The organism is Neobacillus niacini (assembly GCF_000759675.1).
GTDB classification, from domain to species: domain Bacteria; phylum Bacillota; class Bacilli; order Bacillales; family Cytobacillaceae; genus Neobacillus; species Neobacillus niacini_A.
Genome location: NZ_BAWM01000007.1, coordinates 1 through 55,357 on the forward strand (window position 1 = coordinate 1; position 55,357 = coordinate 55,357).

Annotated in this window: 52 protein-coding genes; 9 read left to right on the forward strand and 43 right to left on the reverse strand. The window is 42.1% G+C overall.

Features of this window, described 5'->3' with window-relative positions; translation table 11 throughout:
* Window positions 1-322 precede the first annotated feature (322 nt).
* The 9 genes from TR08_RS03885 to TR08_RS03925 form a co-directional block, all read right to left on the reverse strand.
* Entirely contained in the window at window positions 323-778 is a 456-nt protein-coding gene (locus tag TR08_RS03885; RefSeq protein ID WP_045515908.1) for a hypothetical protein, read from the reverse strand.
* Between the two features lie 109 nt (window positions 779-887).
* Entirely contained in the window at window positions 888-1,499 is a 612-nt protein-coding gene (locus TR08_RS03890) for a thymidine kinase (RefSeq protein ID WP_045515909.1), read from the reverse strand.
* 118 nt (window positions 1,500-1,617) lie between these two features.
* The gene (gene rpmE / locus TR08_RS03895) at window positions 1,618-1,839 is read right to left on the reverse strand and encodes a 50S ribosomal protein L31 (protein ID WP_045515911.1); all 222 of its coding nucleotides are present in this window, start codon (window positions 1,837-1,839) and stop codon (window positions 1,618-1,620) included.
* Between the two features lie 291 nt (window positions 1,840-2,130).
* The gene (gene rho / locus TR08_RS03900; RefSeq protein ID WP_045515914.1) at window positions 2,131-3,396 is read right to left on the reverse strand and encodes a transcription termination factor Rho; all 1,266 of its coding nucleotides are present in this window, start codon (window positions 3,394-3,396) and stop codon (window positions 2,131-2,133) included.
* 270 nt (window positions 3,397-3,666) lie between these two features.
* On the reverse strand, window positions 3,667-4,629 hold the full coding sequence (gene glpX / locus TR08_RS03905) for a class II fructose-bisphosphatase (RefSeq protein ID WP_045515916.1): 963 nt from the start codon (window positions 4,627-4,629) through the stop codon (window positions 3,667-3,669).
* Between the two features lie 89 nt (window positions 4,630-4,718).
* On the reverse strand, window positions 4,719-6,008 hold the full coding sequence (locus TR08_RS03910) for a UDP-N-acetylglucosamine 1-carboxyvinyltransferase (RefSeq protein ID WP_045515918.1): 1,290 nt from the start codon (window positions 6,006-6,008) through the stop codon (window positions 4,719-4,721).
* A 192-nt stretch (window positions 6,009-6,200) separates the two neighbouring features.
* Window positions 6,201-6,848, reverse strand: a complete 648-nt coding sequence (fsa, locus tag TR08_RS03915; protein WP_045515919.1) for a fructose-6-phosphate aldolase — start codon at window positions 6,846-6,848, stop codon at window positions 6,201-6,203.
* Window positions 6,849-7,071: 223 nt separating this feature from the next.
* A complete protein-coding gene (locus TR08_RS03920) occupies window positions 7,072-7,929 on the reverse strand; it encodes a class II fructose-bisphosphate aldolase (protein WP_045515920.1) in 858 nt (285 codons plus the stop codon).
* 231 nt (window positions 7,930-8,160) lie between these two features.
* Window positions 8,161-8,532 (reverse strand): response regulator, encoded by a 372-nt coding sequence (locus TR08_RS03925; RefSeq protein ID WP_045515921.1) that lies wholly within the window; start codon window positions 8,530-8,532, stop codon window positions 8,161-8,163.
* A 168-nt stretch (window positions 8,533-8,700) separates the two neighbouring features.
* On the opposite strand from TR08_RS03925, the gene TR08_RS03930 reads away from it, so the two are divergent.
* A complete protein-coding gene (locus TR08_RS03930; protein ID WP_045515923.1) occupies window positions 8,701-9,198 on the forward strand; it encodes a DUF2529 domain-containing protein in 498 nt (165 codons plus the stop codon).
* Between the two features lie 235 nt (window positions 9,199-9,433).
* Here the strand turns inward: TR08_RS03930 and TR08_RS03940 are convergent, their stop codons facing one another.
* From TR08_RS03940 to TR08_RS03985, 10 genes are all read right to left on the reverse strand, one after another.
* Window positions 9,434-11,029 carry a CTP synthase gene (locus TR08_RS03940; protein WP_045515927.1) on the reverse strand — a complete coding sequence of 532 codons (1,596 nt, stop codon included), beginning with the start codon at window positions 11,027-11,029 and terminating at the stop codon, window positions 9,434-9,436.
* 243 nt (window positions 11,030-11,272) lie between these two features.
* Window positions 11,273-11,851, reverse strand: coding sequence for a DNA-directed RNA polymerase subunit delta (gene rpoE, locus TR08_RS03945; protein ID WP_045515929.1), 579 nt, complete (start codon window positions 11,849-11,851; stop codon window positions 11,273-11,275).
* Between the two features lie 274 nt (window positions 11,852-12,125).
* Window positions 12,126-12,305, reverse strand: a complete 180-nt coding sequence (locus TR08_RS32360) for a hypothetical protein (protein ID WP_045515931.1) — start codon at window positions 12,303-12,305, stop codon at window positions 12,126-12,128.
* Window positions 12,306-12,554: 249 nt separating this feature from the next.
* Complete coding sequence (gene icmF / locus TR08_RS03955) at window positions 12,555-15,821, reverse strand: fused isobutyryl-CoA mutase/GTPase IcmF (protein ID WP_045515933.1); 3,267 nt, start codon at window positions 15,819-15,821, stop codon at window positions 12,555-12,557.
* Between the two features lie 50 nt (window positions 15,822-15,871).
* Window positions 15,872-16,528: a TetR/AcrR family transcriptional regulator gene (locus TR08_RS03960; protein WP_045515935.1), complete on the reverse strand. Its 657-nt coding sequence runs from the start codon at window positions 16,526-16,528 to the stop codon at window positions 15,872-15,874.
* 267 nt (window positions 16,529-16,795) lie between these two features.
* The gene (locus TR08_RS03965) at window positions 16,796-17,935 is read right to left on the reverse strand and encodes an acyl-CoA dehydrogenase (RefSeq protein ID WP_045515937.1); all 1,140 of its coding nucleotides are present in this window, start codon (window positions 17,933-17,935) and stop codon (window positions 16,796-16,798) included.
* A gap of 240 nt (window positions 17,936-18,175) precedes the next feature.
* Window positions 18,176-19,306, reverse strand: coding sequence for an acyl-CoA dehydrogenase (locus tag TR08_RS03970; RefSeq protein WP_045515940.1), 1,131 nt, complete (start codon window positions 19,304-19,306; stop codon window positions 18,176-18,178).
* Window positions 19,307-19,321: 15 nt separating this feature from the next.
* Complete coding sequence (locus TR08_RS03975; protein ID WP_045515942.1) at window positions 19,322-20,173, reverse strand: 3-hydroxybutyryl-CoA dehydrogenase; 852 nt, start codon at window positions 20,171-20,173, stop codon at window positions 19,322-19,324.
* A 201-nt stretch (window positions 20,174-20,374) separates the two neighbouring features.
* Entirely contained in the window at window positions 20,375-21,562 is a 1,188-nt protein-coding gene (locus TR08_RS03980) for an acetyl-CoA C-acetyltransferase (RefSeq protein ID WP_045515944.1), read from the reverse strand.
* Between the two features lie 206 nt (window positions 21,563-21,768).
* Complete coding sequence (locus TR08_RS03985) at window positions 21,769-23,868, reverse strand: heterodisulfide reductase-related iron-sulfur binding cluster (RefSeq protein ID WP_045515946.1); 2,100 nt, start codon at window positions 23,866-23,868, stop codon at window positions 21,769-21,771.
* Between the two features lie 218 nt (window positions 23,869-24,086).
* On the opposite strand from TR08_RS03985, the gene cls reads away from it, so the two are divergent.
* The 3 genes from cls to TR08_RS30720 all read left to right on the forward strand — a co-directional run bounded on the left by cls (window position 24,087) and on the right by TR08_RS30720 (window position 26,456).
* Window positions 24,087-25,289 (forward strand): cardiolipin synthase, encoded by a 1,203-nt coding sequence (cls, locus tag TR08_RS03990; RefSeq protein ID WP_045515950.1) that lies wholly within the window; start codon window positions 24,087-24,089, stop codon window positions 25,287-25,289.
* Between the two features lie 16 nt (window positions 25,290-25,305).
* Window positions 25,306-26,262 carry a UV DNA damage repair endonuclease UvsE gene (gene uvsE / locus TR08_RS03995; protein WP_045515952.1) on the forward strand — a complete coding sequence of 319 codons (957 nt, stop codon included), beginning with the start codon at window positions 25,306-25,308 and terminating at the stop codon, window positions 26,260-26,262.
* Between the two features lie 65 nt (window positions 26,263-26,327).
* The gene (locus tag TR08_RS30720; RefSeq protein WP_081954341.1) at window positions 26,328-26,456 is read left to right on the forward strand and encodes a DUF4023 family protein; all 129 of its coding nucleotides are present in this window, start codon (window positions 26,328-26,330) and stop codon (window positions 26,454-26,456) included.
* A 32-nt stretch (window positions 26,457-26,488) separates the two neighbouring features.
* Here TR08_RS30720 and TR08_RS04000 read toward each other — a convergent pair whose 3' ends face one another.
* From TR08_RS04000 to speE, 5 genes are all read right to left on the reverse strand, one after another.
* A complete protein-coding gene (locus tag TR08_RS04000; RefSeq protein ID WP_045515954.1) occupies window positions 26,489-26,668 on the reverse strand; it encodes an H-type small acid-soluble spore protein in 180 nt (59 codons plus the stop codon).
* Window positions 26,669-26,958: 290 nt separating this feature from the next.
* Window positions 26,959-28,629 carry an arginine--tRNA ligase gene (argS, locus tag TR08_RS04005; protein ID WP_045515955.1) on the reverse strand — a complete coding sequence of 557 codons (1,671 nt, stop codon included), beginning with the start codon at window positions 28,627-28,629 and terminating at the stop codon, window positions 26,959-26,961.
* On the reverse strand, window positions 28,626-29,045 hold the full coding sequence (locus TR08_RS04010) for a DUF1934 domain-containing protein (protein WP_238579074.1): 420 nt from the start codon (window positions 29,043-29,045) through the stop codon (window positions 28,626-28,628). Before TR08_RS04010 ends, argS begins: the two co-directional genes overlap by 4 nt.
* Before the next feature lie 285 nt (window positions 29,046-29,330).
* The gene (gene speB, locus TR08_RS04015; RefSeq protein WP_045515959.1) at window positions 29,331-30,203 is read right to left on the reverse strand and encodes an agmatinase; all 873 of its coding nucleotides are present in this window, start codon (window positions 30,201-30,203) and stop codon (window positions 29,331-29,333) included.
* A 176-nt stretch (window positions 30,204-30,379) separates the two neighbouring features.
* Window positions 30,380-31,207: a spermidine synthase gene (gene speE / locus TR08_RS04020; protein WP_045515960.1), complete on the reverse strand. Its 828-nt coding sequence runs from the start codon at window positions 31,205-31,207 to the stop codon at window positions 30,380-30,382.
* A 244-nt stretch (window positions 31,208-31,451) separates the two neighbouring features.
* Here speE and TR08_RS04025 point away from each other — a divergent pair, with 244 nt between their 5' ends.
* Window positions 31,452-33,521 carry a transglycosylase domain-containing protein gene (locus TR08_RS04025; protein ID WP_045515962.1) on the forward strand — a complete coding sequence of 690 codons (2,070 nt, stop codon included), beginning with the start codon at window positions 31,452-31,454 and terminating at the stop codon, window positions 33,519-33,521.
* Window positions 33,522-33,675: 154 nt separating this feature from the next.
* Here the strand turns inward: TR08_RS04025 and TR08_RS04030 are convergent, their stop codons facing one another.
* Together TR08_RS04030 and TR08_RS04035 are read right to left on the reverse strand one after the other, a co-directional pair.
* On the reverse strand, window positions 33,676-34,185 hold the full coding sequence (locus TR08_RS04030) for a YwhD family protein (protein WP_045515964.1): 510 nt from the start codon (window positions 34,183-34,185) through the stop codon (window positions 33,676-33,678).
* Window positions 34,186-34,360: 175 nt separating this feature from the next.
* Window positions 34,361-35,014, reverse strand: a complete 654-nt coding sequence (locus TR08_RS04035; RefSeq protein ID WP_045515966.1) for a site-2 protease family protein — start codon at window positions 35,012-35,014, stop codon at window positions 34,361-34,363.
* 298 nt (window positions 35,015-35,312) lie between these two features.
* Between TR08_RS04035 and TR08_RS04040 the strand changes: the two genes are divergently transcribed.
* The gene (locus tag TR08_RS04040) at window positions 35,313-35,498 is read left to right on the forward strand and encodes a 2-hydroxymuconate tautomerase (protein WP_045515968.1); all 186 of its coding nucleotides are present in this window, start codon (window positions 35,313-35,315) and stop codon (window positions 35,496-35,498) included.
* Between the two features lie 210 nt (window positions 35,499-35,708).
* On the opposite strand, the gene TR08_RS04045 is transcribed toward TR08_RS04040, so the two are convergent.
* From TR08_RS04045 to TR08_RS04055, 3 genes are all read right to left on the reverse strand, one after another.
* The gene (locus TR08_RS04045; RefSeq protein WP_045515969.1) at window positions 35,709-36,218 is read right to left on the reverse strand and encodes a YwgA family protein; all 510 of its coding nucleotides are present in this window, start codon (window positions 36,216-36,218) and stop codon (window positions 35,709-35,711) included.
* Window positions 36,212-37,540, reverse strand: coding sequence for an HD domain-containing protein (locus tag TR08_RS04050; protein ID WP_045515995.1), 1,329 nt, complete (start codon window positions 37,538-37,540; stop codon window positions 36,212-36,214). The genes TR08_RS04045 and TR08_RS04050 overlap by 7 nt, the downstream gene beginning before the upstream one ends.
* Window positions 37,541-37,660: 120 nt before the next feature.
* Window positions 37,661-37,882, reverse strand: coding sequence for a DUF1450 domain-containing protein (locus TR08_RS04055; protein WP_045515972.1), 222 nt, complete (start codon window positions 37,880-37,882; stop codon window positions 37,661-37,663).
* A 258-nt stretch (window positions 37,883-38,140) separates the two neighbouring features.
* Between TR08_RS04055 and TR08_RS04060 the strand changes: the two genes are divergently transcribed.
* Entirely contained in the window at window positions 38,141-38,890 is a 750-nt protein-coding gene (locus TR08_RS04060; protein ID WP_045515973.1) for an RsfA family transcriptional regulator, read from the forward strand.
* A 274-nt stretch (window positions 38,891-39,164) separates the two neighbouring features.
* On the opposite strand, the gene TR08_RS04065 is transcribed toward TR08_RS04060, so the two are convergent.
* Complete coding sequence (locus TR08_RS04065; RefSeq protein WP_045515974.1) at window positions 39,165-39,995, reverse strand: lipoate--protein ligase family protein; 831 nt, start codon at window positions 39,993-39,995, stop codon at window positions 39,165-39,167.
* Window positions 39,996-40,221: 226 nt separating this feature from the next.
* Window positions 40,222-41,196, reverse strand: coding sequence for a phosphate acetyltransferase (gene pta / locus TR08_RS04070; RefSeq protein WP_045515975.1), 975 nt, complete (start codon window positions 41,194-41,196; stop codon window positions 40,222-40,224).
* A gap of 234 nt (window positions 41,197-41,430) precedes the next feature.
* Between pta and hemQ the strand changes: the two genes are divergently transcribed.
* Both hemQ and gerQ read left to right on the forward strand, forming a co-directional pair.
* Window positions 41,431-42,174, forward strand: a complete 744-nt coding sequence (hemQ, locus tag TR08_RS04075; protein ID WP_045515996.1) for a hydrogen peroxide-dependent heme synthase — start codon at window positions 41,431-41,433, stop codon at window positions 42,172-42,174.
* 215 nt (window positions 42,175-42,389) lie between these two features.
* Window positions 42,390-42,839, forward strand: a complete 450-nt coding sequence (gene gerQ, locus TR08_RS04080) for a spore coat protein GerQ (protein WP_045515976.1) — start codon at window positions 42,390-42,392, stop codon at window positions 42,837-42,839.
* Window positions 42,840-42,881: 42 nt separating this feature from the next.
* On the opposite strand, the gene TR08_RS04085 is transcribed toward gerQ, so the two are convergent.
* The 12 genes from TR08_RS04085 to fdnG all read right to left on the reverse strand — a co-directional run bounded on the left by TR08_RS04085 (window position 42,882) and on the right by fdnG (window position 55,114).
* A complete protein-coding gene (locus TR08_RS04085) occupies window positions 42,882-43,253 on the reverse strand; it encodes a DUF423 domain-containing protein (protein ID WP_045515977.1) in 372 nt (123 codons plus the stop codon).
* A gap of 112 nt (window positions 43,254-43,365) precedes the next feature.
* Window positions 43,366-43,653 carry a YwdI family protein gene (locus tag TR08_RS04090; RefSeq protein WP_045515979.1) on the reverse strand — a complete coding sequence of 96 codons (288 nt, stop codon included), beginning with the start codon at window positions 43,651-43,653 and terminating at the stop codon, window positions 43,366-43,368.
* 144 nt (window positions 43,654-43,797) lie between these two features.
* Window positions 43,798-44,817, reverse strand: a complete 1,020-nt coding sequence (locus tag TR08_RS04095) for a thiazole biosynthesis adenylyltransferase ThiF (protein WP_045515980.1) — start codon at window positions 44,815-44,817, stop codon at window positions 43,798-43,800.
* Window positions 44,818-45,198: 381 nt separating this feature from the next.
* Window positions 45,199-45,432 carry a molybdopterin converting factor subunit 1 gene (moaD, locus tag TR08_RS04100; RefSeq protein WP_045515981.1) on the reverse strand — a complete coding sequence of 78 codons (234 nt, stop codon included), beginning with the start codon at window positions 45,430-45,432 and terminating at the stop codon, window positions 45,199-45,201.
* Window positions 45,425-45,889: a molybdenum cofactor biosynthesis protein MoaE gene (locus TR08_RS04105; RefSeq protein ID WP_045515982.1), complete on the reverse strand. Its 465-nt coding sequence runs from the start codon at window positions 45,887-45,889 to the stop codon at window positions 45,425-45,427. The genes moaD and TR08_RS04105 overlap by 8 nt, the downstream gene beginning before the upstream one ends.
* Window positions 45,890-45,901: 12 nt before the next feature.
* Entirely contained in the window at window positions 45,902-47,824 is a 1,923-nt protein-coding gene (locus TR08_RS04110; protein WP_045515983.1) for a molybdopterin biosynthesis protein, read from the reverse strand.
* Between the two features lie 14 nt (window positions 47,825-47,838).
* Complete coding sequence (locus tag TR08_RS04115) at window positions 47,839-49,071, reverse strand: molybdopterin molybdotransferase MoeA (protein ID WP_045515985.1); 1,233 nt, start codon at window positions 49,069-49,071, stop codon at window positions 47,839-47,841.
* A 21-nt stretch (window positions 49,072-49,092) separates the two neighbouring features.
* Entirely contained in the window at window positions 49,093-49,689 is a 597-nt protein-coding gene (gene mobA, locus TR08_RS04120; protein WP_045515987.1) for a molybdenum cofactor guanylyltransferase, read from the reverse strand.
* Window positions 49,690-49,704: 15 nt separating this feature from the next.
* The gene (locus tag TR08_RS04125; RefSeq protein WP_045515989.1) at window positions 49,705-50,514 is read right to left on the reverse strand and encodes a formate dehydrogenase accessory protein FdhE; all 810 of its coding nucleotides are present in this window, start codon (window positions 50,512-50,514) and stop codon (window positions 49,705-49,707) included.
* A gap of 79 nt (window positions 50,515-50,593) precedes the next feature.
* Complete coding sequence (locus TR08_RS04130; RefSeq protein ID WP_045515991.1) at window positions 50,594-51,316, reverse strand: formate dehydrogenase subunit gamma; 723 nt, start codon at window positions 51,314-51,316, stop codon at window positions 50,594-50,596.
* The gene (locus TR08_RS04135) at window positions 51,309-52,139 is read right to left on the reverse strand and encodes a 4Fe-4S dicluster domain-containing protein (protein ID WP_045515992.1); all 831 of its coding nucleotides are present in this window, start codon (window positions 52,137-52,139) and stop codon (window positions 51,309-51,311) included. Before TR08_RS04135 ends, TR08_RS04130 begins: the two co-directional genes overlap by 8 nt.
* Window positions 52,139-55,114, reverse strand: coding sequence for a formate dehydrogenase-N subunit alpha (gene fdnG, locus TR08_RS04140; RefSeq protein WP_152597333.1), 2,976 nt, complete (start codon window positions 55,112-55,114; stop codon window positions 52,139-52,141). The genes TR08_RS04135 and fdnG overlap by 1 nt, the downstream gene beginning before the upstream one ends.
* Between the last annotated feature and the right edge of the window lie 243 nt (window positions 55,115-55,357).

A 55,357-nucleotide genomic window follows, 5' to 3' on the forward strand; every position in this document is an offset into this window, starting at 1 on the left:
GTCACTAGGCACACTCTTGTGACCACTTCTATGGATTCCTATCTTACTTTTGGTCACTAGGCACACTCTTGTGACCACTTCTATGGATTTCGAGCTTACTTTTGGTCACAAGACGCACTCTTGTTACCACTTCTATATATTCCGAGCTTACTTTTGGTCACAAGACGCACTCTTGTGACCACTTCTATGAATTTCGAGCTTACTTTTGGTCACACGGCACACTCTTGTGACCACTTCTATGGATTTCGAGCCTACTTTTGGTCACAGCGGCTTTTCGAAGTAATTTCATTGTCAAAAAAACATGCCCTGTAGCCAGAGCATGTTATTGTTCTCTTATTTCAATGGTATAGCGAGGCAGTGCCTGTTCTAGTTTTGTGCGAAGCTTGACGATAGCATCGTTTTGTTCTTTGCCATCGTGCTTGCCGCGAGTATCTACCGTTACCGTCATCCGATCCCCTGCATTGTTGATCCAAATTGATTCCGATCGAAAATCAGCCGTACTATTTACAATATCTCTAGCGACGTCTATATCTCTGCCAGTATTGTTTCTATTTGAGGCGTCATTCAAACTTGTTCCTCTCAAATTAAGGAAGTTAGGATTTTGGTCAGACATAGGACCCATGTCGCTGTCCGGGCGGTTATTGGCTCTGTTGGACATATAATTCGGATTCATCGTGTCTTTTTTTAAATCGTAGGCGGTATTTTGAGTGTCATTTCCTTTCATACATGCCGATAGCATGAGAACAACAAATAACGAAAAAAACATCCACTTTTTCAAAGTAATGCACCTCCTACAACTATCATTCCCATGGAGGTGCAGAACACTTCTAGTAAGATTCTTCCAAACATTAAAAAATCGTACGAGACTAGAGCCTCGTACGATCCTTTTATTTAACCGCAGGTTCTTGTGTGCGGCAGGATGCTGTTTTAGGTACCTCATGATGGTGACGGCAGCGTGGCTCGTATGCTTCTGAAGCACCTACTAAGATAACGGGATCATGATAGGATGCTGGTCTTCCGTCGATTAAACGCTGTGTCCGGCTTGAAGGCGATCCACAAACACTGCAGACGGCTTGGAGCTTTGTTACAGATTCCGCAATCGCCATCAATGCTGGCATTTGCCCGAAAGGCTCGCCGCGGAAATCCATATCAAGACCGGCAACGACCACGCGATGACCACTATCAGCAAGCTGCTGAACGACCCTCACAATCCCTTCATCGAAAAATTGTACCTCATCGATGGCAATGATATCGATATCCGCCTCTACATGGTGTAAAATCTCAATCGAATGGGAAATGGGCTTCGCATGAAAAGAGTTGCCATTATGAGAAACGACAGATTGTTCGCTATAGCGATTGTCAATTTTCGGTTTGAAAACAGCTATTTTTTGTTTAGCAAATTGAGCCCGTCTGACTCGACGAATCAATTCCTCTGATTTTCCTGAAAACATACTGCCGCAAATAACCTCAACCCATCCGAGTTGCTTCATTAAATACATAAATCGGCGTCTCCTTCCTATGTACGAAACCTTCTACATCTATATTTTTAACATTCAACATGTTTTATTCAATGAAAAAACAGGCAAGTAAGTTTCTGCTTGCCTGTTTTGTGAGCGATTATTGTTGTTGTGCGTTTGGATCTTTAAGGCCGTATTTTTTGTTGAAACGGTCTACACGTCCACCAGCTTCAGCGAATTTTTGACGACCAGTATAGAATGGATGACATTCTGAACAAGTTTCAACACGAATTTCTTTTTTAACTGAACCAGTTTCAAAAGTGTTTCCGCATGCACAAGTCACCTGTACCATTTTATAATTTGGATGAATTCCTGCTTTCATTCTTTTCATCTCCTTCCGCCCTGAATCATTCGAAACAGAGTTATATAAATGCCTGTCTTAAAAACAAGCACCAAATACTAAAAACACACTGCAACTATTATAACAAGGTGAACCTGTTTTGGCAAGTTGGGTTTTTATGGTTTTATGTTAGTTGATTAGAGCTCCAGGCACTTCGCTTTCCGCAGGCGGTCCGGGAAGCCTCCTCGGCGCTAAAGCGCCTGTGGGGTCTCCCCTGCCCCGTCCTCCTGCAGGAGTCTCGCGCCTTCCGCTCCAATCAACTTAATTGAAAACTTATGATCTTCTTGATTTTAGTTCTTCCCCAATTTGTGCGAAAAACTCTTCGTTGGATTTTGTCTGTTTTAATTTTTTCAAGAAACGCTCGGCGAAATCTGGTGAATCGGACATCGATTTTCTGATTGCCCATAGCTTGTCCAGATGATCCTTTGGAAGAAGCAGCTCTTCTTTCCTTGTACCAGAGCGACGAATATCAAGCGCAGGGAATATACGGCGTTCTGCAAGTTGACGATCCAGATGCAGTTCCATATTACCTGTACCTTTAAATTCTTCATAAATAACATCGTCCATACGTGAACCTGTATCCACCAACGCTGTCGCAAGGATCGTTAAGCTTCCGCCTTCTTCAATGTTCCTTGCTGCCCCGAAGAAACGCTTAGGGCGGTGGAAAGCTGCTGGGTCGATACCACCAGAAAGTGTCCGTCCGCTTGGCGGGATCACTAAGTTATACGCCCGAGCCAAACGCGTGATGCTGTCCATTAAAATAACGACATCTCGTTTATGCTCCACTAAACGCATCGCGCGGTCAAGGACAAGCTCTGCCACTTTAATATGGTTTTCTGGTACCTCATCAAACGTGGAGCTGACAACGTCACCAGCAACCGAGCGCTCGATGTCGGTAACTTCTTCAGGACGCTCATCGATTAAGAGCACGATTAATTCCACTTCTGGGTGATTAGTGGTAATGCTGTTGGCAATTTCCTTTAACAGCATTGTTTTCCCTGCCTTTGGAGGCGCAACAATTAAGCCCCTTTGTCCAAACCCAACTGGAGCAACTACATCCATAATTCTTGTAGAGATATGTTTTGGAGTGGTTTCGAGTTTCATATGTCTATTTGGATAGAGAGGAGTTAATGCTGGGAAGTGAACACGTTCTTTTGCTGATTCTGGGTCTTCACCGTTAACTGCTTCTACATGTAAAAGTCCGTAATAACGTTCATTTTCTTTTGGAGGTCGAACCTTACCGGATACTTTATCCCCATTTCGAAGATCGAAACGACGGATTTGCGATGCAGAGATATAAATGTCTTCAGAACTTGGCGAATAGTTGATTGGTCGTAAAAATCCAAATCCTTCCGATTGGATAATTTCCAGTACGCCTTCCATGAAAAAGTAACCCTGCTGCTCAGCACGTGATTTTAAAATGGCGAAAATAAGTTCTTTTTTCGATAACTTACTGTAGTAGGTTACTTTAAATTCGCGCGCAAGCTCATAAAGCTCTTTCAGCTTCATGTTTTCTAAACTTGATATAGTTAATTCCATAGTACACCACACTTTAAAATTTTTACTCTATTCCGTTACCGGAGTTACCTAATCGTATAATAGAGGACTTCTGATTACAATAAAAGAGGAAAAGTAGAATTGAATAGAATAGCAGAATCTTTTTGTTAATAAAACACTTTCTATTGTACCCTTTGTTTAAAAAATTAATCAACTGGAAATTTTCTATTTGCGGGGGATAATAGATTTATCATGGAGATAAGAGACTAGAATCAAGATCTAGTCTCTTATATAAGTATTTGCTATATAATTTTATCTAATCACTAAATTCGGTTTCTTTTTCAAGCTGTGACGCCCTTCAACAAAACGAACCGTTCCTGATTTGGCACGCATAACGATGGAATGGGTAGAACCGTAAGAACCCTTAAATTGGACACCGCGCAGTAGCTCTCCGTCTGTTACACCAGTAGCAGCGAAAATAGCGTCGTCTCCTTTAACAAGGTCTTCCATGCGAAGCACCTTATTGACGTCTAGTCCCATTTTCAAACAGCGCTCTAATTCGGCATCACTTTGAGGGAGCAATTTACCGATGATTTCACCGCCAAGACATTTTAGGGCAACAGCTGAGATGACGCCTTCCGGTGCACCGCCAGAGCCGAATAAAATGTCAACGCCTGTGTTATCAAAAGCAGTATTAATGGCACCCGCGACATCGCCATCATTGATCAATTTAATCCTTGCGCCCGCTTCACGGAGCTGTGCAATGATATGCTCATGACGTGGTCGGTTTAAAACGGTAGCCACTACATCCTCGATATCCTTGTTTTTTGCTTTCGCAACAGCTTTTAGATTATCGAGAACAGAAGCGTTGATATCAATAAGACCTACTGCTTCAGGACCGACTGCGATTTTTTCCATATACATGTCAGGTGCATGAAGCAGGTTGCCATTGTCAGCAATCGCTAAAACGGCTAAAGCGTTCCACCCGCCTGCGGCTAAAATATTTGTACCTTCAAGTGGATCAACAGCTACATCGACACGAGGTCCGAATCCAGTACCAAGTTTTTCACCGATATAAAGCATTGGGGCCTCGTCCATCTCGCCTTCACCAATAACAACCGTTCCCTTCATCGGGATCGTGTCAAACACATCACGCATTGCTGAGGTTGCAGCACCGTCCGCTTCATCTTTTTTCCCGCGTCCCATCCAGCGTGCAGAAGCAAGTGCAGCTGCTTCCGTTACGCGGACAAGCTCCATTGATAGACTTCTCTCCATGTTCTCAATCCCCCAATTTTCTATTATACCTTTACTTGACAGCGTCAATATAATTAGTATAACAGATTTAGTGAATTAGTATAGCTAATTTACGTATTCTTTAACTGTTCTACTTCATCTTTTGATAATGCTTCACGCCAAACGGTTGCACCGAGCCCATTTAACTTTTCAACAAGCTGGCTATACCCCCGGTCAATATGCTCGAGACCTGTCACTTCCGTGATTCCCTCTGCCATTAGACCAGCAATGAACAACGCTGCTCCCGCTCTTAAATCACTTGCCTTTACTTTTGCACCTTGAAGCTTTAAAGGTCCGCTAATAATAGCTGAGCGGCCTTCCACTTTAATGTTGGCATTCATTCTTCTTAATTCATCAATATGCTTAAAACGGGCACCATAAATAGTATCAGTTACAACGCTAGAACCCATTGCTCTCGTTAAGAGTGTGGTAAATGGCTGCTGCAAATCGGTTGGGAAACCAGGATAAACGAGTGTTTTGATATCAACAGACTTCAACTTATCTGAACTGCTGACAAACACCTGGTCGTTCCCGGTTTCAATTTGAACTCCCATTTCTCTAAGCTTGGCAATCAACGATTCTAAATGCTGTGGAATGACATTATCGATTAATACACCTTCACCAACCGCAGCACCTAAAATCATATAGGTTCCTGCCTCAATTCGGTCGGGAATAATCGTATGACGGCACCCATGGAGACTATCGACTCCATCAATCCGAATGACATCCGTTCCTGCACCCTTTATTTTCGCACCCATGTTTGTTAGAAGGGTTGCCACATCAATAATTTCTGGTTCTTTTGCAGCGTTTTCAATAACTGTCCGACCTTTAGCTCGTACCGCTGCTAACATGATATTAATCGTTGCTCCAACGCTGACAACATCTAGATAAATACGTGCGCCACGAAGCTCGTCCGCACGCAAATAAATAGCTCCCTGCTCATTTGTTACCTGAGCACCAAGTGCTTCAAATCCTTTAATATGCTGATCAATTGGTCGTGGTCCAAGATGACATCCACCCGGTAAACCGATGACGGCCTTTTTAAAACGACCAAGCATCGCCCCCATGAGATAGTAAGATGCACGCAGCTTCTTCACTTTTCCGTTTGGCAATGGCATTGAAATCATCGTCGATGGGTCAACCGTCATATCAAAATCATCCGAAAGTTCAACTTTACCGCCAATTTCTTCTAGCAGGTCCTTCAAAATCTCCACATCGGAAATATCCGGCAGTCCTTCTATTGTTACCGGTGATTCTGCTAAAATGGTTGCTGGTATTAACGCAACTGCACTATTTTTTGCACCACTTATTCTTACGGTTCCCTTAAGCGGATACCCGCCCGCAATTTTAAGTTTTTCCATATTCGACTCCCTTCTACGCCATTGGGATGGACTGTGATCCTTTATTAATCAACTAAATGATAAACCATTCGCCTTTAGGTAATTATTTCCAATAGCAAATTCCATAATCCGACAACTTGTCTATCATCTAGTTTACACCAATAAATTATTTTCATGTATCAATATCAAAAAAAGTTTTAAAAAATGGAAAATTTAGGCGTTACGACCTTCCCAATCCTTTAAGAATGCTTCAATACCCTTGTCTGTTAATGGGTGATGGAACAATCCGATTAATACTTTGTAAGGAATCGTAGCGATATGTGCTCCTCTTAGAGCTGCTTCTGTAACGTGAATTGGATTACGGATTGACGCTGCAATGATTTCAGATTCAATTCCGTGAACTGCGAAGATGTCTGCCACTTGAGAGATTAGGTCTAAGCCGTTTTGACCGATATCATCTAGTCTGCCGAGGAAAGGAGATACGTAAGAAGCTCCTGCTCTTGCAGCAAGGAGTGCCTGATTTGCATTAAAAATTAACGTAACATTGGTTTTAATACCTGCTTCTGAAAAAGCGTGGCAAGCCTTTAAACCATCTGGAGTCATTGGAACTTTAACCGTAATATTTGGAGCAATCGCTGCAAGCTCTTTTCCTTCTCTAATCATGCCTTCTGCATCGAGGGCAATAACCTCAGCACTTACAGAACCAGGAACAAGCGCTGCAATTTCTCTAATGCGATCATGGAATGATACACCTTTTTCTCTTGCAACAAGTGATGGGTTTGTTGTTACTCCTGCTAATAAACCAAGCTCATGTACTTCGCGAATTTCTTCTAAATTAGCTGTATCGATAAAAAATTTCATGTGGTTTCCCCTCCATATTTCCCGACAAGTTTCGTCAATATTCAAATTTTTCTTTACAGTTTGAAACCGCCCACTCGTAAAGGGGCGGTTTCAAATTTACTACCAATGTACCAAACAATGGATAGTATTTTCAAGAGGACAATGTCCTCTAGTATTAAAATTATGTCTAGCTCCAGGGGCTCGGGGTCATAAGCCCCTGTGCAAGGCGCTTCTGTTTTTCGTTTTACGCTCTGCCTGCTGAACCGAATTCGCGCATTTTGCCAATTACAGTTGCTTTGATCGCATCGCGAGCTGGGCCTAAGTATTTACGTGGATCATACTCTTCTGGCTTAGCTGCTAATGTTTCACGAACCGCTTTAGCAGATGCAATTTGGTTTTCAGTATTTACGTTAATTTTTGCTGTTCCAAGAGAAATTGATTTTTGGATATCATGTGTTGGAATACCAGTCCCACCATGAAGTACTAACGGAAGTCCAGTTGCTTGTCCGATCGCTTCCATTTCAGGGTAACCAAGCTTTGGCTCACCTTTGTAAGGTCCGTGTACAGAGCCTAATGCAGGTGCAAGGCAGTCAATACCTGTGCGTTTAACAAGCTCTTCACACTCTTTAGGATCTGCGTAAATAACGCCTTCAGCGACAACATCGTCTTCCTGTCCGCCAACTGTTCCTAATTCTGCTTCAACAGAAACACCTTTTGAATGAGCGTATTCCACTACTTTAGAAGTAGTTGCTACGTTTTCTTCAAATGGATGATGAGAAGCGTCAATCATTACAGACGTGAAGCCTGCATCAATTGCTTCTTTACATTTTTCAAAGCTTGAACCGTGGTCCAAGTGGATTGCAACAGGAACAGTAATTTTGTAATCCTCTAATAAACCTTCTACCATTTTAACAACAGTTTTAAAGCCGCCCATGTATCGAGCTGCCCCTTCAGAAACACCAAGAATAACAGGTGATTTTTCAGCTTCTGCTGCTTGTAAAATAGCTTGAGTAAATTCTAGGTTATTTAAGTTGAACTGCCCAACTGCGTAGCCTTCTGCTTTCGCCTTGATGAGCATTTCTTTCATTGAAACTAAAGGCATTTTATTTCCTCCTTGGTATAGGTTTATATCTCCTCGAATTAGGGCTTTCCTCTTTAAGGATTTCCTACCATTTTACTGATTATGTATACTCGAGAAAGATAAATGGACCAGTAAAAGTTCATAAGTATCATACCAAACAGAATCGTAAAATTCCATTAAAGATGACGAGTTTTTTCAATGTTCACAATGAAAGCGGCACCAGTTTTCGACAATTATTTTTTTAAAAAATAGTTAATTTGCTTTTTGAGGTATATGTTTCCTTACGGCCGCACGGATATCATCAATATCAAACGGCTTCGCGAAATGAGTGATTGCTCCAAGATTTCTCGCTTCCTGAATCATATCCAGTTCACCGTAAGCCGTCATAATAATAACGCGAATATCTGGGTCAATAACTTTCATTCTTTTTAAAATTTCAATACCATCCATACCCGGTATTTTCATATCCAATAGGACGAGATCAGGGTCATGCTTCGTAACAATATCCAGTGCCTGTATTCCATTTGCTGCTTGGAAGGTTTGATACCCTTCCTTTGAGAATACCTCATTTAATAAAATCCGGATCCCAAATTGATCGTCAACAATTAAAATTTTCTCCTTCATAACACACCTCTTCCACCCTATTTTTATTTATATATTTAAACCCTATATCTTCCACTAGATAATCTTCGACATTTCTTTTAAATATCCTCTATTTCGCTAGAGGTATTTTATGGTAATTGTCTTTTATTTTCAAAAGGCTATAATAACGTTGTGAAGGAGGGGTTTTACTTGTTAAAAATGTTCACGACCCAATTGACTGGATTGTTTAAAAGGATTGTAGAAAAAGAAGAGTTTTCCTTTGAGGACGGTGCCCGCCTGCTCGCCCAAGGTCAGAATATTTATCTTTTGGGGTTTCGGGAAATGAAGGCTGTTGAGTTTGAGGCTTTAGAAGGTGCTGAACCATTAAAAGGTGCGTCATCGAAAGTTGATGCTGCAACCAATGCCGACAGGGTGCTGCTGTTTACTCGGACCTCTGCTGATCAAGATGCGATAGAGCTAGCATTGAAGCTTCAGGAAAAAGAGATTCCATTTGTGGCCGTATCTACATCGGTTCCGGATGGTAAACTTGCAGAGTTGGCAGATGTACATATCAATCTACAGCTGACAAAGGGCCTGTTGCCAGACGATTTCGGAAATCGTTACGGCTATCCGTCCTCGATGGCTGCATTGTATGTTTATTATGGCTTAAAATTTACGATTGATGAAATATTAGAGGAATATGAATGATGATGAACGGCCTTGATGGGGTCGTTTTTTTGTTTTGGACTTTTTTAAGGGGTTTTGGACCTTTTTAGATAGGTTTTGGACCTTTTTCTTAGGGTTTTGGACTTTTTTTAATAGGTTTTGGACTTTTTTCAATAGGTTTTGAACTTTTTTCAATAGGTTCTGGACTATTATACATTTTTTGGAAACCCCAACCATAAAAAAACCAGTCCTCCCTAAAGAGAACTGGCCCACTATCTTATTTTTGCAATGTTGCTTTAATAAAGTCACGGAAAAGCGGCTGTGGACGAGTTGGTCTTGAGACAAATTCCGGATGGAACTGAGACGCAACAAACCATGGATGGTCTTTAAGCTCAATAATCTCCACTAGGCGGCCATCTGGGCTAGTCCCAGAGAAAATAAAGCCTGCTTCTTCCATTTCTTGACGGTAATGATTGTTAAACTCATAACGGTGACGGTGACGCTCATAAATCACTTCATCCTCATAAGCTTCAAACGCTTTGGTTCCTTCGATTAAACGGCATGGGTAAAGACCAAGTCTTAAGGTTCCGCCTAAATCCTCTACGTCCTTTTGCTCTGGAAGTAAATCGATGATTGGGTGCTTGGTTTCAGGTACAAACTCTGCAGAATGCGCATCCTGATAGCCAAGTACGTGGCGTGCATATTCAATCGTAGCCAGCTGCATTCCTAAGCAAATGCCAAGGAAAGGCTTTTTCGTTTCACGAGCATAACGGGTTGCTTCGATTTTCCCTTCGATTCCACGGTCACCAAACCCACCAGGAACAAGGATTCCGTCTACGTCACGCAGAAGCTCATCAACGTTTTCTGCCGTAACATGTTCAGCATTAATCCACTTAATTTCTACTTCGGAGTCAAACGCATATCCTGCATGCTTCATTGCTTCGACAACAGAAATATACGCATCCTGAAGTTCAACATATTTCCCTACAAGACCGATGCGTGTTTTGTTAGATAGGTTAAGAACCTTATCCACAAGAGCATTCCATTCTGTCATTTCTGGTTCCGGCGTTGATAATTTCAAGTGGTCACAAACAATTTGATCCATGTGCTGCTCTTGCAGCGCCAATGGAATCGAATAAAGGGTATCAGCATCCCTACATTCAATGACCGCTTTCTCATCGATATCACAGAACAAAGCAATTTTATCCTTCATATCCTGTGAAATCGGCATTTCGGTTCGAACTACAATGATGTTTGGCTGAATCCCAAGGCTGCGCAGCTCTTTCACACTGTGCTGTGTTGGCTTAGTTTTCATTTCACCTGCTGCTTTAATGTAAGGTACCAATGTACAGTGAATGTACATGACATTATCGCGGCCAATGTCACTTTTAATCTGACGAATGGCTTCAAGGAATGGAAGTGACTCGATATCGCCTACCGTTCCGCCAATTTCAGTGATAACAACATCCGCATTTGTTTCTTTGCCAGCACGGAAAACACGATCTTTAATTTCATTGGTAATGTGCGGAATAACCTGAACGGTTCCACCTAAATAATCGCCGCGGCGTTCTTTGCGTAAAACAGTAGAATAGATTTTCCCAGTTGTCACGTTGCTGTATTTATTTAAATTAATATCAATAAAGCGCTCATAGTGGCCTAAGTCTAAATCCGTTTCAGCACCGTCATCCGTTACGAACACTTCACCATGCTGATACGGGCTCATCGTTCCAGGGTCCACGTTAATATACGGATCAAATTTTTGAATCGTAACGTTTAATCCGCGGTTTTTCAATAAACGGCCTAAAGAGGCTGCGGTAATTCCTTTTCCCAGCGATGAAACTACACCGCCTGTTACAAAAATATACTTAGTCATAAAATAATCCTCCTCTAATTCAGTTTGTGCAATCCACAGTTGTTTAAGGCTTCTTTTATAAAATTTTTTTTATTAAGAAAGAAGTCTGGCCATTACACCAAAGAGCTTTGTATCATTTCTTCGAAAAAATAAAAAAGCACCCCGCATACGTAATGTAAGGGAGCGCTTATTAGCTAATATGATCCGTTCCTTTTTAAAGGAGCCCAAAAAAGATTGTACTTGTGCAGAAATAAAAAGTCAAGCCTATAATAGGTCGTCTTCATCCTCTGCATCTAAATCTTCTTCATCCTCATCGAGATCCTCGTCAAGGTCTTCTTCGTCATCAAGCTCGAATTCATCATCATCCTCGATGACATCTTCATCTTCGTCTAAATCATCGACATCGTCGAGATCATCAAGAAGATCGTCATCATCGTCGTCAAGGAGATCATCTTCATCGGCAAAATCATCAAGCTCATCATAATCTTCTTCAATTTCATCGAAATCTTCAAGTTCGTCTTCATCGACAACCTTTTTCGCCTTTTTCTTCTTAGGTTTAATAACGGTGACGACTTCTTCCTCCGCTGTATCCACTGGATACCAAACGCGAAGTCCCCAGCGGTTTTCGCCTAATGAGAGAAAACGACCATCGATATTTATGTCAGTATAGAATTGCGCAATTCTCGATCTAATTTGAGCCTCAGTCAGCTCAGTAGCTGCAGCAATTTCAACAATTAATTGGTTGAAGGCAATTGGCTGCTTGCTGTTTTTTAGAAATTCATACGCCATCTCAATGAGGGATAACTCTTTTAATTGCTCTTTTGAGTAACCTTGTAAACTCAATATCGGCACTTCCTTTCTCTATTTAACACTCTATAAAATGAGTGATAACGGGCTTAAAACTATGTCTTGTCTAGCGCAAGCAGCCTAGGGGCTCGGGGTCATAAGCCAATCCGTCAAAAAGGTTAAAAAACAACCTTTCCGCCGGCTCGTCTTATGCCTGTCGCCCCTGTTCAAGGCGCTTCCGCTTTTCTCGTATTTTGACATATTCTTCATTATAAACAATATTCTCCCGTTTATGCTAGTTCTATCTATTGTTTTGCTTGATTTTTTCCGGCTATGGCTGGGTATCATCAGGTTTTTTCTCTTTTTTTAGCATTTTCAGCTCTTTCATAGCCATTAAAAAGAAGAAAATAGCCAACACAAGAAAGGAGATTGCCCCTAATTGATGTTGATAGAGATAGTATAGCGGCCAGGCTACAATTATTAAAAACAAAAACCTATAATTTATCTTCATGTGTCAACACCAGCCCCGGGATCCATTGATGTATGCCCATCTATTATATAAGAAAAAGAACCAATATTAGTACTTGTTAAAAAAATTATTTTTACATAAAAAACAATGGCTTAAAAGCTTTTGCTTTCTAAGCCATTGTTATATATATTTTATCTAGCTGCAGCGCCCCTGAACACTAAGGAATGCTTCCTAGAATAATCCTCGCAGGAACAAGCTGTGCTTGTTCCGAAGGCGCTTCCGCTTTTCGATTTACATATTCCTACGGTATTGCCCGCCTACTTCATACAGTGCTTTTGTAATTTGTCCTAGGCTGGCTACTTTTACAGTTTCCATTAATTCAGCAAAAATATTTTCGTTATTTACAGCTGCTGCTTTTAACCGCTCTAATGCTTTACCGGTTTCAACTGCATGTGCAAGTTGGAAGGCACGTAAGTTGTGAATTTGTAATTCCTTTTCCTCATTGGAAGCACGAGCCAGCTCCATGCTGTTGATGTCTTCCTCAGACGGAGGATTTGGATTTAAATACGTATTCACACCAATAATTGGCAGCTCACCAGTATGCTTCTTCATTTCATAGTACATCGATTCATCTTGAATTTTTCCGCGTTGATACTGGGTTTCCATTGAACCAAGAACACCGCCGCGGTCGTTTAAGCGTTCAAATTCTTGAAGAACCGCCTCTTCCACAAGGTCCGTTAATTCTTCGACAATAAATGAACCCTGGAGTGGATTTTCATTTTTCGTTAAACCATGCTCTTTTGTAATAATCATTTGAATCGCCATCGCACGGCGAACCGATTCTTCTGTCGGTGTCGTAATTGCTTCGTCATATGCATTGGTATGAAGTGAATTACAATTATCCTGCAAGGCCATCAATGCCTGAAGAGTGGTACGGATATCATTAAAGTCGATTTCTTGCGCATGTAATGAACGACCAGATGTTTGAACATGGTACTTCAGCTTTTGGCTGCGCTCGCTCGCACCATATTTATCACGCATAACGGTTGCCCAAATACGGCGAGCCACCCGGCCAATAACGGTATATTCAGGATCCAAGCCATTAGAGAAGAAGAATGATAAGTTCGGTGCAAAATCATCAATTTTCATCCCGCGGCTTAAATAATACTCCACATAGGTAAAACCGTTTGAAAGCGTAAATGCCAGCTGCGAAATTGGATTAGCGCCTGCCTCGGCAATATGATAGCCAGAGATAGAAACCGAATAATAGTTGCGCACCTGCTGGTCGATGAAATACTGTTGAATATCGCCCATCATCCGCAATGCAAACTCTGTTGAAAAAATACATGTGTTTTGACCTTGGTCTTCTTTTAGAATATCCGCTTGCACCGTACCACGCACAGTTTTCAACGTATAGGCCTTCACTTGGGCAAATTCCTCGACCGTTAACACGCGCCCAAGCTCCGCTTCTTTTTCCTTCACCTGCTGATCAATCGCCGTATTCATGAACATCGCTAAAATAATCGGTGCTGGACCATTAATCGTCATCGATACCGACGTGGATGGATGACAAAGATTAAAGCCGTCATAAAGCTTTTTCATATCATCAAGCGTACAAACGTTAACGCCGCTTTCGCCAATTTTTCCGAAGATATCAGGACGATAATCCGGATCCTCTCCATACAATGTCACCGAGTCAAATGCGGTACTTAAACGTTTTGCCGTATCATCCTTTGATAAATAGTGGAAACGGCGATTCGTTCTTTCCGGCGTACCTTCCCCAGCAAATTGCCGTTTAGGATCTTCCCCTTCACGCTTGAACGGGAACACTCCGGCTGTATATGGATACGAACCCGGTACATTCTCTCGATACACCCAGCTTAGTATTTCACCGTAATCTTTGTATCTTGGTAAAACTACCTTCGGAATATCGATTCCAGAAAGGCTCTTAGTTTTTAAAACCGTAATGATTTCTTTGTCACGAATTCTTGTAACAAATTTATCAGCCTGATATGCAGCCTTTGTTTTCTCCCAACTGTCGAGAATTTTTTTCGACTCTGGTGTTAATTTCTCTTCCGTTGCTTGCTTGATACTTTCTAGAGAAGCAAGGACTTCACCATTTGCTTCTGTCTCTTTGACCGCTGCAATCGCCCCTTCAAGCTGGAATAATTTCCGGGCAATATTTGCTTGCTCTTCAGCCTTTTGATGATATCGGCGGACTGTCTCCGATATTTCCCGGAGGTAATAACGTCGATCGGTTGGAATAATCACATTTTGCTTTTCTACTAACGCAAATTTCGTAAAAGAAGTGACCCAATCGGTACCCGTTTTTTCATTTACTTTTTCAACTAACGCCGCAAATAGCGCATTGGTACCAGGATCATTAAACTGGCTCGCTATCGTGCCGTATACTGGCATTTCACTTGTGTCTTTTTCAAACAACAAATGACTGCGCTGGTATTGCTTTTGAACCTGACGGCGTGCATCCTCAGAGCCCTTGCGCTCAAATTTATTGATAACAATTAAGTCTGCAAAGTCAATCATATCAATCTTTTCAAGCTGTGAAGGTGCCCCGAATTCACTGGTCATTACGTAAAGGGAAACGTCACAAATCTCCGTAATTTCTGCATCACCCTGACCGATTCCACTCGTTTCCACGATCACAAGGTCAAACCCTGCAGCCTTCACGACCGAAACCGCGTCTTTAATTGCCAAAGAAAGCTCCGATTTCGAAGATCTTGTTGCAAGGCTTCGCATATAAACATTTGGATTAAAGATCGCATTCATCCGAATTCGGTCGCCTAAAAGAGCGCCGCCAGTTTTTTGCTTCGTCGGGTCAACGGATAGAACCGCTACTTTTTTATCTGGCAGTTCATTGATAAAACGGCGGATCAATTCATCCGTTAGAGAGCTTTTACCGGCACCACCCGTACCTGTGATTCCGACAACAGGAATGTCCTTTGTTAAGGATTTTACTTTTTCAAGCAGGCTTTCCGCAGCAGCTGCCGCTTCCCGGTTGCTATCAACATGAAGCTCGGCAAGGGTAATCAATTTTGAAATCGCATTGACATTACCAGTTGGCAGCTTTTCAATGTCCTCAGCATGGTCAGCCGAAACCGTTGGAAAATCGCACTCCTCCAGCATCCGGTTAATCATTCCTTGAAGACCCAGCTTCCTACCGTCCTCAGGTGAAAAAATCCAGGCAATCCCGTAATCATGCAGCTCCTGTATCTCGCGCGGAATAATAACACCGCCACCGCCGCCATAAATGCGGATGTTGGGTGCCCCCTTCTCCTTCAGTAAATCGTACATATACTTAAAATATTCAACATGACCGCCCTGATAAGAAGAAATCGCAATTCCCTGCGCGTCCTCATGAATCGCCGCATTGACAACCTCTTCAACCGAACGGTTATGACCAAGATGGATGACCTCGGCTCCGCTCGCTTGAAGAATTCTCCTCATAATATTAATCGAAGCGTCGTGACCATCAAACAAACTGGACGCCGTTACAAAACGAATATGGTGCTTCGGTTGATAAACCTCCGTTGTACTCATATTTCTCCCCCTTTGTTTTGAAAAATAAACCTTTCATCCTTTTCCCACGTTTATTTCGTTATGGACCTTTTTTTCTGCACCTGACTGATCCCGTTAATTCCCGAAAACAAATACTCTGTTTGCAATTCAATATACTCTTCTAATGTAAATAACTTTTGCAATGTCCAACGGCGGAAGCTCCACATTTGTCCCTCTACAATAATTGTGTGTGAAAGAATTTTTACTTGTTTTTCGGTTAAGTTCAATTCCCCATTTTCCACACACAGAGTGATAAGTTTTTCAAACATCGACGCCATCTCATTTTCCTTTTTCAACACATATGGAAGGGCATCCTTGGTAAGCGATTTCGCCTCTTGATACATGACCAATACTTCCGCCTGCATTTCATCAATAACCCGAAAATAATTGGCGACTCCATGCTTCAAGCTTTCTATCGTGGCCTGCTTATCCTCAAGTTCCTGCTGAAGCCGCGCGCTCACGTTGTCATAGATACTATCACAAACCAGATAAAGAACGTCCTCCTTCGTACGGATATATTCGTATAACGTCCCAATGCTAAAACCCGCTGCTTTCGCAATTTCCCTTGTCGTCGTCCGATGGAACCCTTTTTCTTTAAAAAGTGATACGGCCCCTTTGATCATCTGATCCCGTCTTCTTTGTACAAGGCGTTCATCTTTAACTGAAGCCTGCACTTCACGCTTATTCATCTCTTTTTACCGCCTTTATTAAAGTACAAAAGATATTAATTTTGAACTTCGAAAACTGTCTAGCGCAAGCGTCCCAGCGACTAGTGTACTTCGCCCTGCTCCCTATGCTAAGTCAACATCGAATCGCTATGCTCTTCGTGTTTCCTTTACCTCAGTCGAAGGACTCCACAAGGAACGCTTCGGCAGGGTAGGCATCGCACGAAGGAAAAGCGTTAGCTTTTCCGAGGAGTCCATACGTCGCTGAACGACCGCTTCCGCTTTTCGATGTTACTTAGTTATCGTCCTAGAAATAACGAGGCGCTGGATTTCTTGAGTTCCTTCATAAATTTGCGTGATTTTTGCATCGCGCATAAATCTCTCGACTGGATAATCCTTTGTATACCCATACCCGCCAAATACCTGTACCGCTTCCGTTGTAACCTTCATCGCCGTGTCGCCAGCGAATAGTTTTGACATCGCAGATTCTTTGCCGTACGGCAGACCCTGCGACTCGAGCCACGCTGCTTGATAGGTTAATAGTCTTGCTGCTTCAATATTTGTTGCCATATCGGCAAGCTTGAAGCCGATTCCTTGGTTAGCGGCAATTGGCTTTCCAAACTGCTGACGTTCTTTTGAATAGTCGACCGCAGCGTCAAGCGCACCCTGTGCAATTCCGACCGCCTGCGCAGCGATGCCGTTCCGGCCGCCATCAAGCGTCATCATCGCAATTTTAAAGCCTTCGCCTTCTTCACCCAATCTGTTGGCAACTGGCACTTTGCAATCTTCAAAGATAATTTCCGTTGTCGGTGAGGAACGAATGCCGAGTTTCTTTTCTTTTTTCCCAACTGAGAATCCTGGGAAGTCGCTTTCAACGATGAATGCGGTAGTGCCTTTTTGTCTGCTAGATGGATCAGTTATCGCGAACACGACATAAATGTCGGCAACCCCGCCGTTGGTAATGAAAATTTTGGAACCGTTGAGGACATAGTGGTCTCCTTCAAGTCTTGCTGTTGTTCTCGTCCCGCCAGCGTCTGAGCCGCTGCCTGGTTCTGTTAAACCGTAGGCACCGATTTTAGTGCCTTCCGCCATCGGACGAAGGTATTGTTGCTTTTGCTCTTCAGAACCGAATTTAAAAATAGGCCAGCCCGCTAATGAGGTGTGTGCGGATAAAGTGACACCCGTTGATGCGCAAACGCGGGACAGCTCTTCAATCGCAATACAATACGCAAGGTAATCGCTTCCGATACCGCCGTACTCTTCCGGCCACGGAATCCCTGTTAAGCCAAGCTCCGCCATTTTGTCAAAAATCTCACGGTCAAAACGCTCTTCCTCGTCACGCTCAGCTGCTGTTGGTGCTACCTCATTTCTAGCAAAATCCCGAACCATTTTCCGAATCATTTCATGTTCTTCAGATAAGCGAAAATTCATTTTATACATCCTCCTCAAGGTAATTTCTCTTTAAACCGTACAGTTTTTTCGAAAAACCATACAGTTCCTACAAAAAACCGTACAGTTCCTACAAAAAACCGTACAGTTTCTACAATTAGCTTGGATATCTACACAATTCAGTCCGATATCTACAAAAATTGCACAGGTATCTACACAAGTCTCACAGATATCTACACAAATCTCACAGATATCTACATATTCCATTGACTTATCTACAAACTAAAGATATTTACTAATCACTATCCGTTGAATCTCACTGGTTCCCTCATAAATCTCCGTCACTTTTGCATCGCGGAAGTAGCGCTCGACTGGGTAGTCCTCTGTATAGCCATATCCACCAAACACCTGAATCGCTTCTATTGCGGTTTCAACCGCGGTTTTCGATGCAAATAGTTTTGCAATCGAGGCTTCCATTCCGCACTTCATTCCTTGTGCACGTAAATCGGCTGCACGATAGAGTAATAGTCTCGCAGCTTCAACATTTGTAGCCATATCCGCCAATTTAAAGCCAATTCCTTGTTGTGCAGCAATTGGCTTCCCAAATTGTTGACGTTCTTTTGCGTAATTGACCGCTGCACCTAGTGCTGCTTCTGCAATCCCAAGCGCTTGTGCGGCAATCCCGATTCTTCCGACATCCAGGTTCGCCATCGCAATTTTAAAGCCTTCTCCCTCTTGACCCAGAAGGTTTTCAACCGGTACTATCATGTCTTCAAAAGTAAGCTGAACTGTTCTCGAGCCATGGAGTCCCATTTTATGTTCATCCTTGCCAATCACAAGGCCAGGTGAATTTTTTTCCACAATAAATGCCGAGATTCCTTTGCTGCCTAATTCAGGATTGGTTGAAGCAAATACGATGTAAACATCTGCTTCACCGCCATTGGTGATAAACATCTTCGAGCCGTTGATCACATAATGGCCATCCTTCTTTACCGCGCGTGATTTCATGCTTTTTGCATCCGATCCTGAGCCCGCCTCCGTTAAGCAAAAAGCCGCCAAATACTCTCCTGATGCCAGCTTTGGTAAAAATCGTTGCTTCTGTTCATCCGAACCAAAATACAAAATTGGATTGGTTCCAACAGATGTATGGACAGACAGGATCACGCCGACAGTCGCACTAACTCTTGAAATTTCGTTAATCGCGATGATGTAAGAGACAAAATCCATCTCAGCACCGCCGTATTTTTCAGGAACCGGTATCCCCATCAAACCAAGTTCACCCATTTTACGAAGAATTTCCCGAGGAAATTCGCCCTTTTCCATCCGCTCGACAAACGGGGCAATTTCGTTTTCCGCAAAATCGCGAACCATTTTACGCATCATTTCTTGCTCTTCTGAAAATCTAAGATTCATAGTTTCATCTCCAAATTATTCGTAAGTGTAGAAGCCTCGACCTGATTTCTTGCCAAGCCAGCCAGCTTTAACGTACTTGCGCAGCAATGGGCATGGACGGTACTTGGTATCACCAAAGCCTTCGTGCAGGGTTTCCATAATATAAAGACACGTATCGAGTCCGATAAAATCTGCTAAAGTTAACGGTCCCATTGGGTGGTTCATCCCAAGCTTCATCACTTCATCAATCGCTTCCTTCGTTGCGACACCCTCATACAGTGTATAAATCGCCTCATTGATCATCGGCATCAGAATTCGATTCGCAACAAATCCAGGGAAATCATTGACTTCAACTGGAACCTTGCTTAACGTCTTTGTCATATCTTCAATCACTTGGTAGACCTCATCCGCTGTTGCTAAGCCGCGGATGATCTCCACTAGTTTCATAACAGGTACCGGATTCATAAAGTGCATACCAATTACTTGTTCCGGACGTTTCGTTGCAGCCGCAATTTCTGTGATTGGCAGTGATGACGTATTGCTCGCCAAAATCGCATGTGCTGGCGCAATTTCATCTAACTGCGCAAAGATTTTTGTTTTGATTTCCATATTTTCAACCGCTGCTTCAATGACGAGGTCGACCGCACGGGCATCATTCAGGTCAGTCGAAGCTGTAATGTGATTAAGGACTTCTTGTTTTTGCTCCTCCGTCATTCTGCCTTTATCCACATGACGAGATAGATTTTTGCTGATTACCCCTAAGCCACGCTCCACAAATTCAGGCTTTATATCGTTCAGCAATACGAGGTACCCAGCCTGTGCACAAACCTGAGCAATCCCGGACCCCATTTGACCAGCTCCGATTACCATAATCTTTTCTACCTTCATTACATCCCCTCCAATTGGGGTTTGAAATACGTTCAAACCCCTTTTTTAAAAATAATCCCTATCTAGTTCTTTCAACGTTTTTGAGTTATGGAATTTTTCCAGGGTCTTTTGGACACTTTTTTTGTCCATTTGGATATTTTTCAACCTATTATGAACATTTTTTTGACCCTTTTGGACAATTAGACATTTTATGGAAACACCTTAAGCTCTAGGAACCTCGATCATGACCGCATCACCTTGACCGCCGCCGCTGCAGATGGCCGCAATCCCAATACCGCCTCCACGACGTTTCAGCTCATGCATTAACGTGATAATAATTCTAGCCCCGCTTGCTCCGATAGGATGACCCAATGCGACCGCACCGCCATTTACATTGACCTTTTCTGGATCAAGATTAGCAATTTTTCCACTTGCTAACGCAACGGCTGAAAAGGCTTCATTGATTTCAAATAAGTCGATTTCTTCTACGGTTTTACCTGTCTTTTTCAATAAGCTGTTGATGACAAGTCCTGGTGTTAATGGAAAATCCTTTGCTTCCACGGCTACCGCTGCATGACCTAAGATAACCGCTTCCGGCTTCCGACCTTCGCGTAACGCTCTTTCTTCACTCATTAATATGAGGGCTGCCGCACCGTCATTGACTCCAGGTGCATTTCCTGCGGTGATGGTTCCGTCAGAATTAAACACTGGTGCTAATTTTGAAAGTCTTTCAATTGAGGTGTCTTTTCGTGGTGATTCATCATGCCCTACTACAGCCGGAGCCCCTTTACGCTGCGGGACGGTGACAGGCACGATTTCCTCTGCAAAAATTCCGCCTTCGATTGCGGCAATTGCCCGCTTATGACTTCTTAAAGCCCACTCATCCTGAGCTTCTCGGCTGATTTCCATTTCTTTTGCTGCCCGATTTCCGTATGTTCCCATATGAACCCCTGTGAAGCTGCAGTTTAAGCCGTCATGAATCATTAAATCCTTCACAGATGAATCGCCCATTTTCAAGCCCCAGCGTGCTTTTGGTAAAATATATGGGGCATTACTCATCGATTCCATGCCGCCTGCAACAATCAAATCCTCGTCACCCGCGCGGATAATTTGATCCCCTAACGTAACACTGCGCATTCCAGATGCACAAACTTTATTGATGGTTTCTGTTTTCACTTCCCATGCAAGGCCAGCCTCTCTTGCTGCCTGCCGCGATGGAATTTGTCCCTGACCGCCTTGTAAAACCGTACCTAGAATAACCTCCTGCACGTCTTCAGGATTAACCCCTGCACGTGTGATCGCTTCTTTGACAGCAATCCCTCCGAGTTGTGCTGCAGTAAGGCTGCTAAGTGCTCCGCCAAACTTTCCAAAAGGTGTTCTTACCCCGCTCAAAATAACTGTTCTTCCCATCCAAAGCACTCTCCCTTTTTTCATTCTTTATCCCTTTAGTTGACTGAACGCTCGCTCGATTTCCAGCTAAAAAAATATGGAAATGTAAGCGTTTTATTATCCACTATCTATTTTACATAAAAAAGTGCAGAAGTTGAAATTTTTTTACATAAAATTCTTAAGATTTTATGAATTCAGGTATCTTGCATCAACTTCTGCTCTAACTATTAAGCTACTTCCCCACAAACTGCCTTTTCAAGCAGTTCTGCCACATCATAGGTTGAAATTTTTTCTTCTACTTCTTTTGCCTTTGTTCCGTCTGATAACATCGTTAAGCAGTAGGGACATCCGGAACTGATAACAGAAGGATTAACTGCAAGGGCTTGCTCGGTTCTTGCTACGTTAATGCGGTGTCCGGTTTCTTCCTCCATCCACATTAAGCCGCCGCCTGCACCACAGCACATTCCAGTTTCTCTGTTTCTTTCCATTTCCACGAGCTGTACTCCTGGGATTGATTTCAAAATCTCCCGTGGTGGATCGTACACGTCGTTGTAACGACCTAAGTAACAAGAATCATGGAAGGTAATTTTTTCATTGACTGCATGTTTCGGTACTAGCTTTCCATCTCGAACGAGCTCATAAAGGACTTCTGTATGATGATAAACCTCTGCCTCTAAACCAAAGTCAGGATATTCATTTTTGAAAATATTGTAGGCATGCGGATCGATCGTAACAATCTTCTTAACCTCAGCCTTTTCAAATTCCTCAATATTCTTGGTCGCAAGTTCTTGGAACAAGAACTCATTTCCGAGTCGACGCGGTGTATCCCCTGAGTTTTTCTCTTTGTTACCTAAGATCGCAAACTTAACGCCTGCTTCATTTAAAAGCTTAGCAAATGAAAGCGCGATTTTCTGGCTGCGGTTATCGTAGGATCCCATGGATCCAACCCAGAATAAGTATTCAAACTCTTCACCTTTTTTGTTCATTTCTTTTACTGTTGGGATTTCTACATCCTCACGAACTTCACGCCAGCTTTCGCGCTCTTTTCTGTTTAGGCCCCATGGATTACCCTGACGTTCGATGTTGGTCATCGCTCGCTGAGCGTCTGCGTCAAGCTTTCCTTCTGTTAAAACAAGATAACGACGAAGGTCGATAATTTTGTCCACGTGCTCGTTCATAACTGGACATTGGTCTTCACAGTTTCGGCATGTGGTACATGCCCAGATTTCTTCTTCGGTTATAACATCGCCAATCAAACTCGGATTATAAGCAAGTGTAGCTGCTGTTTCTTGTGCACCTTGACCACTAGCAGAAAGTGCGATCTGGTTACCAGTTGTGTTACCAAACGCGAAGGTCGGAACCCATGGCTGTTTCGAGGTAACCGCCGCACCATGATTCGTAAGGTGGTCACGCATTTTCACAATTAAGTCCATTGGTGACAGCATTTTTCCTGTACCTGTTGCTGGACACATATTCGTACAGCGTCCACATTCTACACAGGCATAAAAATCGATCATTTGGTGCTGCGTAAAATCTTCAATTTTTCCGACTCCGAAGGATTCTTGTGACTCGTCCTCAAAATCGACCTTTTTCAGCTTACCAACTTTTTCTAGACGGTTAAAATATACGTTTGCCGGTCCGGCAATTAAGTGTGCGTGTTTTGATTGTGGAACATACACTAAGAAGGTTAGTAAGAATAATAAATGTACCCACCATGCCACATAAAAAATGACAATTGAAGCGGTTTCACCAATTCCCGAAAAAATAATTGCAATCAGCGATGCAATCGGTTCAGTCCAAGAGGCTTCTTCACCATGCCAAATGAGACCCATTCCGTTTCCTACTAGAACAGATAGCATTAACCCACCGATAAAAATTAACACAAGACCTGATTTAAAATTGCGTTTCAAGCGGACAAGTTTTTCAACATAGCGTCGGTAAAATGCCCAAATGACAGCAACAAGGATCATCAGTGTGACGATTTCTTGGAAAAAGGTAAACCCTGCATAAAGCGGTCCCAGCGGTAAATGAGAGCCCGGTACTAATCCCTTCCAAATAAAATCAATTGCACCAAATTGGACGAGAATAAAGCCATAAAAGAACATCACGTGCATGATTCCACTTTTTTTGTCCTTTAATAACTTCTTCTGACCAAATACATTGACCCAAATTTTTTGCATTCGTTCTTTGACATTGTTGTCAAACTCAACTTTTTTCCCCAGCTTAATGAATTCAATCCTCGTTTTAACAACGTAAACGAATAGACTGATCGCGTAAGCGGTTACAGCTAGGAATGCAATGAGGTTTACCCATAAAAGCCCATTCATTCAATACGCCCCCTTTGTTTTCTTCTCATCCCAATTGTTTATTTTAAGTAGAAAATTTCAAAACAATAAAATTTTCTGAATACTATTACCATCATTATATAATGAATGAGCATTCAGTCAAATGTTTTTCTCAAAATTTATTTGACTTTTTATTCAAGATTCATACTATAGCCTCAGTTTGGCAAACCTAACAGAACTGATTGGAGGAACGATACTGAATGAATTTACCATCCATAGTCATCGCTCTTATACTTCTTATCATTGTTTGGTTTTATATTGATTTTACCCTAGGCAGAAAAAAGCACCTCTCCATTTTTGGTAAACGGGAAACGCCGATTCTGCACGGAAACTTTGATATTTTTCCACATGGAAAAGAGCTATTTGTCGATTACTTTCATGAATTGAAAATGGCTCAACGCCATATTCACATCCTTTTTTATATCGTGAGGGATGACCAATTTAGCCAACAGTTTTTCGATATTTTAAAAACAAAAGCAAAAGAAGGAGTCGAAGTCAGACTGCTGGTCGACCGGGTTGGCAGTAATAAGGTAAAGAAGACTGTTATAAATGAATTGCGTCAGACGGGTGTTCAATTTGCCTTTAGCAATCGAATCCGGCTTCCATTCATTTTTTATTCCTCCCAGGTGCGAAACCACCGCAAGATTTCGATTATCGATGGAAAAATTGGTTATCTCGGCGGCTTTAATGTGGGAAAAGAATATATTGACGAAGATCCAAAGCTGAGCCCTTGGCGTGATTATCATTTGAAAATAACCGGGGAAAGTGTGCCATTTTTACAGCATGAGTTTTTTATTGATTGGAATGAATATGCGCCTGATAATGTGACATTAGATTCTTTTTATGCTCCTGAGCAGCCCAAAGGGACGATTCCCCATCAAATTGTACCGACGGAGGCAGGCTTTCTTGAAGAAAGGTATCTCCGCTTAATTCAAAAAGTTAAAAAGTCGATTATTATTGGCACACCATATTTTATTCCAAGCAAAAAGCTCATGGATGAACTCATTAGCTCTGCAAAGCGCGGTATTAAGATTACCATCGTCGTTCCCTATATTACTGATCATATGCTTGTCCAAGAAGCTTCATACCGGTATTTACGTTTAATGTTAAAAGAGGGAGCAGAGGTTTTTCAGTATATGAATGGTTTTTACCATGCAAAATCAATCATCATTGATGACCAATTATGTGATATCGGTACTGCTAATTTTGATAAACGAAGTATATTTTTAAACAAAGAAATTAACTGTTATTTTTATGATCCTGCCTTTGTTGATCGTTTTAAGGATATCATTCAAAAAGACATTCTTGATTCAAAACCTTTGAAGCTGACGGACCTCAATAAGCCACACTTTTTTAGATCCTTAAAAGAAGGCATTGCCGGTGCTCTGTCATTCTTTTTATAAGTAAGGAGTTATTGCGATGAAGATTCGTTTCGGCTATGTTTCAACGGCTATCACCTTGTGGGATGCATCTCCATCGAAGACACTAACATTTACACGCTATCAGCAGTTATCTGAACAGGAACGCAGGGAGAAATTACTAGCGCTCACGAAGCTGAATCTCCATCATACGCTAAGAATGCTTTATTACAATCTTGCACATGAAATTGAGCTGTACCGGCTTTCCAGTTCACTCGTTCCATTAGCCACCCATCCAGAAATATTGTGGGACTTCGTCACACCCTTCCAGTCGGAATGGAAGGAACTTGGTGATGTCATCAAAAAGAATCACTTACGGGTTAGCTTTCATCCCAATCAATTCACCTTGTTTACATCAGAGCAAACGAAAATTACCGATAATGCCCTGATGGATATGGAATACCATTATCTTATGTTTGAAGCGATGGGTGTCGAGGACAGAGGGATGATGAATATTCATATTGGTGGTGCCTATGGTGATAAAGTGGAAACGATTGTCCGGTTCCATGAAAATCTAAAAAAGCTGCCGCCCCATATTAAACGTGCAATGACCTTAGAGAACGACGACAAAACATATAATGCAGAGGAAACCTTAATGGCATGTGAAAAAGAAAAGGTGCCCTTTGTATTTGATTATCATCACCATATGGCTAACCTTTGTGAAACACCGCTGGAGGATTTGCTGCCGAGGATTTTTCAAACATGGGATGATGTTGACCTTATCCCGAAGATTCACATTTCCTCACCAAAGAGTGAAAAGGAATTCCGTTCCCATGCAGATTTCGTTGATCTCGAATTTATCCTGCCATTTCTAAAGCTGGTAAAGGAACTTGGACAGGACGTCGATTTCATGATTGAAGCCAAAAAGAAGGATCAGGCTGCGTTGAAATTAGTCGAGGATATTAGCAAACTTCGCGGATATAAACGGGTCAGCGGTGCAGCTGTCGAAGTGAAATAATCCCAGCATTTTTTCAAGTGGGAATGGTTAAAGTAACAACAGATTCACACAAGGAGGGATTGTCGATGGAAAGCACTAGTCAATTCGTGCAAAAATTAGCGGAAAATCAAAAGAAGCAAGAAAAAAATAAAAAGCATGGGAATAACGACCCTGAAAGTAAATTACCAAATCACCAGCACTCACAAGGTGTTTAAAAAGAAAAAGTCTCCTTTGGCGGAGACTTTTTCTACTCTTCAATAAGATTTAATACAGGAACTTCCCGTTCATTTTCTGGGTCAGACTTCGAATAAATTCGTGCCATCTTCGTGTTATCATCCACATGCTGAATAATAACCGGCGATCCTTCATATGTAACATTAATCATCTCCATCGACTCCGCAATTTCCTTCGCTCTTCCCACATTCATATAGGCCACTCCTCATCTAAAAAGTACCTTTTTAATATTTACCATATAGAGGTTATTATTCTTAATAAAGGTAATATTTCGGTGCCTGTCACCGCCCGTGGACACTTTCCACCCCAGGTGGACAAAATTAAAAAGCGGAAGCGCCTTCGGAACAAGCATAGCTTGTTCCTGCGAGGATTATTCTAGGAAGTATTCCTTAGTGATCAGGGGCTTATGCCTCCCTAGCCCCTGGGCGCTGGAGCTGGATTCAGATAACAAAAATGGCTCCCAAAAAGGGAGCCAAACCGACCTTACATTTTTTCAGGTGCTGATACACCGATCAACGCGAGGGCGTTGCGCAGTGTGATTTGAACGGTTTTGATTAACGCGAGGCGCGCCTTAGTGCGCTCTGGCTGCTCGCTATCGAGCACTTTTTCCGCATTGTAGAAGCTGTGGAATGTTGACGCCAGCTCCATAATATAGTTCGTGACGCGGTGCGGCACACGCTTTATTGCAGCCTCACCGACTGCCTGTGGGAACTCTCCAAGCTTTTTCAATAACTCAATTTCTTTTTCCGCTGCAATTAATGATAAATCAGCGTTCTTATCCGCAGTTAACCCTTGCTCTTCACCCGAGCGGAGAATACTGCAGATTCTAGCGTGTGCATATTGAGCATAATACACAGGGTTTTCATTTGATTCCGATACCGCTAAATCCAAGTCAAAGTCCATATGGGTATCTGAACTTCTCATCGCAAAGAAGTAACGAGTGGCGTCGAGACCAACCTCATCGACCAAATCACGCATGGTCACAGCTTTACCAGTACGTTTGCTCATCTTCATCTTCTCACCGTTTTTATAAAGGTGTACAAGCTGAATGATTTCAACCTCGAGGGCATCTGCGCCATAGCCAAGTGACTGAATCGCCGCCTTCATCCGCGGGATATAACCGTGGTGGTCCGCACCCCAAATATTGATCAGCTTTTCAAAGCCGCGGTCAAGCTTATCCTTATGGTAAGCGATATCTGGTGTTAAATACGTATACGAACCATCCTGCTTAATGAGCACGCGGTCCTTATCATCGCCGAAATCGGTTGAACGCAGCCAAGTCGCGCCCTCTTCCTCATAAATATAGCCGCTCTCACGAAGCACCTTTAACGCCTCATCGATTTTTCCATTTTTATAAAGAGAAGTTTCTGAGTACCAAATATCAAAACTAACACGGAAATCCTCAAGATCCTTTTGTAATTTTGCCATTTCATATTTCAAGCCGTATTCACGGAAAAACTCAAACCGCTCCTGCTCGTCCACATTCACATACTTATCGCCAAACTCTTCTGCCAGCGTCTTACCAATACCAATAATATCCGCACCATGGTAGCCGTCCTCCGGCATAGCTTTATCCATACCTAACGCCTGAAAATAACGAGCTTCTACAGATAGAGCAAGATTATTAATCTGATTCCCGGCATCATTAATATAGTACTCACGGGAAACGTCATAGCCTGCTTTCGCTAAAATATTGCAAAGTGAATCGCCGACTGCGGCACCGCGAGCATGACCAAGGTGCAGGTCGCCCGTTGGATTCGCTGAAACAAACTCCACTTGAATCTTCTGTCTGCCGCCCACTGTTGTTTCCCCGTACTTTTCCCCTGCATCAAGAACCGTCGGAATCAAATTGGTTAAGTACGCATTATTCATATAAAAATTGATAAATCCTGGACCCGCTAATTCAATTTTTTCAATAGAAGCTTTTGAATGGTCGAAATTTTCGATGAGTGCCTCCGCAATCATTCGCGGTGCTTTCTTCGCCACGCGTGCAAGCTGCATCGCCATGTTTGTTGAATAATCACCGTGCGCCTTCTCCTTTGGTACCTCTAAAATCACATCAGGTATCTGTTCTTCTGTCGCAAGATTAGCCTTCACAACCGCAGCCCGAATTTCCTCTTTTAATCTACTTTGAACCTGTTCAACTATGTTCATTCCTTTTCCTCCTGAAACGCTATTTCTAACTGATATGTACTTATTGGAGCACCTTCCATCGAAAAATCATAAAGAACACCGAAGTGGCCTTTACCATTTTCATAGGAATAATCTATTCTTTTTGCCTTTGTCACTGTTGCAAACTGACCAAACGGCATTTCATAACTGCCATTCAACTTACGATTCAATTCAAATGGCAAGCGCATTTTAATGGCACCACCGCGTAAAATCAGGGCATTATTCGCCGCCATCTTCACAATCGTCCGGACACTTCCCTCTTCCATCGCTTCCTCGTATCGAAGATAAGCACTATTACCTTTTTCCAAGTATGTACCAAATACCATCAATTCAAAAGTCTCTTGTAGATCAATTGTCGTTTTTACGTTAATTTTCACAGGTACTTCAGGGACTGACAAACGCAATGCACACCCTTTTTAAAATTGAACCTTTTCTAGGTCCTTAAAATTTTTCTAGTTTGCCGACTTAGCGCACTTTTATTATTATCCAGTTCCAGCGTCTAGGGGCCCGGGGTCATAAGCCAATCCGTCCAGAAGGTTAAAAAGCAACCTTCCAGCCGGCTCGTCTTATGCCTGTCGCCCCTGGGCAAGACGCTTACACTTTTTCTATTATAACCATTGTATGTACACAATTCAAAAGAAGCCTGCCCCACTATTGGGACAGGCACCTAAAAACGCAAATTTTTATTTCACCCAGCCAAGTAGCATTTCACGAATCAATTTGCTGGCGGTGTTCGCCGTTTGTTCAGATGAATCGTAAATGGGTGCAACTTCAACAAGGTCGCAGCCGACTACGTTCACACCAGAGCGGGCAATTTCATGAATAGAGGCAAGTAGCTCTCTAGAAGTAATTCCGCCGCAATCCACCGTACCGGTTCCTGGCGCATGCGCAGGATCCAAAACATCGATATCAATCGTTACATAAACCGGACGTCCCTCAAGCTCAGGAAGCACCTCTTTTAACGGCTGATGAACTTCAAATTTAGAAATATGCATGCCGTTTTCCTTCGCCCATTGGAATTCTTCCTTCATTCCGGAGCGGATCCCAAATGAATACACGTTTTTCGGCCCGATATGTTCAGCAATTTTGCGAATGGGTGTCGAATGGGATAATGGTTCGCCCTCATAGTTTTCTCTAAGATCTGTATGGGCGTCCATATGGATAATCGCTAAATCAGGGTATTTCTTATAAACCGCCTTCATGACCGGCCAAGACACTAAGTGCTCTCCACCCATACCAAATGGAAACTTACCAGCGGCTAGAACTTGATCAACGAACTCCTCAATCAAATCCAAGCTCTTTTGCGCATTTCCGAAAGGAAGTGGAATATCGCCAGCGTCAAAATATTTAACCTCTTCCAGCTCACGATCCAGATAGGCACTGTACTCTTCCAGACCAATCGATACCTCACGGATACGAGATGGACCAAAGCGTGAACCCGGGCGATAGCTGACCGTCCAGTCCATCGGCATTCCGTAAAGAACAACCTGACTATCTTCAAAATTCGGATGACTCTTTATAAACACATTACCAGAATAAGCCTCATCAAAACGCATATTACTTCCCTCACTTCTATGTAATAACTAAGGTCACTTTTTCAGTTAACTAGTTTGGGGCAACTCTTAGTCCTTCTGAGTGACCGTAAACTCTCTTTCAAATCCATTTTGGCAACTAACTGTCCACCTCAGGTGGACAATGTCCACGAGCGGTGACAGGCACCGCTACTTCACCATTACTTCAATAGATCCCCTACGAATTTCGGTAATACAAACGCTGCTTTGTGCAGTTCTTTTGTGTAGTATTTGGTTTCGATTTCGTGGAAGCGGTCTTCGCTTACTTCTAGTGGGTCGTGTTTCTTGGATCCGATGGTGAATGCCCATAGTCCGCTTGGGTATGTAGGGATGTTTGCCATATATAAACAAGTGATTGGGAAGATTTCTCTAACGTCGCGCTGCACGTTGCGAATTAAATCTGCCTTAAACCACGGGTTGTCAGACTGCGCTACAAAGATACCATCTTCTTTTAATGCCTTAGAAATTCCTGCGTAGAATCCTTTTGTAAATAAGTTCACTGCAGGACCTACTGGCTCTGTTGAGTCAACCATAATAACATCATATTCATTTTCACTTTTTGCAATATGCATGAAGCCGTCGTCAACTTGAACATCAACGCGAGGGTCATCTAGCATTCCAGCGATTTCTGGTAAAAACTTTTTAGAGTACTCAATTACTTTTCCATCAATATCTACAAGCGTAGCTTTCTTCACGCTTGGGTGCTTCAAAACTTCACGAATAACACCGCCATCGCCGCCGCCGACAACTAAAACGTTTTCTGGGTTTGGATGTGTAAACAAAGGAATATGTGCCACCATTTCGTGGTAAACGAACTCGTCTTTAACAGATGTCATAACCATGTCATCTAATAGAAGCATATTGCCCCATTCTTCTGTTTCCACCATATCAAGCTTTTGAAATTCCGTTTGTTCCGTATGTAAAGTTTTATTTATCTTCATTGTGATGCCGAAGTTTTCAGTTTGCTTTTCTGTAAACCAAATTGCCATGTTCATCTTCCTTCCCGATTCTTTTTTATTTGATAAATGTCTAGCTCCAGACGCCGATAAGCAGGCGCCTTCCGCTTTTCTTTTTATAGTACCCAAACTATTGAATTACAAACATAAAGAAAAGTCTAGCATAATCTATCAAAATTTCTAGAAAAATTTTCTTTTTCATAGTTTAAAAACACTATTTTCTTTCAATACTGTAACTATGGGCATTTTTTACAAATTGGTGAAGGAGGGTATTGCTGTGGAATTGATGACGAATCATGGGTTTCGAAAAACAATCAAATACTTGCGGGCTTTTATTATCATTAGTTTGATAGGCTTTGGTTGCATGCTCATTGTTTTTCTTGGAATTCTTGGTTACGCCAAAATTCTTGGTGCGCCGCCGCTGGCTGTCCCACAATCCACCTTATTCTTTGCCAATGATGGGACGTTGATCGGTGAAAGCAACAGCGGTCAAAAGCGGTACTGGGTTCCCCTTGAAGAAATCTCACCTGATTTAATCAATGCGACCATCTCGATTGAAGATAGAAATTTTTATGAACATAATGGCTTTGACTATAAACGAATTGCAGGTGCCATCCTTGCTGATATTAAAGCAGGTGCGAAGGTTCAAGGCGCCAGCACGATTACTCAGCAATACGCACGGAATCTTTTCCTTGAGCACGACAAAACATGGACACGGAAATTGCATGAAGCCTTTTATGCAATCCGGATTGAAATGAATTATTCGAAGGAAGAAATCTTGGAAGGCTATTTAAACACCATTTATTATGGCAACGGTGCATATGGTGTCCAAGCGGCCAGCCAATTTTATTATGGAAAAAATGCTTCTGAGTTATCCTTGGCTGAAAGCTCCATGTTAGCAGGTGTTCCAAAAGGACCTAGTTACTATTCACCGCTGGAGTCATTAGAAAATGCTACAAAGCGCCAAAAAATTATCTTAAACACAATGGTAGAAAACGGCTATATTAAAAAAGAAACAGCCCAAAAGACAAAGGAAGCTCCTCTTACGTTTGTGGGCGAAAATCCACATAAGCGCGTCGAGGCTGCTCCTTACTTTCAGGACGCTGTTAAAAATGCATTAAAAAATCAACTGAAACTTGATGAACGGACAATCGCTCTGGGCGGACTAAAAGTTTATACAACACTCGATCTAAAGCAGCAACAAGCAGCTGAAAAACAAATTCAGGAAACGGTCGCAAGTGGTTCTGAAATTCAAGTAGGACTCATCGCAATGGATCCAAAAAATGGTTATGTAAAAGCAATGGTAGGCGGCCGAGATTATGAACAAAGTCCATTTAATCGAGCTGTTCAAGCAATTAGACAACCAGGCTCCACGATTAAGCCAATCTTGTACTATGCGGCACTCAGTCAAGGGTTTACTCCATCCTCTACGATGAGAAGTGAAAAAACAACCTTCAAATTCGATGATGGTAGAACACAATATTCGCCGCATAACTTTAATAACAAGTATGCAGATGGAGAAATTACACTTGCGCAAGCCCTTGCGGTATCTGATAACATTTATGCTGTCAAAACGCACTTATTTATGGGTGTTGAAACACTAATGAATACAGTTAAAAAGTTTGGTATTACAACAAAAATGGACAATGTTCCATCGCTGGCACTAGGTACCTCAGGCGTTCGGCTCATTGACATGGCGAATGCCTACAGTCAATTTGCGAACGGCGGGAAAAAAGTAACGCCAACACTGATTACGAAAGTAGAAGACTATAATGGAAATGTTATTTTTGAAAGCAACAACGAAGCCGAAAAGGTGTTAGATCCCGCTAAAGCGTTTGTTATGACGCAAATGATGACAGGAATGTTTGATAAAAAGCTGAACGGCTATGCCAAAGTAACGGGTAACTCCCTTATCGATGAGATCACACGTCCTTATGCAGGTAAATCCGGTTCAACGGAAACCGACAGCTGGATGATTGGATTTGCCCCACAGCTGGTTACTGCGGTTTGGGCAGGTCATGATGTTGGGAAGCCGATTACTCTTACCGCTGAAAAAGGCTATGCAAAAAAGATTTGGGCAAAGTTTATGGAGGAATCCTTAAAAGGTAAGCCTGTCAAAGCATTTACCCCACCGAAAGAGGGAGTCATTGGTGTTTACGTCAATCCCGAAAACGGTAAGCTCGCCTCAAAGGATTGCCCTGTCCGCCGGTTTACTTACTTTGTTGCCGGGACCGAGCCAACGGAGTACTGTACCGATCATTTAGATCATAAAGAAGATAAGCCAGCAGAAAAGAAACAGGATACAAAGGACCCTTGGTATAAAAAGATTTTTAAATGGGGTGCCTAAAAAGCGAAAGCGCCTAAGCGCTGTAGCTGGATTAAATGAGAAAAGCTCCGGAGAATGGTCTCCGGAGCTTTTCTGCGTCCAAGTTTTACAGTGTTTACACACTGCATATATTTTACAACTTCTCGAAGCAAATTGCTATTGCAAAAAATTATTTTTATTCTACAGCTAAGCCTTTTTTCAGCTCTTCAGCTGAGTTGTTCCACATGTCCTGATTGTGATTTTGAAGGAAGTCGGATAAGATTTTTTTCGATTTACCATCCATATGGTCAACGATGATATAACGCTTTAATGACTTATCCATCCTGTTAACGTGCTCAGGAAGTGATTTATAGCCGCGGCGAATTTCACGGTCCACTGTCATTTCGCAGGCTGTGACCCCGGCATAATAAGGGCCCTCTTGTTTCCTATCCACCGTCACCCACACAAGCCAGTATGGTTTGCCGTTCGGAACCTCTTCCTTAGTCTTAAGGAATTTAATTCCCTTTTCGACTACGCTGCGTGCGTGCATGGCACCGACATCAATCACCGCGTCGCACGTCTCGACATCAATAATTACAGGAGAAACATTATCAAGGCTCAAGGCACCCTTGCCAAAGCCCTTATGTCCATCAGTCGGGTCAGGTTTTATAATATTAAAGCCAAGTTTTTTCTTATTTTCTTCCATTAAAACTCGTAACCTCCTATATAGAAAAGCGTAAGCGCCTTGCCCAGGGGCGTGAGTCTAGACGAGCCGGCGAGAAGGTTGTTCTTTACCTTCTTGACGGATTGGCTTATGACCCCGAGCCCCTAGGCGCTGCAGCTAGACAATTCTCAAAATCTAAAATTTTGTACTTATCTTTTTAAAAAAACAATTGATAAAAGAAATTATTTAATCCTTCCCATATTCCAGGGATAATGAATTGGAAAATTGGCTGAATGGTGTAGCGGTCAAGAGGAGTAATCACCAAAATCAGAAAGATTAATATTCCGTACTGTTCGAATTGAGTCATTTTTGCTCTGACATCTTTTGGAGCCAAATCCTCTAGAATCCGATAGCCATCTAAGGGCGGAAACGGTAATAAATTAAACACAAACAGCACCAGATTGAGCCAATTAAAAATCTCGAAAAATTCAAAAATACCTGGAAGACCTACCGCTAATTCTGTACGAGCTAATCCAAATGCAATAAAAAAACCAAGTGCTGCTAGGATAAGATTACTAAGAGGACCTGCTACAGAAACCAATATACCTGCAAGGCGAGGCTTTTTAAAGAAAAAGCGGTTAACTGGCACCGGACGAGCCCAGCCGAATCCGGCAATAAAAATTAATATCGTACCGAATGGATCTAGGTGCTTCAGCGGATTCAACGTCAAACGACCCTGCTTTTGTGCTGTACTATCTCCGAACTTATAGGCAACATAAGCATGTGCAAATTCATGAAACGTAAACGCAATCATCAACGTAATCGCGACATAGGGAATTTCCCTTAATGAATAAGCAAGAAATCCTTCCAAATTAGTTTCCCCATTTCTCCTCTTTTTTCCTATAAGTATACCTTAAACTGGATATAAAATGAAAATGTTTGCTAAACTATCCTTGATGTTAAGAATTGGGCTGTGTTAACTTGTCTGTTGATTTGTGCTCCATGCGCTTCGCTTTCCGCGGGCGGAACGGGGAGCCTCCTCGGCGCTAAAGCGCCTGTGGGGTCTCCCCTGCCCCGTCCTCCCGCAGGAGTCTCGCGCCTTCCGCACAAATCAACAGAGTTACAAAATCAAGAATTTCCTTTACACAGCCATTAAGGAGGATTAAATCATGCCATATGTTACAGTAAAAATGCTTCCAGGACGTACTGACGATCAAAAAAGAGCGCTTGTTGAAAAAGTGACGGATGCTGTTAGTGAAACAACTGGAGCTCCAAAAGAGGCTGTTGTCGTTTTCATTGAAGAAATGCAAAAAGAACATTATGGAGTAGCCGGAGTAAGAGCAAGCGACAAATAAGAAAAGCGGAAGCGCCTTGTCCAGGGGCGACAGGCATAAGACGAGCCGGCGAGAAGGTTGTTCTTTAACCTTCTTGACGGATTGGCTTATGACCCGAGCCCCTAGGCGCTGAAGCTAGACAATACTCAAAGTTCAAAACTTCATACTAAATTTATCCTAAAAAAAGCGTCCCTGTCTTTGAAGAAAATTTCAAAAACAGAGACGCTTTTTCTATTGGAGCTTAGTTTTTTCTTTTAATGCTTCAATATAGGCATATGCTTCGTCAACTTCAGCCTCTGTATAGCGTTGACTGCTTTTTAAGGTAAACACTTTGTCAGTAACTTCTTCTTTCGATAGATTATCAAAATATAAAACAGTCGAAACAAGCTCGAGGAATCTAGCATTCTGATCGTTCATGTCTTCTAGGCAATCTTGTAAAAATGGCATTTCGACTTCATTTAAGCTTAAAAACTCTTTTCCTGTATCCGTCAAGGTATAGCGATACTGAAAATAACCGCCTTTTTTCTCCTTGATTTCATTGAGGAATCCCATATTGCAAAGCTCTTCAACCCGCAATGTTAGTTCCTCTGAATAAGGACCATAAAAATGAAACTGAAACCGCTCATGGAACGGAAAGGACACCTTTTTTGCAATATATATCATCTTCTGCAGCTTTTTTCTCCCGAGGATTTCTCCGGATACTAATACAGCCTGCATCAGCTTGGCATGATCTTTTAACAACTCTCGTCATCTCCTACTCGCGGGTTTATCTCTAATAGGGTACGTATTTGTTTTTTAATATTTTTTTCCGAGGATTCGTCTTCTAAGAAATCAACTGGGTAATACAGCTTATGGTCGGTTCTCCTCTTACCAGAGATTGCATCCACAATCTCAGACTCTCGAGAAAGCTCCTTCAATTCCCCATTCTTCATTAATAAATGAATCGGCAAACGTTCCTCTTCTTCACCCGGACGATAAAAATCGTATGGTAAATCGGATGATGAATCGACAACTAAATAATATTCCGGGTCAATTCCTGCTTTTTCAAAAAGACGCGTCAGTTCAGCAAGCTTCTTATATTCCTTCGCTGGATCAAATTCGGCATATTTAAAAAGATTACGATTCACAAATCGACGGCACAGATCGCTTAATATTCCATCGTCTTCTTCCTGCCAAATTTGAAAATAATACATAATAATCGATTCATCTAACTTTAAATAGTCTTCTAACGTTACCTTATCAGTAAAGAAAGAATAAAAGTGGATCGGATCATTTTTAAAAGAATAGTTGTTTTCATACAGTTGCTTGGCACGGTGGAGGATTTTTGTCAAAATAACCTCGGCACTACGGGACACAGGATGGAAATAAACCTGCCAATACATTTGATAGCGGCTCATAATATAATCTTCTACCGCATGCATCCCGCTCTTCTTGATCACCACTTGGTCTTCCTTTGGTCTCATAACGCGAAGAATTCTCTCCATATCGAATTGACCGTAGCTCACCCCGGTAAAATAAGCATCCCTCTGCAAATAATCCATCCGATCCGCATCGATTTGGCTGGAAATTAAGCTGACCACCAGCTTTTTAGCAGATGTTTTCGCAATCACTTCAGCTACTTGCTGCGGAAAATCAGGACTAACCTTTTTTAAAATAGCGTTAACCTCTGTATTTCCTAACACAATTGCCTGTGTAAAATCTTCATGGTCGAAGTCAAACACTTTTTCAAATGAATGGGAAAATGGGCCATGCCCCAAATCGTGGAGAAGAGCTGCACATAGGGTTAGGAGGCGATCATCGTCATTCCATTCCGGTCTGCCTGCAAACACATCATCGATGATGCGGCGGACAATTTCATATACTCCGAGAGAATGGTTAAAGCGGCTGTGCTCAGCACCATGAAAGGTTAAAAAGGTGGTTCCGAGCTGTTTGATACGGCGTAATCGTTGAAACTCTTTCGTTCCGACCAGATCCCAGATCACACGGTCACGTACGTGAACATAGCGATGAACAGGATCTTTAAAGACTTTTTCCTCACTTAGCTTTTCCGCCGAATATCGCATTGCTTTCCCTCTTCCTCTAAACTTTCTTCTATTATATCCCAATTTCCAGCAATTTTCTGCAGGATTTTTCGACAATGCCATGAAAAGAAAAATCACCTAGCTCGCAAAGATCGTAGGTGATTATTTTAGCTTCTTATTTATCTTCTCCATTAATTCCTCTTCAGTTAGGGCAGCAACCGGACGGTTATTGACAAAGGCAAATGTTTTCTTCCGGCCAGGTCCACAATAAGATTGGCAGCCAATTGTAACGATGGCTTCGGGATCCAATTCTTTCAAACGAGGGATTAATGTCTTGGGATTCACGGCCTGACAATCATCACAAACGCGGAATTCATTTGACATTACTTCCACCCTTTCTTATCTATTACTACTATTTTATCCAATAAATTTACGGTTTAGCTCCTAAGGTATTTTACAATTTCTTTCAATCCATTGCAAGTTGCAATCTTTAGCATTACTAGTAACTCTTTTAGTTAAAAAAACTATTATCCTTGCAACATTTTGGTATAAAGCTTGAAAAACTTGTCCAAGATAAGACTAGAACTTTTAAAAACTCGTCCCCGAGTTCACCGTAATAATTTATTTAGGGAGTTGAAAAGAATGAAAGTACGGCAAGATGCATGGACAGATGAAGATGATTTATTGTTAGCTGAAACCGTCCTTCGCCATGTACGTGAGGGCAGTACCCAGCTGAACGCTTTTGAAGAGGTAGGCGACAAGCTAAATCGCACTTCTGCAGCCTGTGGATTCAGATGGAACGCGGTTGTACGTCATCGCTATGAAAAAGCATTGCAATTAGCAAAAAAACAGCGTAAACAAAGACAAAGAGTGTTAGGGAAAGACCAAGGAGGGAAGAAAAAGTTACTCTATAATCCTCCAGTACCGGCTACTGATGACTTTGAAACACTATCAGCGCCAATGGAAGTACCAATGGAAGCTTCCTATGAAATGCCCGATTTAACAACGGAGGTTGCGGCTGAATCCTATGTAAAGCCTGCAGCACCAGTGTATAGACCAACAATGTCAACACCAACTGGGACAGGACTATCACTTGATAACGTCATTGATTACTTGCAAAACTTTAATCATTCCAATCTCCAAAATGAAGCATTAAAAAGTGAGAATGAAAGATTGAAGCGCGAAATTGCAGAGTTACGCAAGCAAAATGAAGAAATGTCTGCAAAAATTGAAGGTCTCGAGCAAAATACCGAAACCATCCAGGAAGATTACGAGACACTCATGAAGATCATGAACCGCGCTCGTAAGCTGGTATTATTTGAAGAAGAAGAAAGACCTGCTACTAAATTCAAAATGGACCGTAACGGGAACCTAGAGAAATTAGCAGAATAAGTCGAAAAGCGGAAGCGCCTTCGGAACAAGCACAGCTTGTTCCTGCGAAGATTAATCTTAGGAGATTTCCTTAGTGGTCAAGGGCGGCAGGCATAAGACGAGCATTGACGAAAGGCGTTTCGTGCCTTTCTCAGTGATTGGCTTATGACCGAGGAAAAAGCGGTTTTCCTTTTTCACCGAGCCCTTAGACTGCTTGCGCTAGACAAAAAAGATTTAGGGAGAAGAACAATATCCTCTTTAAAAGAGCCGTAAATCCACAAGGGTTTACGGCTTTTTACATTTCATCTAATTTTTGATTTCGTTCCATGATCCTTTGGTAATATCCCGGGAGAAGTTCTAGCTCAAACTCATTTAATTGTCCTGCGTACAGATGGTCGCTATTGTTTTTTAATTGGTTTAATAGACGAAGCATAACATCCGAAATGGTGAAGGAAGTTTCCAACAGATCAGATAGAGAAGCCATCACTTCGGGTACAATCTCCGGATAGGTGAATTTTGTCTGCTGCTCTTTTTTGGCAATCTCATAAAATTGCTTAATGATCTGTGCACGTTGGCTGCCGCTGCCATGGACACACAAGTAGATCTGAACCGCTACCCCTTTTTTTAGGCGACGCTGCGAGATACCGGCAAATTTTTTTCCACCGATACTAAGGTCATAGCTCCCCGGGCAATAGGAGCCAACGATTTCTCTTGCCTCAATGGATTTATTGTATTCGGCAAACATATTTTGAACAAGCTGCCACATCGTATCATACCCACGGTTAATATCAATTCCCTTTTCGCTCTCAGGTAAAATCAGCGAAATATTTAAGACCCCTTCATCCAAGACAACCGCTAAGCCACCAGAATTGCGAACAATAGACTGATAGCCCTGTTCTTTGAGAAATTGCCTTCCCTCTTTTAAAAATGGCAGTTTGGTATCTTGTATCCCGAGGACAATGGTATTGTGATGGACCCACGTTCGAGCCGTTGCTGGAGCCTGTCCAGAACCAACCGAGGCACACAGCGTATCATCTATACCGAATGACTGTAATGCTTGAAAATAGCTGCCAGCTGTCGACTGATCAATAATCCGCCATTCTGGCTGACGTAATAAACCTTCCATATTGTTTTTCTCCTCAAAATGAATAGTAAGCTTATTTTAGCAAAAAGTATCCGATTAAAACAGTTTCTTAATTCTGTATTTTTTCCATATAATGTCGAATTGTCCAAAACACCTAAAAAATTGTCCAAAAGCCTCGGAAAAATGTCCATAATCGAGGAAAAAGTGTCCATAACCTAAATTCCAATTTAAAAAAGCCAGTCCAAACCTTGGACTGGCTTTATAAATACTATTTTATTCCTTGCGCCGCAGTAATTAAAGCCAGCTTATAGACATCTTCTTCATTACAGCCACGTGAGAGGTCGTTCACAGGGCGATTTAATCCTTGAAGAATTGGTCCAACTGCTTCAAACCCGCCTAAACGCTGAGCAATTTTGTAGCCGATGTTTCCAGCTTCAAGGCTTGGGAAGATAAACACGTTCGCGTCCCCTTGAAGCGGTGAATCTGGTGCTTTACTTTTTGCAACAGAAGGTACGAACGCTGCGTCAAACTGGAATTCGCCATCTATCACTAAGGAAGGATCACGACGTTTTGCTTCTTCAACTGCCCCTGAAACTCTTTCCGTTTCTGGAGACTTCGCCGAACCCTTTGTTGAAAAGCTTAACATCGCAATCCGCGGCTCCATATCAAACATATCAGCTGTCTTTGCACTTTCTACAGCAATTTCCGCTAAATCATTGCTGTCAGGAGCAATATTGATTGCACAATCAGCAAATACATATTTTTCATCTTCACGAACCATAATGAAGACGCCAGACGTTTTCTTCACGCCTTCTTTTGTTTTAATAATTTGCAGTGCAGGGCGAACCGTGTCTGCTGTAGAGTGTGCCGCACCGCTTACCAAACCGTCAGCTTTATTTAAGTACACCAGCATGGTACCAAAATAATTTTCATCTAACAAGATTTTACGTGCATCTTCTTCCGTTGCTTTCCCTTTACGGCGTTCCACAAACGCTGCCACAAGCTCATCCATAGCTGCATAGCTCGCTGGGTCATATATTTCTGCTGCCTCTAAGGAAACACCAAGCTCCTGAGCCTTTGCCTGAACTTGTTCGATATTTCCTATTAAAATAGGGGTTAATCGTTTTTCCTCCGCAAGCCTGCTTGCTGCTCTGACAATTCGCTCATCCAAGCCTTCAGGAAAAACAATTCTCATTTCACGACCAGATAATTTTTGTTTTAAGCCTTCAAATAAATCAGCCACATTAAATCCTCCCTAAATAAATCTACCTATTTTAGCATACTTTACCTGTTGAAAAATTCAACTTAGTTGGCGCTTTCACGTAAATGTTTTTTTATTCAAAAACTTCACACTATCTTTTACTATTTACCACCTTTCAAAAAATTATCCATGGTGGTTTATATGAGCTTGTCTTGGTCAAACTATGTTATAGTAAAGATTGTAAATAAGAAGAATGATTATTTAGGAGTGATTTTAATGAGTGAAGCAGCTCAAACGCTTGATGGCTGGTATTGTTTGCATGATTTCCGTACGGTTGATTGGACAACTTGGAAGATGCTTTCCAGTGATGAACGCCAGTCGGCGATTCACGAGTTTTTAAGTCTAGTTGAAAAATGGAATCACACACAAGAACGTAATGAAGGCAGCCATGCTTTATATACAATTGTTGGTCAAAAAGCGGATTTCATGATGATGATCTTACGCCCAACAATGGAAGAACTAAATGAAATTGAAACAGAATTTAATAAAACAAAATTAGCAGAGTTCACAATTCCAGCGCATTCTTATGTATCTGTAGTTGAACTAAGCAACTATTTGCCTGCTGGTGAGGATCCATACCAAAACCCACAAATTCTCGCTCGTTTATATCCGAAACTTCCTAAAACAGCGCATGTTTGCTTCTATCCAATGGACAAGCGCCGTCAAGGCAGCGATAACTGGTATATGCTTCCGATGGAAGAACGCCGCAGTATGATGCGCAGCCACGGAATGATTGGACGTACATATGCTGGGAAAGTAAAGCAAATCATTACGGGTTCCGTTGGCTTTGATGACTATGAATGGGGCGTAACGCTTTTTGCTGAAGACGTTCTTCAATTCAAAAAGCTTGTCTATGAAATGCGTTTTGATGAAGTGAGTGCACGCTTCGGTGAATTTGGTGCCTTCTTTGTTGGCAACCTATTAGAGGAAGAAAGCGTAGCTCGATTCTTACATGTATAATCGCAATGTTCTCAGCTCATGCTGAGGACTTTTTTTGTAGAATTCCTGAGTCATATTTCCTCTTTCCTCTTCATACTAATAAAACAGCGAGTCTTAAGTTTTAGCTCCGAATCATCTCACAAACGGGACTATCCCGATTGTCACCATTCAGGGGTTCTGGGAGTAGGAATAGAATGTTCGACCTTTGGGTTAGTCATTTTTTAGGAGGGGAAAAGATGAATCAGTATTATAATCAACAAGGGTATCAGCCTTATCCAGCCAGACAGGGAGCAGCTACTCCATATCAAGGGCAAGGATTTTTTCCTGGCGGGCAACAGCCAGGGTTTCCACAACAAGGAGCACCAGCAGGGACTCCTGCAGCTTCACAGCAGCAGGCAATGCTGCCAATAGAGCAATCGTACATCGAGAATATTTTACGTTTAAACAAAGGGAAATTAGCAACCGTTTATGCCACCTTTGAGGGCAACAATCAATGGAATGCCAAAAAATTTGTTGGTATTATTGAAGCAGCAGGCCGGGATCATGTCATTTTAAGTGACCCACAAACAGGACAGCGTACTCTCATTCCAATGGTCGCATTCGATTATGCCACTTTTGATGAAGAACTCGAATATGAATATCCATTTGGAGCTGGACCTTCATTAGGTACTTACCCGCCAAGATAATAGTAAAAGGCATTGGAACTCAAGTCCAATGCCTTTACTATTTTATAAATCTTTTACTGTACCAATAATCATCAGAATCCATCCTGCTAGGAAGCAAACTCCCCCGAGCGGCGTAATCGCGCCCAATACTCCTACCTTCGTTAAGCTTAATACATAGAGACTGCCGCTAAAAAGAATGATTCCGATGAGAAATAACCAGCCGGACCAAGTAAAAAATGAACTAGCCTCAACTTTTCCAAGCAACAGTCCGATTACTAACAGCCCAGTTGCATGAAACATTTGATAGGTAACACCTGTTTTCCAAATATCTAAGTAATAGGGATCTAGCTTATCCTTTAGTCCGTGTGCTCCAAAGGCCCCCAATGTGACTGCTAAAAACGCATTTATGGCTCCAATAATAATAAAAGTCTTCATGTTTTCCCCTTTCTTACCCTTTTCTTTTTTAGCTGTGTTAAAAGTCTGTTGATTTCCGCTCCTATCAACAGAGTGAGTAAAATCGAAAATTAGCTTTCACACAGCCTTTTTATTAAAAGTCAAATAACGAATCGCCGTTTGCTTCATCTTCCATTTCTAGTTTTTTTGGTTGATTTAATGATACTGGCTGCTGAATGGAAGGCTGTACCGTTATAGGCTGATAGGCAGGTATAGGATTTAGAGGTGCTTCCTGTTGAATCTGCTTTTCATCTAGTATCAACTCGCATAATATTTTAATAGAGTAAACTTTTTCCCGCAAGTTTTCTTGCTTCGTGCTGTTTTTCGCCAGCTTTAATTCCTCTTCCATTTTCCTTAATAATTTTTCTACCGTTATATTCACGATTTATAACTCCTCTATTACATTCTCTATAACATCATACCAAATTCTCCAGCCAATTAGAAATTCGACATGTTTCACGTGAAACATGTCGATTAAAAAAAAATAAAAGCCGCCATTTTAATAATTGGCGACTTTCCTTAACGATTATCCTAAAATTCTTTGATAAATGGATTTGGCATGGGTTAGGTCTTTTGTGCCGTGAATGAGTGCACGACCGTCGTTGAAGATGACCATTCGCTCGCTGCCCATTTCTACTGATAAGAGATACGGATTCCCTTTTACGGCATATCCGAGTGTACTCAACTGCCCTGCCAGCTTCTCAAGCGATATTCCACCTTGAGTAGATGGCCGGATTTGGACCGTATCCCGACCGCACAAAACAGTGGTCTTTGTCATATTTTCCTGGTCTAAATAAGGATAGGTCCTTTCCTCGCCACAGGATAAACAGCCGGCAAATTTTGCTTTGCCCATTTTCAAGCTAGTATATTGGTTCCGCCATAAGTCAAAACTGACAAACGAAGTTCTAACTGCTTCCCAATCCTCGACTAGCATTTTAAGTGCTTCGGCACTTTGATGTGCAATAACCATTTGGACAGCAGGCGAGATAATTCCGCCGGTATCACATGTTAATCCCTGCATAGGTATTGTCCGCAACAAACAATTTAAACATGGCGTTTTTCCAGGAATAATGGAAAAACTCATCCCAAAACTGCCAACACATGCCCCATATATCCACGGGATTTGATACTTTTGTGAAACATCATTGATGGTCATCCGAGTTTCAAAATTATCGGTTGCATCAATGATGATATCAACATCCTTCACCAAATCCCCCAGCATAGAGGGAGTGGCGTCACCGATAATAGCTTTAACTTCAACGTCCGAGTTAATCGCCCTTAGGCGTTTTTCAGCCGCAGCAGCCTTCGGTAGCTTCTCGGCCACATCCTCCTCGGTATAAAGCTGTTGGCGCTGAAGATTGCTTGCCTCAACATAATCCCTATCAACTATCGTAAGCCTTCCAATCCCTGCTCGGGTAAGAACTTCTGCATTTCCAGACCCAAGGGCCCCGGCACCAATCATTAACACATGCTTCGAACGGATCTTATCTTGTCCTTCTTTTCCGATCCCTGGAAAGAGGACCTGCCGTGAATATCTATCGTCCATCTGTTTTCCCCTTTTCCAAAAATCCACAAATTATAACTTGTACTCAACTAAATTATGGTGACTACTACTTTCACTCTTTTTCCCGTATCGCAGTCATCAAGAGTTCTTCTTGGTGACCACTTTCCTTCTTTTTTACGGATTGCAGTCATCAAGAGCCCTTCTTGGTAACCACTTTCTTACTTTTTTCCGGATTTCGGCCATCAAGAGCCCTTCTTGGTGACCACTTTCTTACTTTTTTCCGGACTTCGGTCATCAAGAGCCCCTCTTGGTAACCACTTTCTTACTTTTTTCCGGATTTCGGTCATCAAGAGCCCTTCTAGGTGACCACTTTCCTTCTTTTTTTGGGATTTCAGTCATCATGAGCTACACCTAAAAACCCCATCAGCCGCCGCTTACTGGCGGGATAAAGGCAATTTCATCTCCGTCTTGAATGACTTCATCATCCTGGGCAAACTCTTCGTTAATGGCAGTCATCACGGTATCCACTTTTGGAAGATTGTATATGGCCGCCAATTCTGCTTTTAATTCCCCAACACTTTTGCCGCTTGCATCTAACTTAAGGAATTCTTCTCCGACTGCATCTCGTAAATGAGCGAAAAACAAAACTTTATTCATTCAAATCACTCTCCTCCGGCTTTCCACTTGGATAGGCGACCGTTTCGAGCTGGTTGCCCATCCACTCTTCCCCATCTTCCCAATGTTCTTTTTTCCAAATTGGGACGATTTCTTTAATCCTCTCGATTGCATATCGATTAGCATCATAGGCATCGGCACGATGTGGAGTTGAAACAGCGATGACAACGGCGATATCCGTTATATCCAACCGTCCCACTCGATGGGTAATCGCTACCTGAGAGCCTTCCCAGCGCTCTTCAATCTCCTTGCCGATTTGCTCAAGCTTTTTCACAGCCATGGCCTCATAAGCATCATATATTAAAAATAATGTCTTCTTACCCTTTGTTAATTCACGAACGGTTCCAATAAAAGTAGTAATCGCTCCTGCATTACGCTGAACAACCTTATCAATTACAGATTGGATATCAATCGGTTCTTTTGAAATTTGAAAATTCATGTTTACACCTCTTCAGACCAAATTCTTTGGCGCTGCATTTTCCACCACTTCATATCCGCCAATCTTTTCGACCTGCTGTTTAAAATTTGGTGATTGGATAATCTCAATTAACAGCTTGCCGCTTTCACTTTCATAAAAGCTTCTTGTCATCACTAGATCATATTCTTCATCGCCAACAGGCACAAAGTCCAATCCCATCGCTTTTGCGGCAGGGTAAATTCCAAGTCCTGCACCATGACTGTCACCATTTACTTCTGCAGCTACAGCTAGGTGCGAAAACATTTCTCGATCATAGCCGGTAATTTCTTCTGAGGAAATACCATTTTCCTCTAAGAGCATATCGAAAAGAATCCTCGTACCAGCACCTTTTTGACGGTTGACAAAGTTCGCCTTTTTTTCCGAAATATTTATAACATTTTCAATACCAAGCGGATTTCCTTTTGGTAAAATCCAGCCTTGCTTTCTTTTTAAAAACGGATAGAGTACAACATCAGCACCAGCTAATAGTTTCTTAACATATGAAATATTATATTGCTTTGTATTAGGGTCAAGCAAATGAATGCCCGCTACATGGGCCTCTCCTTTTCGAATCGCCATGATACCAGCCATGCTGCCAACATGTGCAGAAACTATTTTCATGTCTGCACGTAATCTTTTAACCTGTGATGATAAAAGATCAATGGTCAAATCGTGGCTGCCACAAAACATAATCGCATTTTTGATTTCCTCAAGCGGCCTTAATAACTCCACTTCAGCAAATTCACCTTGTTCATAGCCAATTACGTTGGCTGGTACGACAAGAAGGCCATCTGCTCTGACATATGACATGGTTACGCCCGCTGCTCTTGTAAGCGGATTGGCCACAAACTGTCCATTCACATAGCCGATATTCATTCGTACAAAGTCCTCAGCACCCATACCCGAAACAATTCGGCGGCCGAGCTTGACTGTTACGGTTTGTCTTTTTGGCTCAGGTATTTGCAAATATTTGCAAATAAGCGGGCGGACAAACCATTCTAGCGCTAAATAGGCAGAAACCGGATATCCCGGAACACCAACAACAATTTTATCTTTAATTTTACCTAAAATAACGGGTTTGCCTGGCCTTGCTGCCACACCATGAGTAAACACAGTCCCGATTTCGCCAATGATATGGACAGTATAGTCCTTAGAACCTGCAGATGATCCGGCATTGATGACGATAATATCGGAAGTCTCTGCAGCTTCCAGCAATACAGACTTAATCTTTTCAGGGTCGTCCTTCACAATCCGGTGCAGTCTTGGCTCCCCGCCCCAATCTTTTACAAAATTCGCGAATACCGTTCCGTTAAATTCAATAATTTCCCCTGAAGAAAGCTGTACGTCTGCCTCCACAAGCTCATTTCCTGTTGGAATAATCGTGACAACTGGCTTTTTAATAACCGGTATTTGAAGCTGCTGCCCAGCTAAAAGCACGCCCAAATCTGCAGGTCTTAGAATATGTCCTTGCGGGAAAAGCATTTCCTCCTGAACAATATCCTCTCCAATTGGACGGATATGCTGCCATGGTGTTGCCGGCTCAATAATTTCAAGCGTTTCTTCATCGATCATATCCACATGCTCAATCATAATGACGGCATTATAAGGAGCAGGAATGGCGTTTCCCGTATCCACAATTGAAAAATCTTTACCTAGCTTTAGCTGTAGTGGATTTTGTTCATGAGCGGTATATGTTTTTTCAGCGATCACAGCAATCCCATCCATGGCAGAAGCATGGTAATGAGGCATAGAGACATTGGCAAAAATCGGTTCAGCGGTTACACGGCCAAGGACGTCAGTTGTTGGAATTATTTCTTTTTCAAGGGGCAGCTGAAACGCCTCAAGAATTTCTCGCTTCGCTTCCGATCGGGGTTTGTCCTCTAAATATATTTTCCGTTTATAGCGTTTCTGGTCCATCTATTTTCCCCCCCTCATCGTGTTGCTATCACAGGTACATAGTCTCCCTGTGAAATACCCTCTTTTTCCGAACTAATCTCAACAATTCCATCACTTTTTACTAATGTAGTAATTAAACCTGATTTCCCGATGATTGGCTCCGCCCACCATTCTCCTTCTTTCTCAAACAAGCGGACACGAATATAGTCGGATCTTCCCGGTGCGGAAGGAATATTCTTGGTAATACGCGCAAAAATTCGATCTGGTTTTTTGTCGATTTTTTCGCCTTTTAACTTTTGAAGTATTTTTTCGCCAAAAAGCATGAAAATAATCATCGCTGATGCCGGATGCCCTGGCAAACCAATAATAGGTTTTCCATTAGCCATTGCAAGAATCGTAGGTTTCCCTGGTTTGATTGAAATGCCATGCACAAATACACCCGGTGAACCTAGGGATTGAATCACATCTGTGGTGTAATCCTTTGCCCCGACCGAACTTCCTCCTGAGAGGATTAAGCAGTCAACTTCATCATAAAACGATTGTGCTTTTTGCTGAAACTCTTGAAAGTCATCCTTTACGATACCGCCGTAGATAACCTCAACATTCCATTGCTTGGCAAGGCCATCGATCGTTAAAAAGTTTATATCACGGATTTGCCCTTCTAAAAGTTTCTCTGTTTGATAGGGAACAATTTCGTCACCAGATGATAGATAACCAACTTTAAGCTTACGATAAACCGTAACATGGCTAATTCCAAGTGAGGCAATTGCTCCTAGCTCCTGAGGTCTTAGCATCGTTCCTTCTGGAAGAAGAACTTCCCCTTCGCGGATATCTTCACCTGCACGAATAATATTTTCACTAGGTGCCACTGGTTTATACGTATTTAAAAGACCATCATGGTCTTCACAATGTTCAATCATGATCACGCTGTCACTGCCTGGAGGAATCATTCCACCTGTAGGGACATAAACTGCTTCCCCTTGACCTACAGGAGTCGCTGCCGACTCACCCATTTTCACTTCGCCAACTACCGTTAAAAATCCTGGCATTGAATCAGATGAGCCGTACGTGTCCTTTGCCTTAACGGCGTAGCCGTCAACCGTAGAACGGTCAAAGCCAGGGACATTTTCCTTCGCGGTGACAGGCACCGCCACTATATAATGAAGAGCTTCTTCGAGTGAACGTTCCTCCGTATCTGTTATTGCAGGAATCTTTTCTTCTATCATGGCATAGGTTTCTTCGACTGTTTTTACCTTGAAAAATTGCACTGTGCCTTACATCCTTCCTACCTAATCGGCTTCCAGCCACTTTTTTGCATCCTCATACTCATGGGGGTGATTCATATTGAAAAAGACACGCTCCATTTCTATGTTGCTATAAACCTGCAAATCTTTTTCGGTTACATAAAGGACGTTTAAATGATCAAGCAGCTGTTTAATTGGAAGACGTCCATTTTCAATACATTCTTCAATTTTATTTACCGTACTCTTTTGAAAAACCGCACATAAGGTTTGCATTTTTCCATTAATAACGGGTACTAACGCATCATAATGGTCAATCTTTTTCACAAGGGTTGCAGCAAGTTCTCCAGAAATAAATGGCATATCACATGCCACAATGAAATTCACATCATAGTCAGAGGCCATTAAGCCGGCGTGAAAGCCTGCAAGCGGTCCCTTTCCAGGATAGTGATCTGACACCATTTTTACTCCTAAAAATTGATAGGAATCTATATCATTGGTAACAAGAACGATATCATCAAAATAGACTTTAAGAATATCAACCATTCTTTCTATTGTCGTTTTTTCATTTAGTTTTAAGAGAGCCTTGTTCGTGCCCATTCTGCTCGATTTTCCACCTGATAAAATAATAGCCGCAGCTTTCATGAATAGCACACCTTCTTAATTTGTTTGTTTTACTTCACCGACAGCCTGATAACCTTGTTCTTGGGCTACGAAGTCTAGGTGAATGGTATTTAAGTCCAGCATGGCAGCAGATGGCTTACTGAGATATTGTCTTGTATCTATCACTTTAATATATCCTGAACACTTTTCGCAAACCTGAATTTGAGAGGAAGCGTCGCCTTCAATCGTTAAGAACTGAATGGCTTTGTGATCATCATTACCGCAGTGTGCGCATTCAATTCGTTTTGCATCCCAATGTGCTAAACAACGAGGGCATGTCATTACTTTTCTGCCTTCATCCTCAAGAACGGCAAGTCTAGCAGGTTCACCGCAAACTGGACAGCCCGCTCCATGAACACTATGAGTGATTTCGTGCTGGAGTTTTTCTGCTGTTAGCTGTAAGTAAGGTCGTAGTGCTGTTTCAGCAAGAAATTGAGGGATCCACTCCTCAAGTCCATGTTCCTCTGCAAAACTAGCAAAATAAACATTGTTAAAGGAAAAGGCTTCGTCAATCCAGCGAATCGCTGTTTCTTCGTTCAATAGAGTGCCGACACTAGCTAGCTTTGATTCAAGCTCAGGATTGTTTTTGGTTAAAAGTGCAATTATCTCCTCTATCCACTGTATGAATAGTGAAATATCAAAATTAATAGACGTTAATGCCGCAGCTGGAACTCCTGCTGACATCGCCGCTTTATCAAGGCTGGGAATAATTGATTCTGGATTAATGCTCTCTTTCCAATTCTCTTGAAGGGTTAAAATATCCTTCTGCAAATTCTGATATTCTTTAGAAACAACAGATTTTTTCATCGTTGTACACCTCTTTCAATTTTTAAATAAAGGCTGTCCAGCAAGAGACAGCCTTTAATGGTATTAACTTTTAACTAGATCAAGCGCCTTTTTTCTTTTTCTTTTTCTTTGTATGAGTTGGATCGTCTAATTTAGGGAAATTTCCTTTTTTGACTTCTTCATCATACCAGTCAGCATAGTGTTCTTTCGCCCACCAAGCAGGAACCTCACCAGTGACAACACCGGAGTATCCTGGTCTAGAGTTTTTGTGAACAACACTAAGATATATGTGTCCAACAATTACAGCAATGGCAAGACCAAAACCAACGTTATGAAGTAAATATCCCCATTGAACAACAGCTTTTGGGAAGTATTCAGAGAACCACATTGGAACGCCTGAACCAATAATCAGTATCGCTGTGAAAATTTGAATGATTGAATTGATCTTTTCCCCAGCGTTGAAGAAAGTTTGTCTTACGTGCTTGAAGTTAAAGCCGAAAAGCTCTTTCACAAATTCAGTAAAGAACTGAAGATCGCGTTTTTTCCATGTAACAAGTTCTTTCAGCCATAGCTTAAAGCCTTTGAAGTCAAAGATTACCCAGATAAAGGTCGGCAGTACAAAGGTAACTGCGAATATCCTATGAAGGAGACGTGCACCCTCAGGTCCGCCAAGAACGGGATACAACCAGTCGAAAAACTCAGTATACATAGGTAAAGCAGTGATGTAGAGGGCAAAGAAAGATATTGCATTAACAGCATGTGCCCAAACAAATGCCTTAGAAAAACGTCTAACTTTTACTGTCGAATTTTGAGGTTTACTCATGGCTGTCACCTCCGTCTTCATTTTTACCATTCTTTTTCTTACTAATAATTGTATTGGTAATAAAAGCTCCTACAACTGCCATTGTAGTTGCACCAATCATCATTTTTCCAATTGGCTGCGCATAGTCTTTCCAAATCACAGCAGAGGTTGGAACTTTAGGGTTTTCTGGCAATCCGTAAACAGATGGCTTTTCCGCCAGTACATAAACCGTATGCGTCCCACCTACACCTTGTGGATTATAGACCATTGCATTCGGGTAGCGGTCTTTAATTTGTTTAACACGCTCTTCTGCTTTCTTGATCATCGCAGCTTTGTCGCCAAACTCCATTGCTCCTGTGTGACAAGTTGTTACACAGGCAGGCTGTAAGCCTTCCTCAAGACGGTCTGTACACATCGTACATTTATTGGCTTTGCGATATTTATCACCATTTTTATCAACATATTCCTTAAGAGAAATGACTTCAAATGGACAGTTATTTACGCAATATCCGCAGCCTACACATTTTTCATGATCGATGACAACCGTACCAAAATCAGTGTAGCTAATCGCGTTCTCTGGGCAAACCTTTTCACAGGCAGCGTCAGTACAATGGAAGCATGCTGAGTGACGGAAAAGGTAGTCAAGATTGCCTTTTGAATTTTCATGCTCGATATATTGTAATACATTCCAAGTATCAGCAGTTGTTTTCGCATGTGACTGAGCGCTTCCTAAGAAGTCCTGTGGTTCTGCTGGAAGGTCATTCCAGTTTTTACAAGCAACCATACAGGCACGACAGCCATCACACTTGGTCACATCAACAAATTTTACATATTCAGTGGCCATTAGTCAGCCCTCCTTACGTCACAGAGGAATGCCTTATATTCAGGAATTGTTGTATTTGCATCCCCAATATGCGGCGTCAGGCGGTTTGCTGTATCCCCAGTTGCGAATCCTTTATATCCAAAATGCCATGGCATTCCGATTTGATGAACTTTTTTGCCACCACTTGTATGAGGCTTAAAGCGCTTCGTCACCATTGCGTACGCTTTAATCTCTCCGCGTGCTGAGCTGACAATGATTTTATCTTTGTTTTTAATACCCTTTTCTTTTGCTAACTCTTCGCTCATTTCCACATACATATGTGGTACAAGCTCAGATAGCCATTCCTGGTTACGAGTCATTGAACCTGACTGCCAGTGTTCACTTACCCGGTAGGTTGTTGCTACAATCGGGAAGTCTGCCTTGAAACCACGCTTATTGAAGTCACCTTCAATCACTACAGCTGCTGGGTTTAATTCTTGACTTGAGAAAGCATTTGGCATTGGGCTTTCAAATGGTTCGTAATGTTCAGGGAACGGACCATCATTTAATGTTGGTGCATACAGTAAGCCTACTCCATCTTTGTTCATGATAAACGGATCGGTTCCTGTTGGGTCTGTTGGAGCTTTGGTTGGTACGAAATCTGGTACGTCATGTCCAGCCCATTTCTTTTGAACATCATCCCACCAGATAACAGCTTTATCCTTGCTCCAAGGCTTACCGCTTGGATCTGCGGAAGCACGGTTGTAGATAATACGGCGATTCATTGGCCAAGCATACGACCAGTTTAAGTAATTACTCATTCCTGTATCTTTGTTGTCACGGTTTTTCGCACGGTTCTTACCTTCTTCAGGGTAGAATCCGCAATAAATCCAGTTACCCGAACAAGTAGAACCATCATCTTTCAAGTTTCCAAAACCAGCAATTAGTTTTCCTGTATTTACATCGTAGCCGTTAATTTCCTTACAAACTAGGTCAATATCCGGATGATGTCCTTCGCCATAGTTCCAATAAAGAGCATTGATTGGAGCAGCTGCAGGACCTGATTCATTTTTATAAAGTGCTTTAATTCTTGTTGCAAGCTCATGAATAATTTCAAGGTCAGCTTTTGACTCGCCTAGAGGTTTAATTGCCTGCCAACGGTACTGCATCCAGCGTGAGCTGTTCGATATACTTCCTTCTTTCTCGTAGGAAGAACATGCCGGGAGGAAGAATACTTCTGTATTGATCTTAGATGAGTCGCTGCCAGCTTCTTTATGCCAGAAGGCTGATGATTCAGTTTCCCAAAGGTCGACAGCTACTAACCACTTCAGGTTGCCTAGAGCTTCTTTTTCTTTTCCTGCATTCGGTCCCCCGACAACTGGGTTGGTACCAAAAAAGAACGCTCCTTCTAGCTCGCCTTTATACATCGCATTAAACAAGTTAATGTGTGAGTAGTTTTTATTACCTTTTGGAAGATTTTGATAGCCAAATTCATTATCCTTAGTTGCATTAGGACCATACCAAGCTTTTAAAAGGCTTGCAACGAATTTTGGTTTATTACTTTGATAGCCTGTTTTCGGTGTTTCCTTTGCATTATAGCCCTCAAGTGTGGCATGCTCTGGAATTGCTTTTGGTACTGCTAGATAGCCTGGGATCGAATCATATAATAAAGCGAAGTCAGTTGATCCTTGAACATTGGACTCACCGCGCATTGCATTAATACCTCCGCCCGGCATGCCTATATTTCCAAGTAGCATCTGAATAATAGCGAAAGCACGAACGTTTTGGGTTCCAACTGTATGTTGTGTTGTTCCCATCGCATACATGATTGTTCCTGATTTACCAACCTTACCAGTTGAACAGAACGCTTCACAAACCTTTACGTAATCTTCTTTTGGTGTCCCTGTTACCTTTGTAACTGTATCTACATCGTATCGTGAGAAATGCTTTTTCATTAATTGGAAAACAGAACGCGGATGCTCTAAAGTTTCATCCTTTACAGGAGTTCCGTCTTCATTTGTTTCCCATGCCCATTGCGTTTTATCATAAGCACGTTTTGCTTCGTCATATCCAGAAAAAAGCCCATCTTCAAATTTAAAGCTTTCTTTGACAATAAAGCTTGCGTTTGTATATTTAGCAACATACTCTTTGTGGTAAAGATTATTATCAAGGGCATATTTAATCATCCCGCCCATAAACGGAATATCCGTACCTGAACGAAGAGGAGCATAAACATCTGCCATTGACGACGTTCTTGTGAAACGCGGGTCAACAGAAATAATTTTTCCACCTTTATCCTTCGCCTTCGTTAACCATCTAAAGCTGATTGGATGGTTTTCAGCAGGATTTGCGCCCATAATCAGTGCACAATCAGTATACTGCAGATCATTCCAATGGTTAGTCATTGCTCCACGTCCAAATGAAGGTGCCAGACCGGCAACCGTAGAACTATGTCATATTCGTGCCTGGTGCTCTAAATAGGTGACACCAAGCCCTCTCATCATTTTAGAAAGCAGGTAACACTCTTCATTATCAAGAGCTGCTCCGCCAAGGCTTGCGATTGCCTCTGTCTTATTTACGGTTATGCCATTTTCAGTTGCAATAAATGATTTGTCCCGTGTTTCTTTCGTACGTTTGGCAATGGTTTCATACATCCATTCCCACTCTTTTTCTTCCCACTTATTACTGCCTGGTGCACGATAAAGCGGTTTCTTAATACGCTTTTCTGAAGTATATAACTGTCTAATTGTTGTTCCTTTACTACATAGCTTACCTTCGTTAATTGGGTTATCCGGATCCCCTTCCGTATAAACCACTGTGTTGTCCTTTGTATGGACTAAGATTCCACAGCCAACGCCGCAAAAGCAGCAAATGGTTGGTGTAACAGTTGATTTGGCAATTTTAAATTCTTTTGTGCTGGCATGAGCTTTTTTCTCATTAAAGCCGAGCTCAACGACTGCAAGAGTGGCGGCAGTAGCACCAGACAACTTCAAGAATTGCCGGCGGTTTAAGTTGATTTCAACCATTTTTCTATCTCCTTCCCAGAATTGAATAGAACATCCCATGAAATGCGGAAGCGCCTTGCCCAGGGGCGACAGGCATAAGACGAGCCGGCTAGAAGGTTGCCTTTTAACCTTCTGGACGGATTGTCTGAAATGTGGAGGCGACTGTTCTGGGACGAAGGCATAAGACGAACCCTGCAAGAAGGCGCTTTTTGCCTTCTTCAGGGGGTGGCTTATGACTCGAGTCCCAAGGAGCCG

Bases quoted from the DNA above. Each gene is read 5' to 3' on its own strand.
- TR08_RS04000 (WP_045515954.1), bottom strand. From the start codon at position 26,668: ATGAATGTGGGAAGAGCGAAGGAAATTGCGGAGTCGATGGAGATGATT.
- TR08_RS03980 (WP_045515944.1), bottom strand. From the start codon at position 21,562: ATGGGAAGAACAGTTATTTTGAGCGGGGTAAGAACACCTTTTGGAAAG.
- rpmE (WP_045515911.1), bottom strand. From the start codon at position 1,839: ATGAAAGCAGGAATTCATCCAAATTATAAAATGGTACAGGTGACTTGT.
- TR08_RS04040 (WP_045515968.1), top strand. From the start codon at position 35,313: ATGCCATATGTTACAGTAAAAATGCTTCCAGGACGTACTGACGATCAA.
- TR08_RS03975 (WP_045515942.1), bottom strand. From the start codon at position 20,173: ATGAAGGTAGAAAAGATTATGGTAATCGGAGCTGGTCAAATGGGGTCC.
- speE (WP_045515960.1), bottom strand. From the start codon at position 31,207: ATGGCAATTTGGTTTACAGAAAAGCAAACTGAAAACTTCGGCATCACA.
- uvsE (WP_045515952.1), top strand. From the start codon at position 25,306: ATGAAGATTCGTTTCGGCTATGTTTCAACGGCTATCACCTTGTGGGAT.
- TR08_RS04085 (WP_045515977.1), bottom strand. From the start codon at position 43,253: ATGAAGACTTTTATTATTATTGGAGCCATAAATGCGTTTTTAGCAGTC.
- speB (WP_045515959.1), bottom strand. From the start codon at position 30,203: ATGCGTTTTGATGAGGCTTATTCTGGTAATGTGTTTATAAAGAGTCAT.
- icmF (WP_045515933.1), bottom strand. From the start codon at position 15,821: ATGAGTACAACGGAGGTTTATCAACCGAAGCACCATATTCGTTTTGTA.
- rho (WP_045515914.1), bottom strand. From the start codon at position 3,396: ATGGAATTAACTATATCAAGTTTAGAAAACATGAAGCTGAAAGAGCTT.
- hemQ (WP_045515996.1), top strand. From the start codon at position 41,431: ATGAGTGAAGCAGCTCAAACGCTTGATGGCTGGTATTGTTTGCATGAT.
- TR08_RS04105 (WP_045515982.1), bottom strand. From the start codon at position 45,889: ATGAATTTTCAAATTTCAAAAGAACCGATTGATATCCAATCTGTAATT.
- fsa (WP_045515919.1), bottom strand. From the start codon at position 6,848: ATGAAATTTTTTATCGATACAGCTAATTTAGAAGAAATTCGCGAAGTA.
- TR08_RS03965 (WP_045515937.1), bottom strand. From the start codon at position 17,935: ATGAATTTTCGCTTATCTGAAGAACATGAAATGATTCGGAAAATGGTT.
- TR08_RS04030 (WP_045515964.1), bottom strand. From the start codon at position 34,185: ATGGAAGAAAATAAGAAAAAACTTGGCTTTAATATTATAAAACCTGAC.
- TR08_RS03920 (WP_045515920.1), bottom strand. From the start codon at position 7,929: ATGCCTTTAGTTTCAATGAAAGAAATGCTCATCAAGGCGAAAGCAGAA.
- TR08_RS30720 (WP_081954341.1), top strand. From the start codon at position 26,328: ATGGAAAGCACTAGTCAATTCGTGCAAAAATTAGCGGAAAATCAAAAG.
- TR08_RS03970 (WP_045515940.1), bottom strand. From the start codon at position 19,306: ATGAATCTTAGATTTTCAGAAGAGCAAGAAATGATGCGTAAAATGGTT.
- TR08_RS03910 (WP_045515918.1), bottom strand. From the start codon at position 6,008: ATGGAAAAACTTAAAATTGCGGGCGGGTATCCGCTTAAGGGAACCGTA.
- TR08_RS04110 (WP_045515983.1), bottom strand. From the start codon at position 47,824: ATGGACCAGAAACGCTATAAACGGAAAATATATTTAGAGGACAAACCC.
- TR08_RS03985 (WP_045515946.1), bottom strand. From the start codon at position 23,868: ATGAATGGGCTTTTATGGGTAAACCTCATTGCATTCCTAGCTGTAACC.
- TR08_RS03940 (WP_045515927.1), bottom strand. From the start codon at position 11,029: ATGACTAAGTATATTTTTGTAACAGGCGGTGTAGTTTCATCGCTGGGA.
- TR08_RS04135 (WP_045515992.1), bottom strand. From the start codon at position 52,139: ATGGCCACTGAATATGTAAAATTTGTTGATGTGACCAAGTGTGATGGC.
- TR08_RS04125 (WP_045515989.1), bottom strand. From the start codon at position 50,514: ATGAAAAAATCTGTTGTTTCTAAAGAATATCAGAATTTGCAGAAGGAT.
- argS (WP_045515955.1), bottom strand. From the start codon at position 28,629: ATGAACATAGTTGAACAGGTTCAAAGTAGATTAAAAGAGGAAATTCGG.
- TR08_RS04095 (WP_045515980.1), bottom strand. From the start codon at position 44,817: ATGGACGATAGATATTCACGGCAGGTCCTCTTTCCAGGGATCGGAAAA.
- gerQ (WP_045515976.1), top strand. From the start codon at position 42,390: ATGAATCAGTATTATAATCAACAAGGGTATCAGCCTTATCCAGCCAGA.
- TR08_RS04130 (WP_045515991.1), bottom strand. From the start codon at position 51,316: ATGAGTAAACCTCAAAATTCGACAGTAAAAGTTAGACGTTTTTCTAAG.
- cls (WP_045515950.1), top strand. From the start codon at position 24,087: ATGAATTTACCATCCATAGTCATCGCTCTTATACTTCTTATCATTGTT.
- TR08_RS03960 (WP_045515935.1), bottom strand. From the start codon at position 16,528: ATGAATAAGCGTGAAGTGCAGGCTTCAGTTAAAGATGAACGCCTTGTA.
- TR08_RS04055 (WP_045515972.1), bottom strand. From the start codon at position 37,882: ATGTCAAATGAATTCCGCGTTTGTGATGATTGTCAGGCCGTGAATCCC.
- mobA (WP_045515987.1), bottom strand. From the start codon at position 49,689: ATGAAAGCTGCGGCTATTATTTTATCAGGTGGAAAATCGAGCAGAATG.
- TR08_RS32360 (WP_045515931.1), bottom strand. From the start codon at position 12,305: ATGAAGATAAATTATAGGTTTTTGTTTTTAATAATTGTAGCCTGGCCG.
- TR08_RS03925 (WP_045515921.1), bottom strand. From the start codon at position 8,532: ATGAAGGAGAAAATTTTAATTGTTGACGATCAATTTGGGATCCGGATT.
- glpX (WP_045515916.1), bottom strand. From the start codon at position 4,629: ATGGAGAGAAGTCTATCAATGGAGCTTGTCCGCGTAACGGAAGCAGCT.
- TR08_RS04065 (WP_045515974.1), bottom strand. From the start codon at position 39,995: ATGGAAGGTTTATTACGTCAGCCAGAATGGCGGATTATTGATCAGTCG.
- moaD (WP_045515981.1), bottom strand. From the start codon at position 45,432: ATGAATAAAGTTTTGTTTTTCGCTCATTTACGAGATGCAGTCGGAGAA.
- TR08_RS03890 (WP_045515909.1), bottom strand. From the start codon at position 1,499: ATGTATTTAATGAAGCAACTCGGATGGGTTGAGGTTATTTGCGGCAGT.
- TR08_RS04050 (WP_045515995.1), bottom strand. From the start codon at position 37,540: ATGCGATATTCGGCGGAAAAGCTAAGTGAGGAAAAAGTCTTTAAAGAT.
- TR08_RS04060 (WP_045515973.1), top strand. From the start codon at position 38,141: ATGAAAGTACGGCAAGATGCATGGACAGATGAAGATGATTTATTGTTA.